We start from the raw sequence: 56,627 nt of genomic DNA on the forward strand, positions 1-56,627 counted from the left end.
ACGCTCACACGTGCACGCCCGGATTCACACCCCCGCGGGTTCGATGTCGCGCAGGCGCAGCTGGAGGGCGAGCACGAGGCGCACGTCGGCGTCATCGACGTCGACGATCTCGCCGATGCGGCGCAGACGATGGCGGAGCGTGTTGGGGTGCAGCATGAGCAGCTCGGCGGCGCGCGCGACGTCGTAGTTCGCGCCGATCCAGCGCCGCATGCTGGTGACGTAGTCGGTGCCGAACGCCGCGTCGTGCGCGAGGAGCGTCGCGAGGGGCTCGCGTCCGACGGCGTCGCCGCCGAGGAGTGCCGCATGCAGGTCCATGAGCACGAGGCCGGGGCCCAGGTGCTCGTGCCGCCCGATGTCGCCGTGGCCCGGCATCCGGGCGACCACGCGCCAGGCTTCGGCGGCCTGCCGCACGGCGGTCGGCACGTCCGCCAGTCCCTGCTGGGTGCGGCTCACGCCGGCGCGCCACCCGGGGCCCAGGCTCTCCGTGGCCCGGGCGAGTACGGTGCCGATGACCGACTGCAGCACCGCGGTGTCGGCGGACGTACCGGCGACCGCCATGGCCCTGCCTTCGAAGGCACCGGCCGCGGCGGGGATCCGGTACGCGGAGAGGCTCGTGCGCAGCAGATCGCCCACGTAGGCGGCGGCGGTGCCTGTCGACACGTCGGTGTGCGGGACGCCGTCCCGCGGACGGTCGATCATGACCACCGTCGCGGGTCCTGCCACGTCGAGGCCGAAGTGCTCCGCGATGCTGTGCGTCGCGCCGGAACCGCGCAGCAGCCAGGCCAGACGCTCGGCGCGCTGACGGCGATCCGCGTCGGCCACGAGGTTGAAGCGCGCGAGCTGCGCCGCCGCGTTGCGGGCGGCCTCCGCGAGCACGTCGGTGCTGTCCGGCGCCAGGGGAACGCTGCCCTCCAGGACCCAGATGCTGCCGAGCGCTTCGCCGCGGTCGCGCACGGCGATGGCGAGACGGGGACGGTTGTCGTCTGCGGGGAGACTGCGCACGGCCGTCGTGGCACGCAGCACCGCCGCATACTCCTCGGCGTTCGCGGGGTGGTCGGGGACGCGCCGCCCGAGGATGCCGTCGCGGCGGAGCTCGTCGACCTCCTGCCCGGGAATGGTGGAGTAGGCGAGGACGCGCATCGCCAGGTCCTCGATGGCGACCGCTCCTCCCGTGCGCAGGGCGATGTCGTTCGCGAGACCGAAGAGGTCGGCCGAGTGTCCGTCGGCGTCGGAGACCGGTCCGGACATCGCCTTGATGGCGTCGATCAGCGTGTACAGCCGTCCCCAGGCGACGTCGGGAGCGCATTCGAGCACCGCGACGCCGGTGCGCCGGGCTGCCGCGCCCCAGGTGGAGGGGTCCATCGCGCGCGGGCGCACGACCAGCGCCGAGGCGCCGACGTTCGCCGCCCAGTCGAGCAGATCGGCGGACGGGCGGCCCGGCGCGAGGATCACCGGATCTTCGCCGTGCGGGGCGTTCGCGTCGGGGTCGAGGATCAGCGGGTGCCCCACCGCCCGCTCTCGCCCGCGCGGCAGCAGCAGGGGACGCAGCACGGTGGTCCCGAGTGTGTCCAGGAGGATGCCCAGAGTGGTCGCGGTGGGGGACTGCTCCGACGTCATGATCTCAGAATGCCCGGTTCCGGCCGGTCCTCGTCGTCACGACGCATCGAGTCCTCGTGGGACGCCGACGATGGTCGTGTCGGCGGGTTGCCGCACGAACCGCAGGCGCTCGGCGCCGAACAGGCTCAGCAGCAGGTCGTCCCCCTCGGTGCGCAGCGACGCCGGTCCGGCGCGGAGGGTGCCTCCCGCGCCGGGCTCGAGGCGGCCGGTGAGCTCGAGTCCGAGCTGGAAGGCTCCGTCGTCGTGGATGGTGGCGAGGGTCCCGAGCTCGGGGCTCTCGTAGACGCCGCTCGGTATCGGCAGGTTCTCGTCGGGCGCGCTGCACCGCTGGAAGATCATGTCGCGGCCGGGCCAGGCGGCGATGCCTACGCGCAGGTCGTCTCCCTCGACCCGCAGCCGCAGGCCGCCTTCGGCGTCGTCGGCGTACCACCAGTCGTCTTCGGCCAGGGTGAACCGTCCGCTCTGGAGTCCGCTCAGCTCGAGCGTGCCGTCGTCCCTCGCCTCCGTGTGCACGGCCTCGTCGGCACCGGGCATGAGCCACCAGCCGGCGTGTGCCGATGCGTCGACCGTGCCCGCGACGGGCGACGGCGGTACATCCTCGGCGATGCCGGTGGCGAGCCGTGCGGCGTCGAGTGCCACGAGACGGGCGTCGACCGCGGAGTGGTTGGTGAGCGCGACCACCCCCAGGTCGTGCTCGGGAAGGTAGAACAGCTGGGAGCGATAGCCGAGGACCCCGCCGGCATGACCGACCATCGGCGACCCGCCCAGAGTCGCGTGGTAGATGCCGAGGGCGTAGGTGCCGCGAGAGCCGTCGGGGAAGACGGGAGTGCTGTCGACCAGCGCGTCGCGGATGTCGGCGCCGATCACGTCACCGTCGCGCAGGAACCGGAACCAGGGGCCCAGTTCGCTGACGCTCGTGGCGAGCCCGCCGTCGCCGACCGCGCACTCCTCGGTGTCGGCGCGGAGGAGCCGATCGCCGACGGTGGCGTAACCGTAGGCGAAGTCGTCGAGCACGGCGAGGCTGTCCTCGCGGAAGAGCGTGCGATGCATGCCGAGCGGTGCGAACAGACGTTCCGTCGTGAACTCGCCCAGGGTGCGGCCGGTGAGGCGCTGCACGAGCGACGCGGCCAGCACGTACCCCGTGTTCGAGTAGGAGAATGCGGTGCCGGGCGGGAAGTTCAGCTCGGTGAGCCCTGACACGAAGGCGAGCGTCTGGTTCTGGGTGATACGGGTGAGCGACCTCCCCGCGATGCCGGTGAGCTGCAGCCATTCGCGCAGTCCGCCGGTGTGCTGGAGGCATTGGGCGATCGTGACGGGTGTGCTGAGCCGCAGCTCCGGCAGGTGCGCGCGGATGTCGTCCGTGAGGGCGAGGAGTCCGTCACGGGCGAGGAGGAGGATCGCCGTCGCCGTGAACTGCTTGCTCATGGAGGCGATGTCGAAGCGGGTGCGCTCGTGGACCGGTGCACTCAGTTCGACGGACGCCATCCCGGCCGAGGCATGGTGGGTGAGCTCACCGCCGCGGTAGATGCCGATGACCACGCCCGGTCCGGCGTCTCCGGCGGCGTCGATGGCGAGCTGTGCGAGCGCGTGGGTGTCCATGTCGAGAGTCTGGCGCGCGGGCCGCGGGTTCGTCTTGTGCCGGACGGCAATCTCCGGTCCGGGGCTTTGGCGGTCTCGACACTGACAGGGGTGCGCGCCGGTGTGCGTGGTCATGGTGTTCCGAGGAGCGCACGGCGGGAGAGGAGCATGACGACCAGCGCCACGGCGGTGAGTGCGCAGGCGACCCCGACCGGCGCGAGCGCGCCGAAGCCCATGGACAGGGCCGCGCCGCCGAGCATTGGTCCCGCGACGGCCCCGAGATTCAGGGCCACGGTCGCGTACGCGCCGCCCATCGTCGGTGCCTCGGTGGCCGCGGAGAGCACCCGGGCGATCAGGGTCGTCCCGACGCCGAACGACAGGGTCCCCTGCAGGAGCACCAGGGCGAGCAGAGCGATCGGCTGGTCGGCGACGAGCGCGGTGGTGATCCAGCCGAGCAGCAGCAGCGGCCCTCCGACTGCCAGTGCGGAGCCGGGACGGCTGTCGGCCAGGCGGCCGGCGATCGTCACACCCACGAACGATCCCACGCCGAAGAGCACCAGGGCGAGGGGGACCCAGGTCTCGGACAGACCCGCGACGTCGGTCACGATCGGGGCCAGGAAGGTGAACACCGCGAACGTGCCGCCGTTCACGAGGGCCGCGAGGACCATCGGGGTCAGGAGCCTCGGCGTCGCCAGCAGGCGCAGTTCGGCGCGGAGGCCCGGTCGATCCCCGCCGCGTCGCCCAGATGCGGCCACGCTCGCGGCCCCGGCGGCTGAGGTCTCGACGGCAGGTGCGGCGGCGGGCCTAGAGGCCGGTGCGCCGGTGGGTCCGCCACATGAGCCGGCGGTGGGCCTGCGGGACGAGCCGGTGGAGGGCCCGCGGGACGAGCCAGCGGAGGGCGCGGCGGCCGGTGTGGTGGAAGACCCGGGCCCGGCGGTGGGCCTGCGGGCCGGTGCGTTCAGGGGTCCGCGTGGCACGCCCCGCAGGATCCCGAGGACTGCAGGGATGCAGAGGGCGGCGATGACCCAGAACGGGGCGCGCCACCCGAGCGCCGTGCCGAGCAGACCACCGGCGGGGACACCGGCGACGGTGGCGATGGTCGTGCCCGACAGCAGAACGGACAGCGCGCGCCCGCTCCGGTCGGGTGGCACCAGGCTCGTGGCGGTGCGCAGCGCGACGGCGAGGAAGCCGGCGTTCGCGATGGCGCTGACGACACGGGTGAGCAGCAGAACGTCGAACAGCGTGGTCAGGGCGCCGGTCACGTGGCAGGCAGCGAAGACGAACACGCAGAGGAGGAGGGTGGGGCGTGCCGACCATCGGCGGGCGACGGCCGCCATCAGGGGCGCGCCGATCACCATCCCGATCGCGAAAGCGGAGGTGAGCAGACCGGCCGTGCCGATCGGCACGTCCACGTCGGTCGCGACGGCGGGCAGCAGCCCCGCGAGCATGAATTCGGAGGTGCCCATGACGAACACCGCCAGGGCAAGGGCATACAGGGGAAGAGGCATCGAGTGCTCCGAGGTGAGAGTGCGGAAGTGGGCTTCTCGTCACCACGGTCAGCATCCGGATCACCGGAAGCGCCCGCCAGAGGAGCGGACGCGGAAATCAGCGGTTCACGGGGCTGACGGTGTGACCGACAGCCCCCGACCTGTCTGATTCGGGGCTCGACATGTCTCCACCCTATGCCTGACCCGCCCCCGCGCTCGATCGCACTCCGCCTCACGCACACCGCCCCGCACACGGGCCCACGCACCCGCCCCCCCGCACCTGGCCTCACGCATTATCCGGCCCCCGCGCTCCGCTTCACGCACCTGGCCTCACGCACCTGCCCTCACGCACTGCCCTCACGCACTGGCCTCACGCACTGGCCTCACGCACCTGGCCTCACGCACTGGCCTCACGTAATGCCACCGTCGGGTCAGAACGGCGACGGCTCTGCGACCGCGCCGAAGGTCCTCGGCGAGTGGCTGTCGTCCGGAGGGTCCGTGTCGGCGAAGGTCACGGTGTGCGGAGGTGGCGGCCGGTCGATGTAGGTCCGCCCGAGAGGGCTCGTCCACTCCAGAATGCCGCCCGGCCGCTGTGCGACGTGCCACGGGGAGTGGTGTTTGAGCGTGTGATGTCGTCGGCAGAACGTCGCGAGGTTGGTATGCGTCGTCGCGCCGCCCAAAGCCGCATCGTGATGGTGGTCGAGGTCGCACTTCCGCGCGATGAGTCCGCAGCCCGGGAACCGGCAGCGCTGGTCGCGGGCCCGCAGGTGTCTCCGCAGCTCTTCGCTGGGGCGATAGCGGTCGACGGCGAGCAGTGCGCCGGTGATCGGGTGGGTCAGCACCCGATCCCAGCCCGAGGCCGCACCGGCCAAGACCCGTGCGGTCGCAGGATCGATCGGGATCACCCCATCGAGCTCCGCCGGGGGAGTCGCCGTGCCGTCCGGCAGAATCGCGGCGTCTCCGCGCATCAGCGTTAGCACCGGGACGGTGATCTCGACGCGGGCCCGCAGCTCTCCGAGCAATCCGTCGGCGGAGTCGTGACCCGCGGGAGTGCCCGTCAACACCAGGTCTGCGAGCAGATCGGCTCGAAGCTGATCGACTCCCCGATCGTCGGACGGATGCCCGGTCTCGGCGTTCCGGTCGCCGGCGCTCGCGCTTCCGCCGGCGCTCCCGCTTCCGCCGGCGCTCTCGCTTCCGTCGGCCCCGGTTCCCGCACCCGCGTTGCTCCCCGCCGTCATGCTCCCCGCCGTCATGCTCCCCGCACCCGCGATGCCTCCTGCACCCGGCAGGCCCGAGGCCACGCGCGCTTCGCGGGTTGTCCGGGTCTGCGCGGTCTTCACGGCGTGCGCCATCTGCGACAGGCGGTCGAACATGCCGTGGACGAGCGCGGCCGGACCGCGCGCGCCGAGCTCGGCCATCCCGTCGTCGAGGTCGCGCACCCAGACGCGGCGGAGTTCTCGCGCATCGCGATGCCGCTCCACCAGGGTGCGCTCCTGGAACCGCTCCGCGAGGCGACGCACCGTGCGCCGCAGGCGGTTCGGTGACTCGGTCTCGGCGAGCTCGACGGCCTCGGCGGCGTACCGAGCCCGGTCCGCGGGCTGCGACAGATGGGCGCCCGCCTCGACGATCACCCGCGCGTGCGCCGCACTGATCCGGCCCACACCCTGCGCCTGCCACACGTCGGGGAAGCGCTCGACCAGCCACGAGGCATCCGACATGCGCCGTTCGATGGTCCGGTCGCTGACCTGCTGCGCCGCGCCGATCTCGGCGGCCACCGTGCGGATCGCCATGTCGCCGCCGTCAGTGTGACGCGAATCTCGAGCGATCTCGACGGCGAGCCGCCCCGCGAGCGCCAGCAGGCCGTCCCGTGCGGCCTGCATGCTGCTCAGAGTGCGCTCGGCCGCCTCCAGCCCCGCGGCGAGATCGGCCAGCATCGCCATCTGGGCGTCGGTGGCATCGAGCAGTGCAGGCATGACCACAGTCCACCACGCACCACCGACATTCGAACAAAGATACGAGAAAATCTGGCCAGAAGTCGGATCACAGAACGATAACGACCGTGATTGACTGACCCGGTGCTCCTGAACGTCATCGAAGCCGGGGAGGGCGATCGCGTCGCCGTGCTGCTGCACGGCATGATGGGATCGGCCGAGAGCTGGCACCGCGTGGTCCCGCTGCTCGTGGAGCGCGGCTTCCGTGTGCTCGCGCTGGATCTGCCCGGCCACGGCCTGTCTCCTCGCGATCCGGCGCTCACGATCGAGACCGCAGCGGATGCGGTGATCGAGACTCTCGCGCAGTGCCTGAGCTCGCCGAATCGCCCCGCCGGCACCCGCGTCCTCGGTCCCACCGCTGACGCCGGTCCCGTCCCCGACCCCAACCCGATTCCCGCCGCCGCTGCGGACACGCCCCGCGATCGCGCCGCGACCGGACGACACCGTCCCGCCCCGCTCCTTACCGTCGCCGTCGGCCACTCCTTCGGTGCCACCGTGCTCGCCGCCGCCGCGCCCCGGCTCAATCCCGCGCTCGCCGTCTACGTCGATGCCCCGCTCTCGCTGCAAGGAGGGCACGACCGGGCGGTGCTCGTGTCGCAGTACGAGCGCGACAGGCGGGCCCGGATGTCTCCCAGCGAGCTCCGTCGGCTCCGACCCTTCTACTCCGTGGACGACGCGACGGTCGAGGCTCGGGCTGCCGAGCGATTCGATCCGCCCACCGCGGCCTCCGTCTCCTGCGGCGCAGACGGGCACTGGGCGGCTGCGCCGGGCTCCATCGTCGTCCGCGCCGAGCCCAGCGCCTGGGTCACCGACGAGGACGCCCGCCGCTTCGAACACGACGGGGTGCGGGTCCGCAGCATCCCCGGAGCCGCTCACACCGTCTGGTACAGCCATTTCGAGGTGTTCACCGCCGCGCTGCCCGAGGTGTTCGCCGAGGCCTCGACCGCGTGATCGCGGACCGCGCACCGGGCGGGAGCGGCTGACCCGATCACGGGGCTGAAGATCGGTCCACCGGGCCGCGACTACCCTGAAGAGGACATGGCACATCTCCTCGGGGCCGAAGCCCTCCACCTGGAATACCCGACCCGCGTCGTCTTCGACGCTGTCACCCTCGGCATCGAGGAGGGCGACCGCATCGGCATCGTCGGACGCAACGGCGACGGCAAGTCGAGTCTGCTCGGCATGCTCGCCGGCACGAAGGAACCCGACTCGGGCCGGGTCACCGTGCGCGGCGGCACCCGCATCGGCGTGCTGAGCCAGGCGGATACGCTCGCCGACGATCTCACGGTCGGCGCGGCCGTCGTAGGCGATCTGCCCGAGCACGAGTGGGCGGGCGACGCGCGGGTCCGCGATGTCATCGACGGGCTGCTGAAGGATCTGCCGTGGGATGCCGAGCTCGGATCCCTCAGCGGTGGGCAGCGCCGTCGGGTGTCGCTGGCGAAGCTGCTGACGGACGACTGGGATGTGATCGCGCTCGACGAGCCGACCAACCATCTCGACGTCGAGGCGATCACGTGGCTGGCGGGGCACCTGAAGAAGCGCTGGCCCGCGAACGCCGGAGCGCTGCTGGTCGTGACCCACGACCGCTGGTTCCTCGACGAGATCTGCACCGAGACCTGGGAGGTGCACGACCGCATCGTCGAGCCCTTCGAGGGCGGCTACGCGGCCTACATCCTGCAGCGCGTGGAGCGGGACCGCATGGCCGCCGCGACCGAGGCGAAGCGCCAGAACCTCGCGCGCAAGGAGCTCGCCTGGCTCCGCCGGGGCGCGCCCGCCCGCACGAGCAAGCCCAAGTTCCGCATCGACGCCGCGAACGAGCTCATCGCCGATGTCCCCGAGATCCGCGACTCCGTGTCGCTGCAGTCGCTCGCGGTCTCCCGGCTCGGCAAGGACGTGGTGGACCTCCTCGACGTGGGTGTGAGCTACCCGACCGCGGACGGCGGGACCAGGGCCGTGCTGAAGGACGTCGAGTGGCGCATCGCCCCCGGTGAGCGCACCGGCATCCTCGGCGTCAACGGTGCCGGCAAGTCCACTCTGCTCGGCCTCATCTCCGGCACGGTCGAGCCCACCGAGGGACGTGTCAAGCGCGGCAAGACCGTGCAGGTGCGCACGCTCACGCAGCGCCTCGACGAGCTGGAGCAGCACTGGAACGACCCGGTGCGCATCGTCATCGCCGGTCTCCGGACCTCGTACACGCTCGGGTCCGGCTCGAAGGCGCAGGATCTCACGCCCGGCCAGCTGCTGGAGCGGCTGGGCTTCTCGTCCGCGCAGCTCTCCACCCCCGTGAAGGATCTCTCGGGTGGGCAGCAGCGCCGCCTCCAGCTGCTGCTGGTGCTGCTCGACCAGCCGAACGTGCTGATCCTGGACGAGCCCACGAACGACATGGACACCGACATGCTCGCCGCGATCGAGGACCTCCTCGACTCGTGGTCGGGCACGCTCCTGGTCGTCAGCCACGACCGCTACTTCCTGGAGCGCGTGACCGACCAGCAGTACGCGATCCTCCCGGGGCCGGACGGGGTGGGCCGTCTGCGGCATCTGCCCGGCGGCGTGGACGAGTACCTGCGTCTGCGGGAGCGCGTCGAGAGCGCGCCCGCGAAGACCGCGGCGTCCGCGGCGCCCGCGCCGACGGGTCTCGACGGGGCCGCGCTCCGCGCCGCGCAGAAGGAGGTCGCCGCGCTCGAACGCCGCATCCAGAAGGTCACCCAGCAGGTCGACGCCGCCAAGCACGCGCTCGCCGATCACGACCAGTCCGACTATGAGGGACTGGGGGAGCGGATGAAGGCGATCACCGCGCAGGAGGCCGAGATCGAAGAGCTCGAGCTGCGCTGGTTCGAGCTCACCGAACAGATCGGCTGACCGGAGGAATATCCTTCTCCCATCGCTGTTGGAGGTGGGGATGGAAGGTCTCGAAGTCACCGTCCTGCTCGGACTCACGATCCTCGCAGGCACCCTGCTCGCCCCGCGTCTGCGGCTCGCGCTCCCGCTGGTCCTCGTCATCCTCGGACTGCTGCTCGGCTTCGTGCCTGCGCTCCGCGAAGTGCAGCTGCCGCCGGAGACCGTGCTGCTGCTGTTCCTTCCGGTGATGCTGTTCTGGGAGAGCCTGACCACGTCGCTGCGCTCGATCCGCCGCGACTTCCGCTACATCGTGCCGATGAGCACCCTGCTCGTCGTCGCCTCGGCGTTCGCGGTCGCGGGCATCGGCGTGCTGTTCGGCATGCCGTGGGAGATCGCACTGATCCTGGGCGCCGCCGTGGCCCCGCCGGATGCCACGGCGGTCGCCGCGCTCGGCCGGCTGCTTCCGCGGCGCCTGTTCATGAAGCTCAAGGCCGAGAGCCTGACGAACGACGGCACCGCGCTCGTCCTGTATGCGATCGCGGTGTCGCTGGCGCTGGGCGACCAGGTGACACCCCTCTCGGTCACCTGGGACGTGCTGGTGTCCTACGGCGGCGGCATCCTCGCCGGCGTCGCGGTCGCCGCGCTGGCGACCCTGCTGCTGCGGCGGATGTCGTCCACGATCGTCATCAACGTCACTCTGCTCCTCGTGCCGTTCTCCGCGTTCCTGATGGCCGAGCTGGTCCATGCGTCCGGGGTGCTGGCGGTCGTGGTCGCGGGGGTGATCGCGGCGTGGGTCTCTCCCCGGGTCACGACGGCCGCCTCCCGACGCCAGGCGGACGCGGCCTGGCCGTTCGGGGTGTTCCTGCTCAACGGGGCGCTGTTCGTGCTGATCGGTCTCGAGGTGCAGTACGTGGTGCACGAGATCTCGGCCGCCGCGATCGGACGCCTCGTCCTGGTCACTCTCGCCGTCTGGGCGACCCTGCTCGTCGTCCGCTACCTCTTCCAGCTGCTCAACGGTCTGTTCCAGCCGCGCACGCCCGACCGCCCCGCGCGCGGAGCGCGTGCCCGCTCGCGACTCGTGTCGACGGTGGCCGGCATGCGCGGCGCGGTGTCGCTCGCGATCGCCCTGTCCGTGCCCGCCGGTGTGCCGGAGGGGGTGGCGGCGTCGGGTCGGGACGAGATCGTGTTCGTCACGGCGGGGGTGATCCTGCTGAGCCTGCTCGGGCAGGCGCCGTTCCTCCCGGCCTTGGTGCGCTGGGCGCGGTTCCCCGTCGATCACGCGGAGGACGAGGAGTACGAGCTGGCGGAGCGTGCGATCTCCGGCGCGGCCCTCGCGGCGCTCGACGATCTCGCAGCCGAGCACGGCATCGGTCAAGAGGTGCGCGACCGGGTCAGGACGGAGGGGTATCAAGCCCTCGAGTTCGCCAACGCAAGAGCCCTCGCCCGCGAGCAGGCGCTGGTCGACGCGGCGGCCGACGCGCTGGACCAGCTGCTGGACGAGCCCGACCCGTACGGCACCGGGGGAGTGCCCACGACGGACGACACCGAGCCGGACGGCGGCGTCGGCGCGACGGCGGACCCCGCGGTGGCGGACGGCGCGACGCTGCAGATCATCGCGACCTCCGCCGACGTGGACCTGGCCCAGCGGTCGCCGCTGATCCGGCATGAGGAGCACACCCGGCTGAAGCTCGCTCTCCTCGACCGCAAGCGCGAGGTGCTCCTCGGCCTCCGGAGTGCGGGCACCGTCGACGACCTCGTCGTGCGGCGCATCTCCGCCCGCCTCGACCTGGAGCAGGTCCGGCTGCAGGGCATCGAGGACATCGACTGACCCCCGCGCCGCACCGCTGTGACGCCGTGTGACGAACCGATTCCTCACGACGGCCGCTGCCCGCCTACCGTGGTCGAGTCCCGCCAGGAAGGAACCCCCTCATCATGTCCCGCCGCACCACCTCCGTCCTCGCCGCGCTCGCCGCGGTGCCGCTCTTCGTCGCGCTCTCGGGCTGCGCCACCTCCTCGTCCGACGCGGGCTCCGGCGACGCCGGCTCCGCGGACGAGACCGTCAAGATCGGCGTCGTCGGCAAGGGCGACGCGCAGTGGGCGCCGTTCGTCGAGGCCGCCGCCGAGGAGGGGATCACCGTCGAGCTCGTCGACTTCGGCTCGTACGAGCAGCCGAATCCGGCCCTCACCGAGGGCGAGATCGACCTCAACCAGTTCCAGCACATCGTGTACCTGGCCGAGTACAACAACGCCTCCGGCTCCGACCTCACTCCGATCGGCTCCACCGCGATCTACCCGCTCGGTCTCTACTCGCAGAAGTACGACGACGTGGACGACATCCCGAAGGGCGAGACCGTCGCCGTGCCCGACGACGCCTCGAACCAGGCGCGGGCGCTGAACGTGCTGCAGCAGGCGGGTCTGGTCGAGCTCAAGAGCGGCGGCACCCCGTACTCCGACCTCGCCGACGTGGACACCGAGAAGTCGAAGGTGAAGGTCACGGCGCTGGAGGCCGCGCTCATCCCGACCTCGCTGCCGGACGTCGCGGCCGCGATCATCAACAACGACTTCGTGAAGGATGCGGGTCTGACGTTCGACGACGCGATCGCCCAGGACGACCCGGAGGACCCGAACGCCCTGCCGTACGTCAACATCTTCGCGGCCCGCGCGGAGGACGCCGACAACGAGACGTATCTGAAGCTCGTCGAGATCTTCCAGACGGACGAGGCCGTGCAGGAGGGCCTGCTGGAGTCCTCCGGCGGCACGGCCGTCGCGCTGAAGACGCCGGTGCAGGACCTCGTGGACTCGCTCGCGAAGGTCCAGAAGGACGCCGAGTCGAAGAAGTAGCACGCCGGGGTGAGGACCACCCCGTTCGATGAGGGAGAATCGGGTGGCGCGTTCTGCGCCGCCCGATTCTCCGTTTCCCGAGAACCAGACCGGAGCACCCCATGCCGATCGTCACTCTGACGAACGTGTCGAAGACCTACCCCTCCCGCCACCCCGGGGATCCCGACGTGGTGGCCGTCGACGACGTGACCCTCTCGATCGAGAAGGGGGACGTGTTCGGCATCATCGGCTACTCCGGGGCAGGCAAGTCGACCCTGGTGCGGCTCATCAACGCGCTGGAGCCGGCGACGGGAGGCTCGATCACGGTCGACGGCGTCGACATCACCACGCTCAAGGAGAGCGAGCTGCGGCGGGTGCGCGGCGGCATCGGCATGATCTTCCAGCAGTTCAACCTGTTCTCCTCGCGGAGCGTGAAGGCCAACATCGCCTATCCGCTGAAGCTGGCCGGGTGGTCCAAGCCCGACATCGAGGAGCGGGTCGCCGAGCTGCTGTCGTTCGTCGGGCTCTCGGACAAGGCGAAGGCCTACCCCGAGCAGCTGTCGGGCGGCCAGAAGCAGCGGGTCGGCATCGCCCGCGCGCTGGCCACGAAGCCCGCGATCCTGCTCGCCGACGAGGCCACGAGTGCGCTCGACCCGCAGACCACACACGAGGTGCTCGACCTGCTGGGGCGTGTGAACCGCGAGCAGGGAGTGACGATCGTCGTCATCACGCACGAGATGGACGTGATCCAGACCATCGCGACCAGGGTCGCCGTGATGGAGAACGGCCGCGTCATCGAGCAGGGGGACGTGTTCGACGTGTTCTCGGCGCCGCAGAACCCGGCGTCTCAGCGCTTCGTCGGGACGGTCGTGAAGGGGGTGCCGTCGCCGTCCGAGCTCGCCGTCCTGCGCGAACGGCATCGCGGGCGCCTGGTCACCTTCTCCTTCCGCGACGGCGACTCCTCGCAAGCGCAGGTGTTCCTCGACCTCGCCTCCGCCGGCCTGGACTTCGAACTCGTGTACGGCGGCATCAACGACATCCGCGGGCGCGCGTTCGGGCACCTCACGCTCGCGATCCGCGGTGACGCCGCCGCGATCGACCGGGCACTCGCCGGCATCGCCGAACGCGTCGAAGTGACCGAGATCGCCGGAGAGGAGGCCCGCTGATGGATCGTCTGAACGAACTGTGGCCGGAGTTCTGGAAGGCCGCGCTGGAGACGCTCTACATGGCGTCGTTCGCTCTCGTGCTCGGTGGCATCCTGGGACTCGCGATCGGCATCATCCTCTATGTCACACGCGACGGTGGGCTGCTGCAGAACCGCGTCGTCTCCGTGATCGTGAACCTCGGGGTCAACTTCTTCCGCCCCATCCCGTTCGTCATCTTCATGGCCGTGGCGCAGCCGTTCGCGCGTCTCGTCGTCGGCTCCGGCATCGGCACCACGGCCGGGGCCTTCATCATCGGTCTCGCGGCGGCGTTCGCGATCGGCCGCATCGTCGAGCAGCACCTCGTGTCGGTGTCGCCGGGCGTGATCGAGGCGGCCAGGGCCATGGGCGCCGGCCCCTGGCGCATCCTGTTCACGGTCGCGATCCCGGAGTCGCTGGGACCGCTCATCCTCGGGTACACGTTCATCGTGGTGGCGCTGATCGACATGACCGCGATGGCCGGACTCATCGGCGGCGGCGGGCTCGGAGCCTTCGCGCAGATCTACGGCTTCCGCCAGTTCGAGCCGATCGTGATGTGGGCGGCGATCATCCTCATCGTGGTGTTCGTGCACCTCGTGCAGTTGCTGGGCACGAGGCTCGCCCGCAGGATCATGCGCCGCTGAGCGCGTGCGCGCGGGCCCGGCTCAGCGTTCCGGGGCCTCCTGCAGACTGCGGCGTGTGCGGAACACCCGCTCCTCGCCGCTCAGCGGGTCCGTGAAGCGCAGCTCGCGGGCGAGCAGCTGCAGCGGCCGGGAGAAGTCGTCCGGCTGCTCGGGGAGGAGCTCGGGGTAGAAGCCGTCGTGGAGAATGCCGAGCCCGAGCCCCGCGAGGTGCACGCGCAGCTGGTGCATCTTCCCGCTGTGCGGTCGCAGCAGCGTGTGCACGACGCGGTCGTCGGCGGCGATCACGTCGATGAGGGTCTCGGAGTTCGGCTCTCTGGTCGCGTCGACCTGCACGCGCACCTCGCCTCGTCGCTTCTCGATGTGCGTGCGGTAGACCAGCGGGTACCGCGCCGCATCCCAGTCGGCGGGTCGCGCTGACACGGCCTCGTACACCTTCTCGACCCGCCGGTTCTCGAACAGCAGCTGATAGGCGCCGCGGGTGGCCGGGCGTGTGGAGAACATCAGCAGACCGGCGGTCGCCCGGTCGAGGCGGTGGATCGGCGTGAGGTCCGGGATGCCGAGCCGGTTCCGCAGTCGCACGAGGGTCGAGTTCTGCAGGTACTTGCCGCCCGGCGTGGTGGGCAGGAAGTGCGGCTTGTCCACGACCACCAGGTGCTCGTCCTGGTGCAGGATCTCCACGGTGAAGGGGATCTCCCGCTCCACGGGCGGTTCCCGGTAGTACCAGACGAACTCGGCCGCCCCGAGCGGCGTGTCCCGACGCAGCGGGGTGCCGTCGCGGGCCACGATCTCGCCGCGGTCGAACCGCACGAGCAGGCGCTCCGGGTCCAGGTGGAAGAACCGCTCGACCATGTAGTCGGCGATGGTGGGCCAGGTCCCGGTCAGCGGCACGTGCAGCCGCGTCGCGCCGACGCCGTCGCGCACGGGGAGCGGAGAGGGCATGCCCATGGATCGGCCTTCGGGTGAGGGGCGCAGTGCGCGAGCGGGAACCCCTCCACCCTAGGTGACCGGGGTGGTGCTGCCGCTGTCAGGCGGCCCCGGACGCGATCCAGTCGTCGAACGAGATGGCGGCCAGGCGGGCCCCCGGTGCGGGCAGCAGCACCTCGCCGGCGAACTCGACTCCGAGGGCGGCGCCGGCCCACGAGGCGCGCAGGGGCAGGGTGCTGCCGCGAGCGGCGAGGGTGCGCCGCGCCATGTCCACGGCGTCCTCCGTCCGGGGTCCCGCGACGTCGAACGAGCCGCCGACGGGTGCGCCCTCCGCGGCGTCGACGAGCGCGAGGGCGACGTCGGCGGGGGCGATCGGCTGCAGGAGCAGCGGTGGCACCACGCCCTCGCCGTCGACGATGGACCACTCGGCGATCATGGCCGGGAAGTCGTGGAACTGCGTGGCGCGCACGATCGTGTACGGCACGGTGCCGCGGGCGACCTCCCGCTCCTGGGCGCGCTTGCCGAAGTAGTGGGGGTTGCCCTGGACGCGGTCGAGGGCGGCGATGGACAGGGCCACGTGATGCGCGACCCCGGTGGCGGTCTCCGCGGCCAGCAGGTTCCGCGTGGCGGTGGCGAACACCTCTTCCGCCTCCGCGACGTCCGCGACCGGCGGGTTGCTCGCGTCGATCAGGGCGTCGACGCCGTCGAGCCGTGGGATGAGACCCTCGCCGGTGCGCAGGTCGACACCCTCGCCACGGCTGAGCGACACCGCCTCATGCCCTCGTCGCCGAGCCTCCTCCACCACGAGTCGACCGATCCGTCCTGTTCCGCCTGCTACCGCGATGCGCATGTGCCACTCCTAATCATGGATATTGTGTGTCCACAATAGGAGCCCGTGGGTACGATGGGCAAGTGAAACTTCCCGAGACCTCGGAGTGGGTGCTGCACACCGTCGCCGTGATCGCGCAGCTCCCCGCGGGATCGACCGTGTCCGGCGCACAGCTCGCCGAGCACTTCGGGGTGCCGGGGCCGTATCTCTCCAAGCAGCTCGCGAAGCTGGTGCGCGCGGGGGTCCTCACCGGCAGCACCGGACCCCGTGGCGGATTCCGGCTCGCGCGCGACCCCGGGGCGATCAGCATCCTCGACCTCGTGACCGCGGTCGACGGCGCCGCAGACCCCTACGTGTGCCGCGAGCTCCGGCAGCAGGGGCGCGGCGCCGCGCGGCCGGAGGACTGCACGCGCCCGTGCGGCCTCGCCGTGGTCATGCGCCAGGCGCACGAGGCCTGGCGCGCATCGCTGGCGGGCGTGACGGTGGCCGAGGTGGTCGCGACGCTGCCCGCGAGCGTTCTCGAGAAGAACCGCCGGCTGCTCCTCGGCGAGGGAGTGACCGAGCCGCTGAGCCGCTGAACCGCAGAGCCGCTGAGCCGCAGAGCCGCTGAGCCGCTGAGCCGTCGCGCCCGTCCGGTCAGGCGTCGAAGCTCAGGCTGAGCTTCCGCAGCAGGGCGGCCAGCCGCTCCCGGTCGGCGCGGGAGAGCGCGCGCAGCAGCTCGGCCTCCGCGTCCACCAGGCGGGTGATCGCGGCGTCCACGCGCATGCGCCCGTCGTCGGTCAGGGTCACCAGTACGCTCCGCCCGTCGCCCGGATCCGCCTCCCTGCGCACGAAGCGCCGGCCCACGAGCCGATCGATCCGGTTGGTCATGGTCCCGCTCGACACGAGGGTCTGCTGCAGCAGCTGCTTCGGCGACAGCTGGAACGGCGTGCCGGCGCGGCGCAGCGCCGACAGCACGTCCCACTCCCACGGCTCGAGGTCGCTGCGGCGGAACACCTCTCGGCGGGCGCGGTCGAGGTGGCGCGAGAGGCGGTCCATGCGCGACAGCACCTCGAGGGGGGAGAAGTCGAGGTCGGGACGCTGTGTGTTCCACGCGCCGACGATCCGGTCGACCTCATCCACCTCGCTCATCCGTTCATTATCGCGTGCGACGGCTCCGGTGCGGCGGAGCTGTATGGCAGCTCCAGGGTCAGGAACGCACTGTGCGGATCGGGCAGGTAGCGGCCGAACGCCTCGCACTCCCGGAAGCCTGCGGCGGCGTAGAGTGTGCGCGCGGGCAGGAAGAACTCGTCGCGACCCGTCTCCAGCGACACCCTGGTGACGCCGCGTGCCACGGCGTCGTCGAGCAGGAAGCGGACCAGCGTGCGGCCGAGACCGCGCCCGCGCATGGACGGGTCGATGCGCATCGACTTCAGCTCCTCGTGCTGCGGCTCCACGACGACCAGGGCCCCGGTTGCCACGATGCGGCCGTCGACAGTGCCGGCGAAGAGGCGCGCACCGGCCCTGAGCAGTCCGTCGAGCGGCAGGGCGTGCTGGCTCTCCGGCGGCGCGGTGCCCACCATCTCCGCGTGATGGGCGGCGATGAAGGCCTCGAGCTCGGGCGTGGCGGCGTGGACCCTGTCGATCGCGATGGCACTCATGGCATCAGCTTCCCAGACCCGTGTTTCGTGCGGATGACACCGCGCCCGCCCGCGGGGGCGGCGGCGCGCACGCACACCGGAACACGAGCGGGGGCATGGCAGACTTGTCGGGCGGCGCCCACGCGGGTGCCGCGGTCCGCCGTGGTGTAATGGCAGCACGACAGCCTTTGGAGCTGTGAGGTCTAGGTTCGAGTCCTGGCGGCGGAGCATGACTGGGAACAATCTCGCCATCATCGTCCTCGCCGCCGGCCAGGGCACCCGCATGAAGTCGCGCCTGCCGAAGGTGCTGCACCCGATCGGCGGGCGACCGCTCGTCGGGCACGTGCTCACCACGGCCACGCGGCTGCAGGCCGCCCACATCGAGGTGGTCGTGCGCCACGAGCGCGACCAGGTGGTGTCCGCGCTGACCGCCGACTACCCCGACGCCGTGTTCGTCGATCAGGACGACGTCCCCGGCACCGGGCGGGCCGTTCAGGTCGCGGTCGACGCGCTGCCCGAGGACTTCGACGGCGACGTGCTCGTGCTCTCGGGTGACTGCCCGCTCGCCGACGTGGACACGCTCTCCGCCTTCCTCGCCGAGCACCGGGCGTCCGGGGCCGCCGCCACGCTGATGACCGCTCTGGTGGACGATCCCACGGGCTACGGCCGCGTGATCCGCGACGCCGACGGCGACGTCGACCGCATCGTCGAGCAGAAGGATGCGAACGACGACGAGGCCGCGGTGCGCGAGATCAACGCCGGCATGTACGTGTTCCGCGCCTCCACGCTGCGCAGGTACCTGCCCCAGGTGGGCGTCGACAACGCGCAGGGCGAGATGTACCTGACCGACGTGCCCGGCCTGCTCCGTCGCGACGGCGACCGGGTCGCGGCCTCTGTCGTCGCCGACGTCGAGGTCACCTTCGGCGTCAACGACCGCGCCCAGCTCGCCGAGGTGGGTCGTCGGCTGAACGCTCGCATCGTGCGCCGCTGGCAGCTGGAGGGCGTCACGATCATCGACCCGGCGACCACGTGGATCGACGACGACGCGACGCTCGCTCCCGACGTCACGATCCTGCCGAACACCCAGATCCTGCGCGCGACCACGATCGCCGCCGGTGCCACCGTGGGCCCGGACACCACGCTCGTGGACTGCGAGGTGGGTGAGGACGCCGTGGTGCGGCGCACCGATGCGACCCTCGCGGTGATCGGCGCCAGGGCGACCGTGGGCCCGTTCTCCTTCCTGCGCGCGGGCACGGTCCTGGGCGCGGGCGGCAAGATCGGCGCGTACGTCGAGACGAAGAACGCCGAGATCGGCGAGGGCAGCAAGGTGCCGCACCTGTCGTACGTCGGCGATGCCACGATCGGCCGCGGCGTGAACCTCGGCGCCAGCACCATCACGGCCAACTACGACGACGTCCACAAGCACCGCACCGAGATCGGGGATGAGGTGCACACCGGCTCGCACACGGTCCTCGTCGCGCCCGTTAGGCTTGGTGCTGGTGCGAAGACCGGTGCCGGCGCCGTCGTCCGCAAGGACGTCCCCGCCGGTGCTCTGGCCATGAGCGTGGCCCCCCAGCGCAACGTCGAGGGGTGGGTCGAGAAGAACAGAGCAGGGACGGGAGCGGCGGATGCCGCTGCCCGGGAGAATTCGGCGGAATAGGCGGAGCATGGCGCGGAAGAAGAAGACGGTCGACCTGGATCGCGACAACGGGGTGGCCCCCGGGATCATCGCGAAGACCAAGAAGCGCCTCGTCGTCGCGGGCGGCCGTTCGCATCCCGAACTCACCGCCGCCGTCGCCGCCTCCCTCGGCACCGAGATCGCCCCCGTCGAGCACCGAACCTTCGCGTCCGGCGAGATCTACGCGCGTTTCGAGGTCTCCATCCGCGGCGTCGATCTCTTCCTCGTGCAGACCTTCGGCGAGCCGGTCAACGAGTGGCTCATGGAGACGCTCATCATGATCGACGCGGCCAAGCGCGCCTCGGCCAAGCGCATCACCGTGGTCGCACCGTACTATCCGTATTCGCGTCAGGACAAGAAGGGCCGCGGCCGTGAGCCGATCAGCGCCCGGCTCGTCGCCGATCTGCTGAAGACCGCCGGCGCCGACCGTGTGATGAGCGTCGACCTGCACGCGGCCCAGATCCAGGGCTTCTTCGACGGCCCCGTCGACCACCTGTTCGCGAAGCCCGTGCTGCTGGAGCACTTCCAGAGCACGCTGAGCGCTGAGGACCGCGAGATCCTCACCGTGGTCTCGCCCGACATGGGCCGCGTGCGCGTGGCCGACACCTGGTCGGACAGCCTCGGCGCGCCGCTCGCGATCATCCACAAGCGCCGCGACCCCAAGGTCGCCAACCAGGTCTCGGTGCACGAGATCGTCGGCACGGTCGAGGGGCGCACGTGCCTCCTGGTGGACGACATGATCGACACCGGCGGCACGATCGTGAAGGCGGCGCAGGCGCTCAAGGCCAACGGTGCGCACCGCGTGATCGTGGCGGCCACGCATGCGATCTTCAGCGACCCGGCGTCGGAGCGCCTGCAGGACGCGGCCATCGACGAGGTCGTGGTCACGGACACCATCCCGCTCAGCGAGTCGCGCCGGTGGGACAAGCTCACGATCCTCCCGATCGCGCCGCTGCTGGCCCGCGCGATCCACGAGGTGTTCGAGGACGGCTCCGTCACCAGCATGTTCGGCGGCGACGCCTGACGCATCGCCGCGGCACAGCCGGCGCATAGCCGGGATGCCTAGCGTCGGAGCAACGACCGACGCCGACCACGGAGGCCCCCCATGATCCGCACGACCGTCCCGACCCCCGTCCGCACCGGCTCCGCTCTGCTCGGGGTCGCGAGCCTCGTGCTCCTCGCCGGCTGCGCGTCCTCCGGCGGCACCGGCGGCGCCGAGGGAGGCGAGACCACCGGCTCCGGGTCGGCCACGTCGCAGTCGAGCGGCGGCGACGCGGCAGGCTCCTACGAGGACGGCACCTACACGGCCGAGGGCTCGTACCAGACGCCCGAGACGGTGGAGCAGATCTCGGTCACGCTCACTCTCGCCGACGGCGTGGTGACCGAGGTGGAGGTCACCGGTGACCCGCAGGCCCCGGAGACCGAGCGCTACCAGGGGCAGTTCATCGACGGCATCGACGACGAGGTCGTGGGCAAGCCGATCGATGAGCTGAACGTGAGCCGCGTGGCGGGCTCGTCGCTCACCAGCGGCGGCTTCAACGACGCGGTCGAGTCCATCAAGGAGCAGGCCGCGTCCTAGGGGCGGAGCCTCGTCATGGCGGGATGGCGGTTCGAGGCGATCGGGACGCACTGGGAGATCCAGACCAGTGCGCCGCTCACCGACGCGCTGCGGGCCGCGGTCGCCGCGGAGATCGAGCGGTTCGACCGCGAGTGGTCGCGATTCCGCACGGATTCGGACGTGACGCGCCTGGCGCGCACGGGCGGCGCGCTGGAGTCGCCCGACGCGGGCGCGATGCTCGACGCGTATCGGGAACTCGGCGCCGCGACGGGCGGCGCGGTCAACCCGCTCGTGGGGGAGAGCCTCGTCGCTCTCGGCTATGACGCGGACTACACGCTGAGACCCGCCGCGCCCGCACCCGCTCCCTCCGCCTGGACCGACCAGGTCGCGTGGACCGCCTCCGAGGTCGTGCTGAGCGCGCCGGCACTGCTGGACATCGGCGCCCTCGGCAAGGGTCGACTGGTCGACCGCGTGCTCCACGTGCTCGCGGAACTCCCCGGTGATGTCGTGGTCGATGCGGGCGGCGACATCCGCGTCCGCGGATCGAGCGTGCGCATCGGCCTGGAGCACCCGTACGACGCGACCAGGGCCATCGGGGTCGTCGAGCTGCGTGACGGCGCACTGTGTGCCTCGGCGGTGAATCGCAGAGCCTGGGGCGAGGGGCTGCACCACGTGCTCGACGCCCGGACGGGACTGCCGGTGCGCAGCTGGGCCGCGACCTGGGCGCTGGCTCCGGAGGCGATGACGGCCGATGCCGTCGCGACCGCCCTGTTCTTCGACGGCGGTCCGGTGCTCGCGGAGACCTGGGGCGTCGAGTGGGTGCGCATGAGCTCCGACGGCCGGGTGCAGCGCTCGCCGGGGTGCCCGGCCGAGCTGTTCGTCGCGAGTCCGTCGGCCCCGCGGCCACGGAGCAGGGGAGAGTGGACACCGTGATCACCGCATTCGCCGCCGCCCGACAGAGGGTCCTCGCCGTGCTGGGCTCGCTGTCGATGTACCGTCTCGTGCTGTTCGCGCTCGCCGCGCTGGCGCTCATCGCCCTCGTGCTCTCGCTGCTCGGGCTGCTCGTGTCGCCGACGCCGGTCGAGCTCGTCGTCTCGTTCGTCGTGCTGGCGGTCGTCATCTCGGCCGTCGACGCCGTCGCGCAGCGGATCCTCCGGCTGCCGTGGCGTATCGAGTCGTCTCTGGTGACGGCGCTGATCCTGCTGTTCGTGCTGCGGCCAGGGGTGGAGCCATCCGCGCTCCTGGGTCTCGCGATCGCCGGCGCGGTGGCCAGCGTGTCGAAGTACGTCATCGCCTGGCGCGGACGCCACATCCTGAACCCGGCTGCGTTCGGGGCGGCGGTCGTGTCGATCCTGGGGGCGTTCGGCGCCTTCGCCTGGCTCGGCACGTCGTCGTCGTGGTGGGTGGGGACGCCGGTCCTCGCCCTCCCGGTGGCGGTGCTGGGGCTGGCGGTGCTGTGGCGCACCGAGAAGGTCCGCGTGGTGCTCGTGTTCCTCGTGATCGCGGTGGCCGCCTCGGTCGTGCGGCAGGCGGTGCAGGCCGCGCAGTTCGACATCGGGTTCGACGTGCTGACCGCCCTGCAGCTCGCGGTGCTGCAGTCGCCGTTCCTCTTCCTCGGCGCCTTCATGCTGTCCGAGCCGCTCACGCTGCCGCCGCGCCGTCGTCAGCAGTACGCGGTCGCCGCGCTCGTCGGCCTGCTCGCGGGCTGGCCGCTCTCGGTGGCGGGCCTGTTCACGCTCGGGCAGGAGCGGGCACTGCTGATCGGCAACCTGCTCGCCTTCGCGTTCGCCCTGCGCGGCTCCGTGCGGCTCGTGCTGGAGCGGCGTGCGTTCGTCACCCCGACCGCGCAGGAGCTGACGTTCCGCGCGAAGGGGCGCGTGCGCTTCCTGGCGGGGCAGTACCTGGAGCTCGACGTGCCGCACCGTCACCCGGATGCTCGCGGCACGCGGCGCGAGTTCAGCATCGTGTCGGCGCCGGCCGATCTGCCCACGCTGCGCATCGCCTACAAGAACGGCGATCAGAAACAACCGTCCAGCTACAAGCGGGCTCTTGCGGCGGCCGAGCCGGGCGCGATGTTCGCGGTGACGGGCACGTGGGGCGATTTCGTGCTGCCGCGCGGGGATCAGCCCGTGCTGATGGTCGCGGCGGGAATCGGGGTGACGCCGTTCGTGTCGCAGCTGCGGCAGCTGCAGGCCACGGGGGTGCACCGAGACGTGGTGCTCGTCTACGTCGCGTCCGAGGCCGCCGAGCTCGCCTTCCGCGACGAGCTGGCGGCGACCGGGGTGCGCACCGTGGTGTTCACGCGCGACGAGCCGGCGCACCTTCCTGCGCACTGGACGTGGGCACAGGGCGCGCGACTGGACGCGGCGACGCTGGAGCGCGCGGTGCCCGACCTCGCGGCGCGCCACGCCTTCATCTCCGGACCACCGCGCCTGATCGCCGACCTCGCGCCTGCGCTGCAACAGGCGCGCAGCCTGACGACGGACGCGTTCGCGGGCTACTGACCCGCGGGATTCGGCGCGAGCGGGATCCGCACCGTGAAGGTCGTGTCGCCCGGCTCGCTGGCCACGTCGATGGTGCCGCGATGGCCCTCGACGATGGCCTTCACGATCGCGAGCCCGAGCCCGGTCCCTCCGGTCTGGCGCGCGCGCGAACTGTCCCCGCGGGCGAAGCGAGCGAACAGCTCCTCGCGGATGGCGGGGTCGATGCCCGGTCCGTCGTCGTGCACGCTGAGCACCGCGTGGTCGCCGTCCTGACGCACGCGCAGGGTCACGGTCGTGCCGGCGGGAGTGTGCGACCTGGCGTTGGCGAGCAGGTTCGCGACGACCTGATGCATGCGGCCGGCGTCGCCGAGGATCAGCACCGGCTCGTCCGGCACCTCGATGCTCCAGTGATGATCGGGGGCGGTGGGGCGGGCGTCGGACAGGCCCTCGAGGGCGAGCTGGGTGAGGTCGACCGTGCCGTACACCAGCTCCCGCCCTTCGTCGAGGCGTGCGAGCAGCAGCAGGTCCTCCACGAGCCTCGTCATGCGCAGAGACTGCGCCTGGATGCGCTCGAGCGAGGACGTGGTGCCGGCGATGGCCTCCGGGGCCTTGGCGGGATCGGCGGCGGAGTCGGCCTGACGCAGAGCTCGCAGGGAGAGTTCGGAGTAGCCGCGGATCGAGGCCAGGGGCGTGCGCAGTTCGTGGCTCGCGTCCGCCACGAACTGCCGCATCCGCTCCTCGTTGCGCTGTCGGGCGGCGAGGGAGGCGTCGACGTGGTCCAGCAGCTTGTTGAGGGCGGCGCCGACGAGCCCCGTCTCGGTCCGCGGGTCGGCTTCCGCGGCCGGCACCCGCTCCGTGATGCTCACCTCGCCGCGGTCGAGCTGCTGGTTCGCGACCCTGGTGGCCGTGGTGGCTACGGCCCGCAGCGGGCGCAGACTCACCCGGATCGTGATGGCGGTGGTCAGAGCGAGCAGGATCAGGCCGCCGCTCGTCGCGAGCACGATCACGGTCAGCAGCTGTGTCAGCTGGTTCTGGATCTCCGCGCGCGGCAGCCCGGTGACCACGACGACGTCGCGATCGACCGGCACGGCGACGACGCGGTACGAGCCGACGTCGGTGAGGGAGACCGTCGCGCGGGAGCCGTCGTTGAGCGCGATCAGGATCTCGGCGAGCTGCTGCCCGGTGAGCTTCTGCAGCGTGCCGGTCAGCTCCTCGCCGGAGGCGTTCGTCACGATGACCCCGCTCGTGCCGGTGATCGGACTGAGCACCGCGAAGAGGAGACCCGCAGAGGGGACGGAGGCGCCGCTCAGCACGTTCTGCGCCGTCGCGGTGGAGGGGTTGTATCCCTCTGCGCGCTGTGCGAGCTGATGCGCGTAGTTGCTCAGCTTCTGGTCGAGCTGGTCCTCCATCGTCTTGCCCAGCGTGGCGCTGGTGATGACGGCGACGATGACGAGGATCAGCGACACGAACCCGATCACGGCGGTCATCAGCCGTGTCTGCAGGCTCATGGGCCGCGCCGTCATCGTCGCTGGGCTCACTGCGGCGCCTTGATCATGTAGCCGACGCCGCGCACGGTGTGCAGCAGCGGCGTGCGTCCGGCGTCGATCTTCTTGCGCAGGTAGGAGATGTACAGCTCGACGACGGAGGACTTGCCGCCGAAGTCGTAGCTCCAGACACGGTCGAGGATCTGCGCCTTCGAGAGCACGCGGCGCTCGTTGCGCATGAGGTAGCGCAGCAGCTCGAACTCGGTCGCGGTGAGTTCGATCTCGACGCCGTCGCGCACGACCTCGTGGCTGTCCTCGTTGAGGGTGAGGTCGGCGACGCGCAGGATGGACTGTCCGTCGTCGGCGGTGGCGTGGCCGGTGCGACGGATGATCGCCCGCAGCCGGGCGATCACCTCCTCCAGGCTGAACGGCTTGGTGACGTAGTCGTCGCCGCCGGCGGTGAGCCCGGCGACCCGGTCGCCCACGGCGTCCTTCGCGGTGAGGAACAGCACAGGGACGAGGTTGCCCGCGTCGCGCAGCCGCTTGAGCACGGCCATGCCGTCCAGGTCGGGCATCATGATGTCGAGCACGAGGGCGTCCGGCTCGAACTCCTTGGCCACTTGGATGGCCTCCAGGCCGGAGGACGCGGTGCGCACCTCCCAGCCCTCCATCCGCAGGGCCATCGCGAGCAGGTCGGTGAGCATCTGCTCGTCGTCGACGGCGAGGATGCGCAGCGGGGAGCCGTCAGGACGGCGCAGGTCGGGAAGGTCGCTGGTCATAGCTCCCATTCTGCGGAATCTCCTATGTGATCTCTATGGAAACGGTTATGCATTTTCTGAGAGCTCCGGCCCCGGATGTCCGTGGCCGGGTCTACGGTGTGCTCATGGTCGACAGTGTCGAGATCCCTCCCACCCGTATCCACCGCCCCACCTCCGCTTCCGAGGTGGCCCGAATCATCCGCCAGGCCGCCGAGGAAGGCGTGCCGCTCACCGTCGTGTCCGGCGGGCACGGCCCCTGGTCGCATGCTCCGGCAGACGGCATCCGCCTCGAACTCGGCGAGCTCGCCGGGATCGAGGTCGACGGCACCCGCGTGCGCGTCGGCGGCGGCGCCGTCTGGGGCGAGGTGGCGGCGGCTCTCGCCCCGCACGGGCTGGCGCTCAGCTCCGGCGACACCGCGACCGTCGGCGTCGGCGGACTCACCCTCGGCGGCGGCATCGGCTGGATGGTCCGTGCCTGGGGCCTCGCGGTCGACCAACTGGTCGGCGCGCAGGTCGTGACCGCGAGTGGTGACGTCGTCGAGACCACGGCCGCGCAGCACCCCGAGCTGTTCTGGGCGCTGCGCGGGGGCGGGGGCAACTTCGGCGTCGTGACGCGGTTCGACTTCGAGGCTCACCGCCTGCCCGGCATCGCCTTCGCCGAGCTCGCCGTGGGGGAGGATGCCGCCGCGATGCTGCGCGCCGCGCGCGAACTGATGCGCGACGCCCCGCGCGAGCTCACCGTCACCTACATGGACGTGCCGCCCATGGACCCCAACGCGCCAGCTGGCGCGCGGCTGAGCGCCGTCTGGGCCGGCCCCGAGCCCGACAGGCTCGGCGCCGCGCTCGCACCGCTCGCCGCGCTCGAGGGTGTGCAGACCGAAATCAGCGAGCCCGCCTATCGAGACATCCTGATGGAGATGCCCGTTCCGGAGGGGGACGAGGCTCCCGCGCCTCCGGGGTTCATCGCCGCGAACGGACTCCTCCGCGACCTGGACGACGAGCTCGTCGGCCGCGTGGTCGCCTTCCGCCGCGAGTTCCCGGCCTCGGTCGTCTTCCTGCGCTCCCTCGGCGGTGCCTTCGCCGACGTGCCGGAGGAGGAGACGGCGTTCCCGGCGCGCGACGCCGCGTGGTTCGTCATGGTCGCGGCGATCGACATCCCGGGAATGCTCGACGACGATTCCCGGGCGAAGGCCGCGGCCGACGCCCAGCGGATCGTCGGCGGGCGCCTGGCGGAGTACAGCAACTTCGTCGACGCGGAGCGGCCGGAGACGGTCGCCGGGATGTACGCCGAGGCAAGCTACGCACGCCTGCGCGACGTGAAGCGGCAGTGGGACCCGCAGAACCTGTTCCGCCGCAACCACAACATCGCCGTCTGAGCCTCTGAGCTCTGAGCCTCTGAGCCTCTGAGCCTCTGAGTCGCGGCGCCCTGAGCCCTGAGCCTCTGAGCGCTATGCCTCCGTACTGCTGAGCGTTCGAGCCTCGCACACGAGGGCCCCGGAACCATGCGGTTCCGGGGCCCTCGGCGTCGACGCGGGTCAGTGCGTGTCTTCGGCCTCGATCTCGGTGCGGTCGCCGGACCACAGCGTGTGGAAGGTGCCTTCCTTGTCGATGCGCTTGTAGGTGTGCGCGCCGAAGAAGTCCCGCTGCCCCTGCACGAGCGCGGCCGGGAGGCGGTCGGCGCGGATGCCGTCGTAGTACGACAGCGACGAGGAGAATGCGGGGGCGGGGATCCCCGACTGTGCGGCGGTCACGACCACGCGCCGCCAGGCCGACTGGCCGCGGGTGAGCGCCTCGGCGAAGTACGGGGCCGTCATCAGCACCGGCAGGTCCGGGGTCGCGGCGTACGCGTCGGCGATGCGGTTGAGGAACTGCGCACGGATGATGCAGCCGCCGCGCCAGATCTTGGAGATCGCACCGAGGTCGATGTTCCAGCCGTACTCGGCAGCGCCGGCCCTGATCTCGTCGAAGCCCTGCGAGTACGCCACGATCTTCGAGGCGTACAGCGCGAGGCGCACGTCCTCGATGAAGGCGTCGACCTGATCGGCCGGGACGGTGAACTCCTCGTCGGGTCCGGGCAGGGACGCGGCCACGGCGCGCTGCTCGGGGTGCGACGACAGCGACCGCGCGAACGTGGCCTCGGCGATGCCGGAGACCGGCACGCCCAGCGAGAGCGCCGTCTGCACGGTCCACGCGCCGGTGCCCTTGGCTCCGGCCTGGTCCAGGATCACGTCGACCAACGGCTTCCCCGTCTCCGCATCCACCTGGCGGAGCACCTCTGCGGTGATCTCGATCAGGTACGACTCCAGTTCACCCCGGTTCCACTCCGCGAAGATCTCCGCGATCTCCGCCGGCGTCTTTCCGGTGCCGCGGCGGATCAGGTCGTAGGCCTCGGCGATGAGCTGCATGTCGGCGTACTCGATGCCGTTGTGCACCATCTTCACGAAGTGGCCCGCGCCGTCGTGACCGACATGGGTGACACAGGGCTCGCCCTCTGCCACGGCCGCGATCGACTTCAGGATCGGGCCGAGTGTGACCCACGACTCGTCCGAGCCGCCCGGCATGATCGAGGGGCCGGTGAGCGCGCCCTCCTCGCCGCCGGAGATGCCGGCGCCGACGAAGTTGATGCCGGTCTCACGGACCGCCTTCTCGCGCCGGATCGTGTCGGGGAAGTAGGCGTTCCCGCCGTCGACGATGATGTCGCCCGGCTCGAAGACCTCGACGAGGGAATCGATCACGGCGTCGGTCGGCGCCCCGGCCTTGACCATGATGATCGCCGTGCGCGGCTTCTGCAGCGAGTCAGCGAACTCCTGGTAGGTCCGCGCCGGGATGAAGCCGGCTTCGGGGTGCTCGTCGAGGAGGGTCTGCGTCTTCTCGTAGCTGCGGTTGAAGATCGCCACGGTGTTCCCCTCGCGGCTGGCGAGGTTGCGGGCGAGGTTCGACCCCATGACGGCGAGTCCGACGACTCCGATGTTCGCTGATGCTTCGGGCACAGAAGGCTCCTCGATCGGGAAGAAGGGTTGTCTTCAGCGTATCGCTGTGGGGTCCCCCGGCGCGCGCTCGTGTCGGGTCCCCGTCACACGCACCGCGTGAAGGCGGGGTCAGGGGACGCCGCCCCCTACGCTGGTCGGAGCAGTCGTGCGGAGGGAGTCGATGTGGGCGAGTCGGAGAAGAGGATTCGTGCGGTCGTGGCGGTGCCGCTCGCGGAGGAGCTGTGCCGACTGATCGAGGAGCGCGAGCCGCGCCTGGAGGTCGTGCGCGATCACACCCTGGTGCCGCCCATGCGGGGCCCGGCGGACTGGTCGGGCGACCCCGACTTCCGTCGCTCACCGGAGCAGCAGGCGGCCTATGACGCCATGGTGGATTCCGCCGACGTGCTGTTCGGAATCCCCGATGTCGATGCGGCGGCCCTCGCCCGCACGGTGGCGGCGAACCCGCGTCTGCGTTGGGTCATGACGACGGCGGCCGGCGGCGGCAGCACGGTGCAGGCCGCGGGACTGGATCGCGCGGCGCTGGACCGCATCGTCTTCACGACGAGTGCGGGCGTGCACGGCGGAACGCTGGCGGAGTTCGCCGTCTTCGCGGTGCTGGCCGGCGCGAAGGGGCTGCCGCGACTGCTCGCGGATCAGGGCGAGCGACGGTGGCCCGACCGCTGGGAGATGCGTCAGCTGGATGAGATGACGGTGCTGGTCGTCGGCCTGGGCGGTATCGGCGCCGAGTGCGCTCGGCGGTTCGACGCCCTGGGAGCGCGGGTCTGGGGCACGAGCCGCTCCGGCCGCGCGGTCGAGGGTGTGGAGCGGCTGATCGCGCCGGACGAACTGGTCGAGGTCGCGCCGCACGTGGATGCCCTCGTGGTGACGCTGCCCGGCACCGCGCAGACCAGGCACCTGATCGGCGAGGATGTCCTTGCGGCTGTGCGCCCCGGTGCCGTCGTGACCAACGTGGGCAGGGGAAGCGTGATCGACGAGCAGGCGCTGCTGCGAGCGCTCGACGACGGCCGGATCGCCTTCGCGGGGCTGGACGTCTTCGAGCAGGAACCGCTGCCCGCCGCGTCGCCGCTGTGGGCGCATCCCCGCGTGCTGGTCAGTCCGCACACCGCAGCGCTCAGCGCGAAGGAGGAGGAGCGCATCGCGCGTCGCTTCGCCGAGAACGCGACCCGGTTCCTCGACGGGCGGGAGCTGCGCGCGGTGGTCGACACGGTCGAGTTCTACTGAGCGGGTCCCGGACGATGAACAGCGTGCGGGTCGTCGTGATGGGCCCGAGCGGTGCGGGCAAGTCCACGATCGGCAGCGCGCTCGCCGAGGTGGTCGGCGCATGTTTCGTGGACGGCGACGACCTGCACCCCCTGACGAACGTCGACAAGATGAGGGCCGGGATCCCGCTCGATGACGAGGACCGGATGCCGTGGCTCGCCGAGGTGGGACGTGCGCTGCGGAGCGAGGAGCGGATCGTCGTCGCCTGCTCGGCGCTGCGACGCCGCTACCGGGAGGCGATCAGGGTCGAGGCGCCCGATGCGTTCTTCGTGGAGCTGAGCCTCGACCGCGAGGAGATCGCGAAGCGGCTGAGCGCGCGTGCCGAGCACTTCATGCCGCCGTCGCTGCTGGACTCGCAGCTCGCGGCTCTCGAGCCCCTCGCTGCAGACGAGAGAGGCGTGCGGGTCTCGGCGTCTGCCGCTCCCGCGCGCATCGTGGCCGAGATCAACGCCGCGCTGGCCGCGGACTGATCCCGTCGCACGGTGTCGTACCGTGCGACCCGGGGGGCGGTCAGTCCTTGCGGTAGCCCGAGCGACCGAGGGCGAAGAGCGCGGCGCCGGTGGCGACAGCGGCGCACAGGGTCATGGCGCCGATCAGCCAGAGGAGGACGTGCGAGAGGAAGGCTCCGTCGAGCATGGGGGTACTCCGAGTTTCTGCAGAAGGGACCGTGTCCTCAGCCTATCGGGTCATCCGGTACCATTGAGGCGTACCTCGGCGAGGGATGCTTCTGCGCGTGCGCAGACATCCGTGATCGACGCGGCGAAGCAAGCCCGGTGGCTTTCCTCACGCGTCCGCGTCCGAGTTCACAATTCCAAGACCACCGCGCGGCGCCTTCGCTGCGTGCCCCGAAGGAGAACCTCATGTCTGAAGACACCACGGTCCACGCCGAGCTGCGCAGCAGCTTCGGCAAGGGCTTCGCCCGCCGTCTGCGCGCCGCCGGCAAGATCCCCGCGGTCATCTACGGTCACGGCACCGAGCCCGTGCACGTGGCGCTTCCCGGCCACCAGGTCTCGCTCATCGTCCGTCGTGCCAACGCGCTTCTCGACCTCGACATCGAGGGCACGTCGCAGCTCGCCCTGGTGAAGGACGTCCAGAAGGACCCGGTGCACCAGATCATCGAGCACATCGACCTCCTGGTCGTGAGGAAGGGCGAGAAGGTCGCCATCGACGTGCCCGTGGTCGTCACCGGCGAGTCTGCTCCCGGCACCATCGTGAACCTCGACGCGACCACCATCCAGGTCGAGGCCGAGGCCACGCACATCCCCGAGCACATCGAGGTCTCCGTGGAGGGCCTCGAAGAGGGCGCTCACATCACCGCGGCCGACGTCACCCTGCCCAAGGGCTCGACGCTGCTGACCGACGGCGAGGTCCTCGTGGTCGCGATCGCCGTGCCGGCTGCGCCGGTCGAGGAGGAGACCGAGGCTGAGGCCGAGGGCGAGGCTCCCGCCGAGGCCGAGGAGGCCGCCGCGGAGTGATCTCCGCCTGCATCATCACGGAGGGGACGCGATCGGATCGCGTCCCCTCCGTCGTATCCTGACCCAGGGCGCGCCCAGGGCGAGAGAGGACGAGGAATGGCAGCCACGTGGCTCGTGGTCGGTCTCGGCAACCCGGGACCACGGTACGAGGCGACCCGTCACAACATCGGGCAGATGGTGGTCGATGAGCTCGCCGCACGTCGGGGGGAGGCATTCCGCGAGCACAAGGGCGGTGCCCGCGTCGTGGAGACGTGGCTGCGCCCCGGAGCGGACAAGCTGGTGCTGGCGAAGCCGAACACCTTCATGAACGTCTCCGGTACGCCGGTCGCCGCGCTGGCGCGGTTCTACTCCGTCCCGGCGGAGCGTGTCATCGTCGTGCACGACGAGCTGGACATCCCGTTCGACACGGTCAAGCTCAAGACCGGGGGAGGGCACGGCGGGCACAACGGCGTCCGCGATGTGGCGCGAGCGCTCACGACGGCGGACTTCCCGCGTGTGCGCGTGGGCATCGGGCGCCCCGCCGGGCGGCAGGATCCCGCGGACTGGGTCCTCGCCCCGTTCGGCAAGGAGGAGCGGCCGAACCTCCCGATCCTCGTCGGTGATGCCGCCGACGCGGTCGAGCTCCTCGTCGGAGAGGGGCTCCTGGCTGCACAGCAGAAGCACCACGCGCCGCGCTGACGACCACGGCGTCACCCGCGCGAGTCGTGTACGCGTCAGGTGCTGAACGTCGTGGCGACGCCCGTCGCTCCGCCCACGCCGAACGCGATCAGGACGGCGACGAAGAAGATGGCGACCGCGACGACGGCGATGACGAGCGCCGCGATGCCGGCGCCACGTCCCTGCTTGCGTCGGATGGCGAGGATGCCCAGCACGATCGCCGCGATGCCGAGCACCGTGCCCGTCCAGAACGAGATCTCCGTCCACAGCACCTGTTCCCGAGCGGGGGAGAGGAAACTGAGATCGCGCCCGGTCGACACGCCCTGCGGGAGACGACGACCGATCTCGAAGGCGTTGAGGCCTCCGATGACGGGGATGACGACGGCCGCCACGAGCGACAGTCCGAGCGCGAGCACGCCGAGCAGGCTGGACCGCTGCGGCGAGGCGTCCGGGACGACGTATCCGCCCGAGGGTGCCGCGTACCCGCCGACCGGTACCTGATACGCCCCGGGGGGAGCAGCCGGCGGCGCCGGCGGTGCGACCGCGTAGGCGGGGTATGCGGGCGGTGGCATCGCGCCGGGTGACGACGGCTGGGGCTGCGCGCTCACCGGTGGAACAGGGGGGACGGCACCGGGGGGAGGGGGCAGCTGCGGATCGGTCACGCCCCCATCCTACGGGCGTCCCACCCTCACACCCGGCGGAGCAGGCCCACCCGGTCGTACACGTCCGAGAGCGTCGCGTCGGCGACCGCGTCGGCGCGTGCGGCGTTGTCGGCGAGGATGCGGTCGAGCTCCGCGGGGTCGTCCAGCAGCTCGAGCGCTCGAGCCCGCACCGGGCCGAACTCCTCGACGACGACCTCGGCCAGACCCTTCTTGAAGTCGCCGTAGCCGCGGCCCGCGTACTCGTCCTCGATGGCAGGGATCTGACGCCCCGTGAGGGCCGCATAGATCGTCAGCAGGTTCGAGACGCCGGGCTTCGCCTCGCGGTCGAAGCGCACGGAGCCCTCGTTGTCGGTGACGGCACGCATGATCTTCTTCGCGGACTTCGCGGGGTCATCCAGCATCCACAGCACACCCGCGTCGCTCTCCGCCGACTTCGACATCTTCGCGGTCGGGTTCTGCAGGTCGTAGATGCGCGCGGTCTCCTTCTGGATCACCGGCACGGGCACGGTGAACGCCGTGCCGAAGCGCGAGTTGAAGCGCTCCGCGAGGTCGCGGGTGAGCTCGACGTGCTGCTTCTGATCGTCGCCCACCGGCACGACATCCGTCTGGTACAACAGGATGTCCGCGGCCATCAGCACCGGGTACGTGAAGAGTCCGACGCTCGTGGCGTCGGCCCCGTAGCGCGCGGACTTGTCCTTGAACTGGGTCATGCGGCCGGCTTCGCCGAAGCCCGTGATCGTGCCGAGGACCCAGGCCAGCTCGGCATGGGCGCGCACGTGCGACTGAACGTACAGCGTCGACTGCGAGGGTTCGATCCCCGCCGCGATGTACTGGGCGGCCGTGCGGCGGGTCTTCTCGCGCAGCTCCTCGGGGTTCTGCGCGACCGTGAGCGCGTGCAGGTCGACGACCGAGAAGTACGCGTCGTAGGAGTTCTGCAGGTCCCGCCACTGCAGGAGTGCGCCGATGTAGTTGCCGATCTGGAGGGAGTCGGCGGAGGGCTGCATTCCGGAGTAGAGACGAGGCTTGTTCACCCGTCAATCCTATGCGGAGTGCGGCGGCGGCTTCGCGCGGGGTCGTGGCCTACGCTGGCGGGATGGGCGAGACCACCACGGAACCGGCGCGCGGCGCAGTGTTCCTGGAGGCGCTGGGCGCCGAGGCCGCGCGCCTGCATCCCGAGATCCTCGCGCAGCTCCGTCAAGCGGGGCGCACGGGTCGCGCCGAGGGGGTCTTCCGCATTGCGGGCAGTCGGTTCGGTCGCACCGCGGCCCTCGCGAGGCCGGTGGTGGGACCGCGGCTGCTGGTGACGGCGCGCGGAAGCGATGTCCCCTTCACACTCACGACGGTGTCCGGTCGGACTGGCAGCGGCCGGGCGACCCTCGACACGACGCGCGAATTCCGGTTCCGGGGTGGGAGCCAGGTCATCGTGGATCGGCTGAGCGCCAGCGTGCGCCCTGGACTCGTCCGCAACCTCCTCGGGTCGCGGGGGCGCGTCGAGCTGATCGAGGCGTGCAGCGTGACGCCGGAGGGGTTCCTGCGCATGATGACCGTGCGCGTGGCACTGCGGGTGCGTGGCCGCCGGATCGCGCTGCCGAGAGCGCTCGGCGTGCGGGTCGACCTCGTCGACGGCTGGGACGAGACGCACCGCCGCCGCACGATCGACATGCGCGCCGTGAATCCGCTGTTCGGCACGGTGCTGGAGTATCGCGGCTGGTACCGCGAGGCCGCCGAATCGCCCACAGACGCTCGCGCGTCGGCGGGCGCTCAGTACGAGTAGTCCACGACCACCGGAGCGTGGTCGCTCCAGCGCTGGTCGTACGCCGCGGCCCGTGCCACGTGGTACGCCTCGACGCGCGCGGCGAGGGCCGGGGTGGCGAGGTGGTAGTCGATGCGCCAGCCGGAGTCGTTGTCGAACGCCTTCCCGCGCATGGACCACCACGTGTACGGCCCCTCGACCTCGCCGTGGAAGCGTCGCCCCACGTCGACCCAGCCGAGACCCCTGCCGACCGAGCCGTCCGCACCGGTGATCTCCGCGCCGGCCTCACCGAGGAAGCGGTCGAAGTAGGCGCGCTCGCGCGGGAGGAAGCCCGCCTTGGTCCTGTTCCCGCGCCAGTTCTTGATGTCGAGCTCGCGGTGCCCCACGTTGAGGTCTCCGGTCACCAGGGCGAGTGCGTCCGGACCGTTCAGGGACGCGAGCCGGGCCTCGAACGCGTCCAGGAACTTCCACTTCTCGTCCTGCTTGGGGGTGTCCGCCTCGCCGGAGTGCACGTAGGCGCTCACGACGGTCAGCGGACGATCGCCGATGACGAAGTCGGCTTCGATCCAGCGGCCCTTCGCATCGAAGTCCTCTGGCCCGAAGTCGACACGGGAGGCGAGCGCGGGGATACGGCTGGCGATCGCCACACCGGCGCGGCCCTTCGCGGTGGCCTCGTCGTGCACGAAGGTCCAGCCGGGGAGTGCGGCTTCGATGTGCTCGTCCTGCCCGCGGACCTCCTGCAGGGTGAGGATGTCGACGTCGGCGGCATCGAGCCAGGTGCTCATCCCGTTGCGGGCCGCCGCCCTGATCCCGTTGACGTTGACCGTGGCGATACGCAGATGAGGCATTCCTCCAGCCTAACGAGGACCGCCGACATCGCGGTCCGAGCGGCGCACGTCGGCGAGCAGGCGCTGCGCGAGGGGCGAGCTCGCGGGCAGGGGCGGGGGAGCGGAGGCCTCCAACCGGGCCAGCTCGTCCTCCGCCTCGCGCACTGCTCGTCCCGCGAGCCACGAGCGGTACCAGGGCGCGGCGTCTCGGGCGGCGCGGGCGTCCCGCACACGGATGCGCGCGGCGGTGACCAGCGCCTGGTGCTCCGCGATCCGCCGCTCGGCCTCGGACTGCTGCAGCAGAGGAAGATCGCGGTCCTGCGCGGCGACGGCGATCCAGGATGCGGCGACGAGCATCACGACGCCGTTCACCCGGAACCAGAGCAGGAGTCCGATGAAGATCGCGAACGTCGCGAGCAGCGGGTTGGAGGGGGTGTAGCTCAGGAGGAAACCGGCGCTGTACTGCAGGATCGTCATCGCGCCGCCGCCGAGGAGGGCGCCGGGCCAGATCGTGCCCCAGTGCAGCGAGGTGCCCGTGAGGAAGCGCACCATCGACGCGAGGGCCGCCGACATCAGCGCGAACGAGACGATCACGGTGCCGATGCGGATGCTGGCGTTCAGCCCGTCCGACCCCGAGTCCCAGCCCAGCTGCGCGAGCAGCCAGCTCAGCACTGTCGCGCTGGCCGAGGTGAGGATGGACCCCACCACCAGCGAGACGCCGAAGATGAGGGCGGCCAGCAGGTCCCGTGCTTTGAGCAGCACGTAGCTGCGCCGGTCGGGCGGCAGCCCGAAGATGTCCCGCACGGCGCGCCGGGAGAAGGTCACCCAGCCGATGGCCGTCCAGATGACGGTGCCCAGTGCGATCGCACCCGTGATGCTGAGCACGCCCGTGGTGCTGGAGGCGATCTCCTGCACCTGCTCCGGGGTGACGACCCCGCCCTCCGGGAGGATGAGGTTCGGGATGTAGCTGTTGATCATCGCGATCAGGCCGTTGACGGCCTCCTCGCTGCCGCCGAGCCAGAGGCCGGTGATCGCGAAGGCGAGGTAGATGGCCGCGAAGATCGCGAAGAGCGCCTGGTAGCTCACGCCCGCCGCGAGGAGGAAGCCGTTGTGCTGCAGGAAGTGACGCCAGACGCGCACGGGGAAGAGTCCCAGCGTGCGCTGGGTGAGCGCGGTCGCACGGACGACGGCGGCATCGAGGCGACCGGATTCGTGCGGGGCGCCAGCGGGGTCGGACACGTCCCCACCCTACCCAAGCGGCTGCGACCGGCATCACGGGTCTCAACAGGAACAGGCGACCCCTGCACGGGGTCGCCTGTTCGGACGGGGGAGTCTCGGAAGCCGTCAGGGACGACCGCGGAGCACTGCCTGCTTCACCTCGGCGATCGCCTTGGTGACCTCGATGCCACGGGGGCATGCCTCGGAGCAGTTGAAGGTCGTGCGGCAGCGCCACACGCCTTCCTTGTCGTTGAGGATGTCGAGGCGCACGGCGGCGTTGTCGTCGCGCGAGTCGAAGATGAAGCGGTGCGCGTTGACGATAGCGGCGGGGCCGAAGTACTGCCCGTCCGTCCAGAACACGGGGCACGACGAGGTGCACGCGGCGCACAGGATGCACTTGGTGGTGTCGTCGAAGATCTCGCGATCCGCGATCGACTGCGTGCGCTCCTTGCCCTTCTCCGGGACCGAGTTCGCCACGAGGAACGGCTGCACCTCGCGGTACGACGCGAAGAAGGGCTCCATGTCGACGACGAGGTCCTTCTCCAGCGGCAGACCCTTGATGGCCTCCACGTAGATGGGCTTCGAGATGTCGAGGTCCTTGATCAGCGTCTTGCAGGCGAGCCGGTTACGACCGTTGATGCGCATGGCGTCGGAGCCGCAGATGCCGTGCGCACAGGAGCGGCGGAAGGTGAGCGAGCCGTCGACCTCCCACTTGATCTTGTGCAGGGCGTCGAGCACGCGGTCGGTGGAGTAGAGCTCCACGTCGTAGTCGACCCAGTGCGGCTCGCTGTCGAGCTCGGGGTCGAAGCGCCGGATGTTGAACGTGACGATGAAGGACTGGATACCGGTGTCTTCTGTCGTCTCGGCGGGGGCTTCGGCGATGGCGTTCGACATGCTCAGTACTTCCTCTCCATCGGCGGGTAGTTCAACTCGCCCTTGTCGTTCTTCGTGAACACGACGGGCTTCCAGTCGAGCTTGATGTGGTCGCTCGGGTCCGACGAGTGCGGGTCGCCCGTCAGGTACGCCATGGTGTGCTTCATGTAGTTCTCGTCGTCGCGCTTCGGGAAGTCGTCGCGCATGTGGCCGCCACGGCTCTCCTCGCGGTTCTGCGCCGCGTAGACGACGACCTCCGCGATGTCGAGAAGGAAGCCAAGTTCGACGGCCTCGAGCAGGTCCGTGTTGAACCGGTGGCCCTTGTCGTCGACGTGCACGTTCTTGTAGCGCTCGCGCAGCTCGGCGATGACGCCCAGCACGTGCTGCAGCGACTCGTGGGTGCGGAACACCTGCGCGCCCTTGTCCATCTCGTCCTGCAGCGTCTTCCGAAGCACGGCGATGCGCTCGGTGCCCTGGTTGTTGCGCAGGCCCTCCAGCATGTCGGACACGAACGCGGCGGGGTTCTCCGGCAGCGGCACGAACTCGGCCGTCTTGACGTACTCGACCGCGTTGCGACCGCTGCGCTTGCCGAACACGTTGATGTCGAGGAGCGAGTTCGTGCCGAGGCGGTTGGCGCCGTGCACCGAGACGCACGCGCACTCGCCGGCGGCGTAGAGGCCGGGGACGACGGTGTCGTTGTCGGCGAGCACCTCGCCGTTGTTGTTCGTGGGGATGCCGCCCATGGCGTAGTGCGCGGTGGGCATCACGGGGACGGGCTCGACCACGGGGTCCACGCCGAGATACGTGCGGGCGAACTCGGTGATGTCCGGGAGCTTGGTCTCCAGAACTTCCGCGCCGAGGTGCGTGCAGTCCAGCAGCACGTAGTCCTTGTGGGGACCGGCGCCGCGGCCCTCCGCGACCTCCTGGACCATGCAGCGCGCGACGATGTCGCGGGGTGCCAGGTCCTTGATGGTGGGGGCGTAGCGCTCCATGAAGCGCTCACCCGAGGCGTTGCGGAGGATGGCACCCTCACCGCGGGCGCCCTCGGTGAGCAGGATGCCCAGTCCGGCGAGGCCGGTCGGGTGGAACTGGAAGAACTCCAGGTCCTCCAGCGGGAGGCCCTTGCGCCAGACGATGCCGACGCCGTCGCCCGTCAGGGTGTGTGCGTTGGACGTCGTCTTGAAGATCTTGCCGAAGCCGCCGGTCGCGAAGATCACGGCCTTGGACTGGAAGACGTGCAGCTCGCCCGTGGCCAGGTCGTAGGCGACGACACCGGCGATCTGGGTCTTGCCCGCCGCGTCCTTCACCGTGATGAGATCCAGCACGTAGAACTCGTTGAAGAAGTTGATGCCGAGCTTGACGCAGTTCTGGAACAGCGTCTGCAGGATCATGTGGCCCGTGCGGTCCGCGGCGTAGCAGGCGCGGCGGACCGGGGTCTTGCCGTGCTCGGCGGTGTGGCCGCCGAAGCGGCGCTGGTCGATCTTGCCCTCGGGCGTGCGGTTGAAGGGGAGACCCATGTTCTCGAGGTCGATGACTGCGTCGATGGCCTCCTTCGCGAGGATCTCCGCCGCGTCCTGGTCGACGAGGTAGTCGCCGCCCTTGACGGTGTCGAAGGTGTGCCACTCCCAGGAGTCCTCCTCGACGTTCGCGAGGGCCGCCGCCATGCCGCCCTGTGCCGCGCCCGTGTGGGAGCGGGTGGGGTAGAGCTTGGAGATCACGGCCGTCTTCGCGCCGGGCCCCGCCTCGATGGCGGCCCGCATTCCGGCGCCGCCGGCGCCCACGATGACGATGTCGAACTGGTGGTAGTGCACGCCGTCACGGACGACGGAATCCTGCGTCTGGGTAGTCACTTCTCGTTTGCCTCTTCTTCTAGCCCTGCGCCTGGCAGGTCTCCCACAGCGTGCTCGACTCGGTCACACCCAGGCACGGGTCGAACGTGAAGACGACCAGGGTGCCGAGGATGATGAGGAGCCCTGCGGCGAGGCCGAGAGCCCAGACGAGCGCCTTGCGCGCCGTGGGGTTGGTCACGTAGTCGTTCACGATCGTGCGCATGCCGTTGGCGCCGTGGATGAGCGCGAGCCACAGCATCAGCACGTCCCACCACTGCCAGAACGGCGTGGCGAACTTGCCGGCGATGAAGGCGAAGTCGAGGGCGTGGATGCCCTCGCCGACCATGAGGTTCACGAAGAGGTGGCCGAAGATCAGCACGACGAGCACGACGCCCGAGACGCGCATGAAGACCCAGCCCCACTTCTCCAGGTTGACGCCGCGCTGACGGCGGGCGGGGGCGGCGACGGTCTGAGCGGTCATCAGTGTCCTCCTCCGAAGCCGGCGAACGCGAGCATCAGGTGGCGCGGCACGAAGCCGGCCATGATGATGCCCCACACCAGCAGCACGCCCCAGAAGAGCTGACGCTGGTAGCGCGCGCCCTTCGACCAGAAGTCGACGGCGATGATGCGCAGTCCGTTCATGGCGTGGAAGACGATGCCGGCGACCAGCACCACCTCGCCGAGAGCCATGACGGGGTTCTTGTACGTGCCGATGACCGCGTCGTACGCCTCCGGCGACACCCTGATCAGCGCCGTGTCGAGCACGTGCACCAACAGGAAGAAGAAGATGGCGACTCCGGTGATGCGGTGAAGCACCCACGACCACATGCCTTCGCGACCCCGATAGAGGGTGCCGCGGGGGGTCTTGGACGTGGTTTCCGAAATCGACGGTGTCAAGCGAGCGCTTGTGGACACGGTCGTCCTCCCTGGATCGATGTGACTCGGTCGCGTGCGCTGCTTCGTCCACGTCAAAGGCCTGGAGAGTGTCAGGCACGCCCGATCGCTCTCCATCCTATTCCTGTGAGAAGGCCGTGGGCGACGAAGGGGACCCTAACCCCTCGCGGCGACACCGCCGCCGCTCGATACGCTGGCACGGTGAGCGAACCCATCGAGGACTTCTACGCGGTGATCCCGGCCGGCGGCATCGGCAGCAGGCTGTGGCCTCTCTCGCGTGCCGACGCGCCGAAGTTCCTGCACGACCTGACCGGCTCCGGCCACTCGCTGCTGCGCGACACGTGGGATCGGCTGGTGCCGCTCGCCGGCCCCGACCGGATCGCGGTCGTCACCGGCCGCGCACACCGTGCGGCCGTGGAGGCGGAGCTGCCGGGCATCGCTGATCTCAACGTGTTCCTCGAGTCGGAGCCGCGGGAGTCCGCCGCCGCCATCGGGCTCGCCGCCGCCGTGCTGCATCGGCGCGACCCGGACGTGATCATCGGCTCGTTCAGCGCCGACCATGTGATCCGCGGGACGCGCGTGTTCGAGTTCGCGGTGCGCGACGCGGTGGAGGTCGCGCGCGAGGGGTACATCTGCACGATCGGCATCGCGCCCACCGAGCCGGCCGTCGGCTTCGGCTACATCCGCAAGGGGCCCGAGCTCGTGGTGGAGCGCGCTCGGGAGGCCGCGCTGGTGGAGAGCTTCGTCGAGAAGCCGGACCTGGAGACGGCGAAGGCGTACCTCGCCGACCGCGGCTACCTCTGGAACGCGGGGATGTTCATCGCGAAGGCGAGCGTGCTGCTCGACGAGCTGGCGACGAACGAACCCGAGCTGCATGCCGGGCTCCAGGAACTGGCCGCGGCGTGGGACGACCGCGAGCGGCGCGGTCCCGCCGTCGACCGCATCTGGCCCCGGCTCAAGAAGACCGCCATCGACTATGCGGTCGCCGAGCCCGCCGCTCGCCGCGGGCGCCTCGCCGTGGTGCCAGGGCACTTCGACTGGGACGACGTGGGGGACTTCGCCTCGCTGACGAAGCTGATCACCAACGGCCGCAAGAACGATCTGGCGGTCCTCGGCCCGCGCGCCCGGGTCCTCACGGACGCCGCCAGCGGCATCCTCGTCAGTCAGACGTCCCGGGTGATCAGCCTGGTCGGCGTGCAGGACATCGTGGTGGTCGACACACCAGACGCGCTTCTCGTCACCACGGTCGAGAACGCGCAGCGCGTGAAGGGCGTCGTGGAATCCCTGAAGCTCAACGGACAAGGCGACGTGCTCTGATGAGCAGCGCCCGATGCTCATCTGGGTGCTTGATTTCAGCTTTGTAACCTTTCGCCAGCGCGAATGAGACCGATGTGCACGAAAGCTGAAACAGTAGGTAACTTTGATCGATCCGCGATGGTCGCGGTTCCGTTGAGGGAGGCATGAGTTGACCATCTCCACCACAAAGAAGCTTCTCGGCGCGACCGTCGCCGCGGGCGTCATCTTCGCGCTCGCCGGCTGCGGCCAGGCGCCGACCGACGAGGCCGGAGGGTCGGAGAAGCCGGCTGACTCCGACTTCAAGCCCTGCCTGATCTCGGACGCGGGCGGATGGAACGACAAGTCGTTCAACCAGTCGGCCAAGGAGGGCATGGACAGCGCCGCCGAGGAGCTCGACATCAAGCCGCTCGAGTTCGAGTCGGCGAACGACAACGACTACGCGCCGAACCTCGAGACCGCCGTGTCCGAGGGCTGCACGCTCATCGTCTCGGTCGGCTTCAAGCTCTCCGCCGCGACCGTCGAGTCGGCGCTCGCGAACCCCGAGATCGACTACGCGATCATCGACGACTGGGCGGACAACGACTTCGACGGCGAGGTCGACGCGCCCAACATCAAGCCCCTCGTCTTCGACACGGCTCAGGCGGCCTACCTCGGCGGCTACGCGGCGGCGGCCTGGTCCGCGCAGAGCGGCGTGAACAAGGTCGGCACCTTCGGCGGCATGCAGATCCCGTCCGTGGCCGTGTTCATGGACGGCTTCCAGCTCGGCGTCGAGAAGTACAACGAGGACAAGTCCGGCTCCGTCCAGGTCTTCGGCTGGGACGCCGCGACCCAGGAGGGCTCCTTCACCGGCGGCTTCGACGCGAACGACACCGCGAAGCAGACCGCGCAGGGCGTGCTCGACCAGGGCGTCGACGTCATCCTCCCAGTCGGCGGCCCCGTCTACCAGAGCGCTGCGGCGGCGATCACCGACAGCGGCAAGGACACCCTCATGCTGGGTGTCGACAGTGACCTCGCCGTGGCCGACCCGAGCGTCGCCGGCATGACGCTGGTCTCGATCATGAAGGCGATCGACGTGGCCGTGCACGACGCGACCATCGCGGCCGCCAAGGGCGACTTCGACCCGGCTCCCTACGTCGGCACGCTCGAGAACGAGGGCGTGAAGCTCTCCGGCTTCGGCGACTTCGAGTCCCAGCTGCCCGAGGGCCTGACGGACGAGATCACCGCTCTGCAGGAGCAGATCATCGCCGGTGACATCACGGTGGAGTCGAAGAACTCGCCGTGATCTGACGCGGTCCGAGCGCGGGGCGAGTGGTGAGCATCACGCCACTCGCCCCGTGCCGTGGTCGGACGGCGATTCTCCTCGATGACTCTTCTGGATAAGGTGCAGATATGAAGCTCGAACTTCGCGGCATCACCAAGCGATTCGGCAGCCTCGTGGCGAACGACCACATCGATCTGGTGGTCGAACCAGGGCAGATCCACGCGCTCCTCGGCGAGAACGGCGCGGGCAAGTCCACCCTCATGAACGTCCTTTACGGCCTCTACCAGGCCGACGAGGGAGAGATCCTCCTCGACGACGAGGTGCAGCATTTCCGCGGTCCTGGCGACGCGATGGCTGCGGGGATCGGAATGGTGCACCAGCACTTCATGCTCGTCCCGGTCTTCACAGTGGCGGAGAACGTGATGCTCGGGCACGAGCAGACCAGAGGTCTCGGCCGGCTGGACATCGCGAAGGCGCGACAGCACGTGCGCGAGGTCGCCGCGCGGTTCGGCTTCGACATCGACCCCGATGCCATCGTGGGCGACCTCCCGGTCGGCGTGCAGCAGCGGGTCGAGATCATCAAGGCCCTCTCGCGCGACGCCAAGGTGCTCGTGTTCGACGAGCCCACCGCGGTGCTGACGCCGCAGGAGACCGACGAGCTGATGGGCATCATGCGCCAGCTCCGCGACGAGGGCACCGCGATCGTCTTCATCACCCACAAGCTGCGCGAAGTGCGCGAGGTCGCCGACACCATCACGATCGTGCGCCTCGGACGGATCGTGGGGGAGGCGTCTCCGACCGCGACCAACGCCGAGCTCGCCTCGCTCATGGTGGGTCGCGCGGTCGAGCTCACGGTGCACAAGGAGCCGCCGCGCCTCGGCGACGGAGGGCTCTCGGTCCGGGGCCTGCGCGTGCTCACCCCGACGGGGGCCATCGTCGTGGACGACGTCGACTTCGACGTGCGCCCCGGCGAGGTCCTGGCGATCGCCGGTGTGCAGGGCAACGGGCAGACCGAGCTCGTGGAAGCCATCGTCGGGCTCGCCGCGCGCGTCGAGGGGAGCATCGCCCTCGACGGCAAGGAACTCGTGGGAAAGAGCGTGCGGGCCATCTTGGACGCCGGCGTCGGCTTCGTGCCGGAGGACCGCACCGAGGACGGCCTGGTCGGGGGGTTCTCCGTGGCGGAGAATCTGATCCTCGACCGATCGGACGACCCGGCCTTCAGCCGCGCGGGCACCCTCAAGCGCGGGGCGCTGGAGGAGTTCGCCCGCGCGCGCATCGCGGAGTACGACATCCGCACACAGGGGCCGTACACCCCGGCGGGCACGCTCTCCGGAGGCAACCAGCAGAAGGTCGTGATCGCGCGGGAGATGAGCCGCGAGCTGCGCCTCCTCGTGGCCGCGCAGCCGACGCGCGGCGTCGACGTGGGCTCGATCGAGTTCATCCACAAGCGCATCATCGAGACGCGCGACGCCGGGATCCCCGTGATCGTCGTCTCCACGGAGCTGGACGAGGTCGCAGCTCTCGCGGATCGTATCGCGGTCATGTACCGCGGAACGATCGTCGGCATCGTCCCCGGTGACACGCCCCGGGAGACGCTCGGACTCATGATGGCCGGTGCGGCCGAAGGAGAGGTGGCCGCGTGAGCGGAGCGACGCCCGGCGCAGGAGATGCGACCAAGGGGCTTCCACCCGAAGAGCTCGCTCCGAGCACCGGCATCCCGCCGCAGGACCCCTCCGAGGTCCCCGCGCCGCCGCGGAGCAACGTCTTCATCAAGGAGCTGCTGCGCGGCAGCGCGGTGACCACGATCCTCGCGATCGTGCTGGCGCTGATCGTCGGCGGCATCCTCATCGCGTTCACGAACGAGGACGTGCAGGAGGCCTCCGGGTACTTCTTCGCGCGCCCGACCGACACGCTCGCCGCGGCCTGGAACGCCGTGTACAACGGCTACGAGGCCCTGTTCCGCGGTGCCGTCTTCAACGCACGCGGAGCCGACTTCGCCGCGCAGATCCGACCGCTCACCAACACGCTGGGCTTCGCGGCCCCGCTGATCGCGGCCGGTCTCGGTGTCGCGCTCGCCTTCCGCGTCGGTCTGTTCAACATCGGTGCGCGCGGCCAGATGCTCGTCGGCGTCGCCGTGGCCGCGCTGCTGACGTTCTCGCTCGACCTGCCCCTCTGGCTGCACCTGCCGGTGACGCTGCTCGCCGGCATCGCGGGCGGCGCGCTGTGGGGCGCGATCGCCGGACTCATCAAGGCGCGGACGGGTGCACACGAGGTGATCCTCACGATCATGCTCAACTACATCGCGTACTACCTGCTGCTGTGGATGATCCGCACCCCCGGCCTGCTGCAGAAGCCCGGCACGAACCAGGCCCTCGGCTCGCCGACGCCGGAGAGCGCGCAGTTCCCGACGCTGCTCGGGCCGCAGTTCCCGCTGCTCGACCTCGGCTTCGTGATCGTCATCGTCGCGACCCTGTTCGTGTGGTGGCTGCTCGAGCGCTCCTCGCTCGGCATGCGCATGCGCGCGGTGGGGGAGAACCCGCACGCAGCCCGCGCCGCCGGCATCGGCGTGCAGCGCATCTACGTCTACGCGATGCTCTTCGCGGGCGGACTGGCAGGACTCGCGGGCATGAACCAGCTCCAGGGCGCCGTGACCACCGGTGTCACCGAGACCATCGACGCCGGCATCGGCTTCGACGCGATCACCGTCGCGCTGCTCGGCCGCAGCCGCGCCTGGGGCACGTTCGCGGCAGGCATCCTGTTCGGTGCGCTCAAGGCGGGCTCGTTCTCCATGCAGGCGCAGGACATCCCGGTCGACATCGTGCTGGTGGTGCAGTCTCTCGTGGTGCTGTTCATCGCCGCGCCGCCACTGCTGCGCACGGTGTTCTTCCTCCCGAAGTCCGACGCTGAGAAGGCCGCGAAGGCGAGAGCCAAGGCGGCGAAGAAGGCGGTGACGGCATGATGACGCTCGCGCAGACCGAGGCCGCAGACGGCACGGTGCAGCTGGCCACCGTCAAGGAGCGCCACTTCAAGGCGCCGATCGTGCTCGCCGTGCTGACGGTGCTGCTCGCGGTGCTGTTCCTCGCCGTCCCGCGGACCGGGACCAGCACCTTCCGCCTGTCCGACCAGTCCTCGGCGTTCGCGCTGCCGGATGTGGCGCTGCCGACGGCGTCGACGTTCTGGGTCGTGTTCGCCCTGCTCGTGGTGCTGACGGTCGCCTCGTTCCTCCGGGCCTGGGTCTACCGGCCGACGTCGCTGTGGCTCGTGGCCGCCTACGGCATCCTCGCGGTCTTCGGATTCCTCGTCTGGGCATCGGCGGGCGGCCTGGTGCCGGTCACCAGCCTGCTGTTCGGCGCCGTGTCGCTGTCCGTCCCGCTCGTGTTCGGCGCACTCGGCGGTGTGATCGGCGAGCGTGCCGGCGTCGTGAACGTCGCCATCGAGGGGCAGCTGCTGCTCGGCGCATTCTCCGCGGCGCTGCTGTCGAGCATCACCGGCAACCCGTTCGTCGGCCTGATCGGCGCGATGATCGGCGGCGTGCTCGTGGCGAGCGTGCTCGCGGCCTTCGCCATCAAGTACCTCGTCGAGCAGGTCATCGTCGGTGTCGTGCTGAACGTGCTCGTGACGGGCCTCACCGGCTTCCTCTACGGCGCGCTCCTCGCCCCGAACGAGGAGAGCCTGAACACCCCGGTGCGCTTCACGCGCCTCGAGATCCCGGTGCTCAGCGACATCCCGATCATCGGACCGGTGCTGTTCAACCAGACCTTCATCGGCTACCTCATGTTCATCACGGTCGCCGTGGTCGCCTGGGGTCTGTACCGCACGAAGTGGGGTCTGCGGCTGCGCGCCGTCGGCGAGCACCCGCAGGCGGCGGACACCGTGGGCATCAAGGTCAACCCGACCCGGTTCTGGAACGTGCTGCTCGCCGGCGCGATCGCCGGCATCGGCGGCGCCTACTTCACGCTGGTCTCGGTGCCGCAGTTCGGCAAGGAGATGACCGCCGGTCTCGGCTTCATCGCCCTGGCCGCGGTGATCTTCGGTCGCTGGGACCCGATCAGGGCCACGCTCGCCGCGCTGCTGTTCGGCTTCGCGACGAACCTGCAGAACCTGCTGTCGATCCTCAAGACGCCGATCCCCGGCGAGTTCATGCTCATGCTGCCGTACGTCGTGACGCTGCTCGCGGTCGCCGGCTTCGCCGGACAGATCAAGGCACCGGCGGCCGACGGCAAGCCGTACATCAAGTCGTAGGACAGCAGGAAAGAGGGAACAACCGTCATGACGGACATCGACTGGGACGAGCTGCGTCAGGTCGCGGCCGACGCGATGACGAAGGCCTACGCGCCGTACTCGCGCTACCGGGTGGGGGCGGCCGCTCTCGTCAGCGACGGCCGGATCGTCGCGGGCTGCAACGTGGAGAACGCCTCCTACGGCGTGACGCTGTGCGCGGAGTGCGCGCTCGTCGGCGATCTGCACATGTCCGGCGGCGGACAGCTGGTCGCGTTCGTGTGCGTCAACAACGACGGGGACACCATCATGCCGTGCGGCCGCTGCCGCCAGCTGCTGTACGAGCACGCCGTGCCGGGGATGCTGCTGGAGACCGTCTCCGGCATCCGCACGATCGACGAGGTGCTGCCCGACGCGTTCGGGCCGCGCGACCTGGAGGACGCACGATGACCGTTGAGCCGTACGACGCGGTGGATGTGATCCGCGCCAAGCGCGATGGCGGGGTCGTCCCCGAGCCCGCGCTGCGCTGGATGGTCGACGCGTACACGCGCGGCTATGTCTCCGATGCGCAGATGGCGTCGTTCGCGATGGCCGTGTTCCAGCGCGGCATGGAGCGCGACGAGATCCGTGTGCTGACCGACGCCATGATCGCCTCCGGCGAGCGGATGAGCTTCGCCGCACTCGGCAAGCGCACGGTCGACAAGCACTCGACGGGAGGCGTCGGCGACAAGATCACCCTGCCGCTCGCGCCGCTCGTGGCCTCGTTCGGCGTCGCAGTACCCCAGCTCAGCGGGCGCGGGCTCGGTCACACCGGCGGCACGCTCGACAAGCTCGAGGCGATCCCCGGATGGAGGGCGGCGCTCAGCAACGAGGAGATGTTCGCGCAGATGCAGGGCGACGTGGGCGCGGTGATCTGCGCCGCCGGTTCCGGGCTGGCTCCCGCGGACAAGAAGCTGTACGCGCTGCGCGACGTCACGGGGACGGTGGAGGCGATCCCGCTGATCGCGTCCAGCATCATGTCGAAGAAGATCGCCGAGGGAACGGATGCCCTCGTGCTCGACGTGAAGTTCGGCTCCGGCGCCTTCATGCAGGACATCGACCGCGCCAGGGAGCTCGCGCGCACGATGGTGGCGCTCGGCACGGACTCGGGGGTCGCGACCACCGCGCTGCTGACCGACATGAACGTGCCGCTCGGCCTCGCCATCGGCAATGCGAACGAGGTCCGCGAGTCGGTGGAGATCCTCGCCGGCGGCGGTCCCGCGGACGTGCGCGCACTCACGGTCGCCCTCGCGAAGGAGATGCTCGCCCTCGCCGGACAGCCGGACGCCGACGTGGAGGCCGCACTCGACGACGGTCGTGCGATGGACAGCTGGAAGGCGATGATCCGCGCGCAGGACGGCGACCCGGACGCTCCGCTGCCCGTCGCCCGCGAGACGCACGTCGTCACCGCCCCGGCGGACGGTGTCATGACCCGCATGGACGCCCTGCCGTTCGGGATCGCCGCGTGGCGTCTCGGCGCCGGCCGAGCCAGGGCCGAGGACCCCGTCGTGCACGAGGCCGGCATCGACCTGCACGCCAAGCCGGGCGACCGCGTCACGAAGGGACAGCCGCTGTTCACGCTCTCCGCCGCCGACGAGGCGCGCTTCCCCCGGGCGATCGACGCGCTCGAAGACGCCTGGGAGCTGGGCGACACGGCCCCGGAAGCCGGTCCCATCGTCCGTGAGCGCATCACCGCGTGAACCGCGGGCGATAGCCTGAAGCGAACACCCGCGACCGAGAGGATCCCCATGTCGATCGATGCGAACGGCGACATCGCCATCCAGGGCATCTCCCTGCGGAGTCTGCCGAAGGTGTCGCTGCATGACCACCTCGACGGCGCGCTGCGGCCGGCCACGATCCTCGAGCTCGCCGACGCGATCGGCCTGGAGGTGCCGGAGAGCACGCCGGACGCGCTCGGCGCCTGGTTCGCGACGCAGAGCGACTCCGGCTCCCTGGTCGAATACCTGAAGACGTTCGACCTGACGACCGCCGTCATGCAGACGCGCGAGGGCCTCACGCGCGTCGCGCGGGAGTTCGTGCAGGACCTCGCCGCGGACGGCGTGATCTACGGCGAGGTGCGCTGGGCGCCCGAGCAGCACCAGGCGCGCGGTCTGTCGCTCGAAGAGGCGGTGGAAGCCGTGCAGCAGGGCATCGAGGAGGGCGAGGACGCCGCCGACCGCGACGGTCGCAGCATCCGCGTCGGCCAGCTCATCACGGCGATGCGGCACACCGACCGTGCCAGGGAGATCGCGGAGCTCGCGGTGGACTTCCGCGGCCGCGGCGCCGTGGGCTTCGACATCGCCGGGCCGGAGGACGGCTTCCCGCCGTCGAACCATCGTGAGGCGTTCGACTACCTCGCGGAGAACTTCTTCCCCGTGACCGTGCACGCCGGGGAGGCGGCCGGGATCGCCTCGATCCGCTCCGCGCTGCTGGACGGACGCGCCCTGCGGCTCGGCCACGGCGTGCGCATCGCGGAGGACCTGCAGGTCGTCACGCAGGAGGGCGACGAGGTGCAGGTGCGGTTCGGCGACCTCGCGCGCTGGGTGCGCGACCGGGAGATCCCGCTCGAGCTCTCTCCGTCGTCCAACCTGCAGACCGGCGCCATCGCCGCCTGGGGTGAGAATCTGGTCGACCACCCCTTCGACCTGCTCTATCAGCTCGGCTTCGCCGTCACCGTGAACGTCGACAACCGCACCATGAGCGCGACCTCGCTCACGCGCGAGCTGGCACTGCTGGTGGAGGCGTTCGAATACGACCTCGACGATCTGGAGACATTCCAGTTCAATGCCGCGGCGGCCGCGTTCCTCCCGGTGGAGGAACGCGAAGAGCTCGTGGAGATGATCTCCGAGGGATTCGACGCCTGATCGTGGCCTCCGGGGGGAGAAGAGGATCGTGGATCGCGGTCATCGCGACGGTCGTCGGGGTTCTGCTGGTCGGAGGAGGCGTGGCCGTGTACGCGCTGCTGACTCGCGCGCCGGCCGAGGCGCAGCCCGCACCGACGGCGTCGCCGAGCGCCGAGCCCACGCCGCCGCCGCCGCTCACGCCGGCCGAGCAGCTGATCGCGGACGCGGACAACCCGCTCGCGTGCGCCGTCTCGTTCACCGGGGAGGGCGCGCCGCTCGAGCCCCAGTTGCAGTGGCAGAACGCGCTCTACGCCGGCCTGCCGATCCCGTCCGTCGAGGGCAAGGTGTTCGCTGGCTGGTACCCGACCGCGGCCGACGCGGCGTCGTTCACCGCCGCCGCGCGGGTGAACGGCGCGGATCCCGTGGTGTGCACCGATCAGCAGATCGAGCTGTTCGCCGCGTGGAAGACGCCGGAGGAGAACGTCGCGGAGGGGACGAAGGTCCCGATCCTCATGTATCACCAGTTCACCGCCGACCCGAACGGCGAGAAGGGCTGGCTGCGCGGGAACTACGCCTTCATCGGGGACTTCGACGCGCAGATGAACCACATCGCGACGACCGGCTTCTATCTGCCGACGTGGGATGAGCTGAGCGCCTTCATCGACGGGCGGCTGTTCCTTCCGGCGCGATCGGTCATCATCACCGACGACGACGCGGACCAGACCTGGTTCGATCTGGCGGTTCCCGTCGTGGAGAAGTACGGGCTGCTGTCGACCTCGTTCATGATCACCGCCTACCGCACGGATCCGCCGCCGTCGATCTACGTGCTGCGGCGTTCGCACACGCATGACATGCATCAGGCGGGGGAGAACGGCAAGGGGCGCATGGTCAACTGGTCGGCCGAGCAGATCGCCGCGGATCTGAACACCTCGGGGGACCTGCTGGGCGTGCGCGAGGTCGTCGCGTATCCCTTCGGGCACTACAACGACACCGCCAAGCAGGGCGTCGCGATGGCGGGCTACGAGATGGCCCGCACGATCGAGCCGGGCTACGTCGGCATCGGGACGGACAAGCTCGCCCTTCCGGTCGTCCGCATCGACTACGGCATGGGGCTGGACGCCCTCGTGTCGCGCATCGGCTGACGCATGGCCTCCGTGTTCATCGCCGGCCCCGCGGCCTGGAACCGGATCGTGGTGCTGGATCGGCTGCCTGAGCCCGTGCCGCACATGCAGTTCGCGGAGGAGAGCTGGGAGACCGTCGGCGGCACGAGTGCGGGCAAGGCGCTGAGTCTGGCGGGCCTCGGCCGCTCCGTGCAGCTGCACGCCGAAGCAGGGCGGGACGAGGACGGACGACGCGTGCGGGACGCGCTGCACGCCGCCGGAGTCCCCGTCCGCTGGACGGACGGCGTGACCGAACGGCACCTGAACCTCATGACGCGCGAGGGCGAGCGCGTGTCGCTGTACCTCTCCACGCCCGTGGCCCGGTGGTACGACGACGACACGACCGTGCGTGCGGACATAGCCTCGGCGGATGCCGTGGTGCTCGACCTCGCGGCGGAGCCGCTGCGGATGCTGCCCCTCGCGCGCGAGAGCGGGACGCCGCTGTGGGTGGACGTGCACGACTACGACGGCGCCGCGGCCTACCACCAGCCTTTCCTGGCAGCGGCCGACGTGGTGTTCTGCAATGCGGACCGGCTGCGCGACCCCGTCGAGTTCCTGCGCAGTCGCCTCGCCGCCGGGGCGAGCCTGGCTGTGTGCACGCTCGGCGCCGAGGGCGCGGTGGCCGTGGCTGCGGACGGCACCGAGCTGCGCGTGCCCGCGGTGCCCACACAGGTCGTGGACACCAACGGAGCGGGCGATGCGTTCCTCGCGGGAGTGCTCGACGCGCAGTTGCGCGGGGCCGACCTCAGGGCGGCGCTCGAGGCGGGCGCCCGTGCGGCCTCGACGGTGCTCGGCACCCGGCACCTCCACCCGCTGCTGGACGCCGCCGGCGTGTGACCGGCGGCGCTCAGGGGACGAGGGTCTGCAGGAAGCCGTCCACCTCGTCCGTGACCTCCGCACGCATGTCCTCGTCGGAGATGCTCGGGGTGCCGTCTCCCGCCTGCGGACCGTAGTCGCCGAAAGAGGCATGTGAGGCGCCATCGATCTGCACGATCTTGGCATCGGCCGGAAGCTGTGGCCGCGCCTCCTCGATCTTCTCCGGGGTGGACAGGCCGTCCTCGCTGCCGGAGAGGCTGAGCACGGGGAGGTCGCTGTCCGAGAGGTCGTTCGCGCAGTACGACGCGAAGAGCACGAGGGCATCGGCGTCCGGCGCGAGCTGACACGCCCGCACCCCGCCCAGCGAATGGCCGCCGACCGCCCACGCGTCCACATCCGGCGCGGCCGAGGTGAACGAATCCAGTCCGCGCGGATCGAAGAACGCCAGGTTCAGCCAGGGGCGGGTGATCACCACGGTCACGCCGTCTTCGGCGAGCCCCTGCAGGAGCGCGGCGTAGCCCCACGGGTCGACTTTCGCACCGGGGATGAACACCAGACCGACGTCCGAGGCGCCGTCTGCCGGTTCCAGCACGATGCCCTCCGGCGCGTCCGTGACCGTGATGTCCGGATTGTCCCTGACCTCGGCGAGCGGCTCGGGCTCCGCGACCATCACGCCGATCTGACTCCACGCCACCACTCCGACCACGGCGAGGACGAGGACGAGTGCGACGCCCCAGAGGATGCGGGTCAGGATGCGACGGCGGGGCTTCTTCTGCACACCACCAACGCTACTCGCCGGACGTGCGACGGGAGTCCGCGCCGAGCGGAGCCGCGCTGCGGACCACCCCGGGGTGGGTGGCGACGTACTCCTCGAACGCCTGGCGTGACGTGCGCGCGGGTGTGAAGCCGAAGGCCTCGCGCAGCCGCGTGTTCGCGAGCACGGGACGGTAGCGCAGGAAGGGCACCTTCTCCGCCCCGTGCGGGGTGAGGCGCAGCAGGCGTCCGATGCGGAGTGCGGCGCTCAGCGCCCAGGCCGGCACGACGAGCTGGGGCTTGCCCAGACGGGCGGCGATCTGCTGCGCCGTCAGGCACCCGTCTCCGGCGACGTTGTACACGCCGGCCGGACCGGTCGTGGCGGCGCGTACCATCGCCGCAGCGACATCGTCCACCCATACGAACACGAAGGGGGAGTCGGACCCGGCGATGCGCAGGATCCGCCGACCGTCCCACAGCGCGGTGATCTGATTGCGCACGGTGGGACCGAGGATCGTGCCGATCCGGAAGACGACCTGCTCCAGCTCGGGGTGGACCCGCCGGTGATCGGCGAGCATCTCCTCCACGAGTCTCTTGTGGCGGGCGTAGGGGAAGGCATCGTTGCCGCGCAGCGGAGTGTCCTCATCGATCCACGCCGGGTTGTCCGCGTGATAGCCGTACGCGGCACCGGAGCTCGAGACGACGAGGCGCCGCACGCCGGCCTGCATACACGCCGCCAGGACGTTCGCGGTGCCTGTCACATCCACCCGGTACTCGGTGTCGACGTCACGGCCGGGATTCACGATCGCGGCGAGATGCACCACCGTGTCGATGCGGTGTGCGCGCAGCAGCGGGGCGATCGCCGGGGCGTCCGTCACGTCGAGCACCGCAGTGGTGACACCGTCCGCAGCCGCGGACGGCCGCACATCCGCGGCGACCACGAGCTCGACGTCCTCGCGCTGCGCGAGCGCCGCGGCCACATGCGAGCCGAGGAAACCGGCGCCGCCCGTGATCAGCACCCGCGCCATCAGGCGGCCTCGACGGGGGTGCGCCCGCTCGCGTCGCCCGTCGCCGCACCGGTCCGACGCCGCGTATGCCGCGCCCACAGGCCGGCGAGCACGAGTCCGGCGATGATGTCCCAGATGCCCCACCATCCCGCGACCACGGCCATACCTCCCAGGCCGTCGAAGAACAGGAACACGAGCCCGAGCCCGAGCCCGGCGTTCCGGATGCCGACCTCGAACGTCATGGCTTTCCGCTCTCGCGTGCCGAGGCCGCCGACCACCGCCGTGCCGTAGCCGAGCGCCAGCGCGACCGCGTCGTGAACGGCCACCACGAGCAGGATCACGCCGAGTACCTGCACGAACACGGCCCAGTTGCCCACGAGCGCCGCCACGATGAAGCCGAGCAGCGCGAGCAGGCTGAACCACTTCACGACAGGCTGCACACGAGCGCTGAGGCGCGGGGCCCTGGCGCGCAGCAGGAGTCCGAGCGCGAACGGCAGGCCGACGATCAGCAGGATCTCCAGGAGCATGCGCCACGGGTCGAGGGAGACATCGCGCAGCAGCGTGCGCGCGGTGGGGTGCAGTGACCCCCAGAACGTGATGCTCAGCGGCATCGCCACGATGTAGAGCAGATTGCCGACCGCCGTCAGCGACACGGACAACGCCACGTTGCCGCCCGCGCGGTGCGTGAGCACCTGGGAGATGTTGCCGGGCGGACAGCAGGCCACCAGGAGCATGCCGAGCGCCATGGACGGCGGCACCGGCAGGACGAGGGTGAGCAGGAAGGTCGCGACGGGCAGGAGCAGCAGCTGCGCCAGGAGGGCGATCGCGAACGGCTTCGGGTGCTTCGCGACGACGCGGAAGTCGCGTGGGGACGTGTCCAGCGCGATGCCGAACATGATGAGACCGAGCACCACGTTGAGGATCGTGAGCGTGCCGGGGGTGAAGGAGAGGACGACGTCATCGATGTTCACGGGTGCCGCCTTGTTCACGGTGCCGCCTCCAGCCCGGCCCTCTCGTGCCGCACGGCTCGGCGGTACGCGTCCTTGTTGACGTAGTACGACATGCGGTCGAGTCCGAGGTAGCGGTAGCCGCCCGTCACGTCGGGCCACGGATCCGCCGTCACCCTCGTGCGGAAGCGGGCGGCCCTCGCGGGGTCGTGCTCCCGGGCGTGCAGGTAGGAGGCGAGGAGCTCGGCCTGTTCGAAGCGGCCCTGCCAGCCGATGCCGGACGCCTCGATCATGCCCATCACGTACAGGCCGTTGAAGGACGCGGGGAACACGTTCAGGAAGAGCCGAGGGGAGGCCCCGCGCCAGTGCAGATGCTCCGCGTCGACGAAGGGGTAGTCGAGCCGGTAGCCGGTGGCGAGCAGCACGAGGTCGTAGTCGTCGGCGCTGCCGTCGCGGAAGCGCACGGCCGAGCCGTCGAAGCGGTCGACGTCGGCGCGGATGCGGAGGTCGCCCTGGCCGAGGTGGTTGAGGATCATCGTGTTCACGATCGGGTGCGACTCGTAGATCCGGTAGTCCGGTCGGGGGAACCCGAAGCGGACAGGATCGCCCGTGAAGGCCCGCAGCACCCGCGTGTCCACGGCCTGCTTGAGCCGCGCGGGGAGCGGACGGCCCTGGTTGAGCGTGTCGCTCGGCCGCCCGAACAGATACCGGGGCACGAAGTAGTAGCCACGCCGCACGCTCATGTCCACGGACGCGGCATGGTGCACGGCGTCCACGGCGATGTCGCACCCGGAGTTGCCCGCACCGATGATCAGCACACGCTTGCCGGCGAGCTGCCGCGGGGACTTGTACGCGCTCGTGTGCAGGACCTCCCCGTCGAAGATCCCGGCGAACGCGGGCACGTGCGGCTCGGCGAGCGTGCCGTTGGCGAGCACGACCCCCTGGTACCACCGCGTGCTCTCCCCATCCGGTCCGGACGAGGTGAGGTTCCAGCCGCCGTCGTGGGGTTCGAGCCGGGTGACGGTCGTGTCGAACCGGAACAGCGAAGTGAGGTCGAAGTGGTCGGCGTAGTCGCGGAAGTACTGGCGCAGCACGCGATGCCCGGGGTAGTCCACCGGGGTGCGCATCGGGAATTCCGCGAACTCGGTGGTCGTGCGCGAGGAGATCAGGTGCGCGGACTCGTACATGGTGCTGCGCGGGTTGCCGATGTCCCACAGCCCGCCGACCCCGTGCGACGCCTCGTATCCGTCCACCGTGATGCCGCGCTGCTGCAGCGCCCGGGCGGTGGCGAGCCCCGACGGGCCCGCGCCGATCACCGCATATCTGCTCATCCTGCTCCCCGCACGTCGCTGTGCTCGAAAAACGCCCCCGCGCACCGATGCTATCCGGTGGGCGGGGGCGCTTCGCGCAGGGCGCGGCGGAGCGTCAGCCGGACGCCAGACTCCGCTGCCGGGCGGCGACGGTGTCGCGGATCGACGGGAACAGGGGATGGTCGTCGGCGAGCCCCGTGGCCCGGGTGGTGAACGAAGCAGCGTCCTCCGTGCGCAGCAGCTCCTGCAGCTCCACCGACTGCTCGTCGGACGGCTCGTCGAAGTCCAGCGCCGCCGCGACCGCCGACACCAGGGCGGTGGTGGAGAGTCCGCGTTCGGCGGCGGTCGCCGCGGGGCCGATGAAGCGCTCGTGCCGGGAGATCTTGCGCAGCGGCTGCCGTCCGACCCGCTGCACCGTGTCGACCAGCGCGGGGTTGCGGAAGCGCTCCAGGATCGTGGCACGGTAGTCGGCGAGCTCCGCGGGGTCGAGGCCGTGCACGGCGACCAGCACGGCGGACGTCTCCTCCAGCGCCGCGGACACGCGTGCCGCGATGCCCTCGTCGGCCAGCGCGTCCGAGATGCGCTCGAACCCCGCCTGCGCGCCGAAGTACGCCGTCGCCGCGTGCCCCGTGTTGACCGTGAACAGCTTGCGCTCGATGTACGGCGCCAGGTCGTCCACGAAGTGCGCGCCGGGGAGGTGCGGCAGCGCGTCGCCGAACGGCCCGGCCTCGATGGCCCACTCGTAGTACGGCTCGACCGTGACGTCGACCCCCGCACCGGGCGGCTGCGCGGGGACGATGCGGTCCACCGCGGTGTTGGCGAACACCGCACGGGGCAGCAGGGCGTCCGCGTCGGCACCGGCGGCGGCCGCGACCTCCGCACGCAGCAGGTCGGTGGCGCCGATCGCGTTCTCGCACGCCATCACCTGCAGCGGCGGCGCATCCGGATCCCTCCGGGCCAGTCCGGCCACGATCGACGGTGCGACGAAGCGCAGCACCGTGGGGCCGACGGCTGTGGTGACGACGTCGGCCGTGGCGACCTCGGCGGCGA

General features: G+C 70.6%; 53 protein-coding genes and 1 tRNA gene (1 of these 54 running past the window's edge). 29 read left to right on the forward strand and 25 right to left on the reverse strand.

What is annotated here, in order from left to right:
* Positions 1-24: 24 nt before the first annotated feature.
* The 4 genes from M3C17_RS07655 to M3C17_RS07670 form a co-directional block, all read right to left on the reverse strand.
* Positions 25-1,617, reverse strand: a complete 1,593-nt coding sequence (locus M3C17_RS07655) for a CdaR family transcriptional regulator (RefSeq protein WP_259977044.1) — start codon at positions 1,615-1,617, stop codon at positions 25-27.
* A gap of 36 nt (positions 1,618-1,653) precedes the next feature.
* The gene (locus M3C17_RS07660; protein ID WP_259977045.1) at positions 1,654-3,216 is read right to left on the reverse strand and encodes a serine hydrolase; all 1,563 of its coding nucleotides are present in this window, start codon (positions 3,214-3,216) and stop codon (positions 1,654-1,656) included.
* Positions 3,217-3,326: 110 nt separating this feature from the next.
* Entirely contained in the window at positions 3,327-4,703 is a 1,377-nt protein-coding gene (locus M3C17_RS07665; protein ID WP_259977047.1) for an MFS transporter, read from the reverse strand.
* 410 nt (positions 4,704-5,113) lie between these two features.
* Positions 5,114-6,655: an HNH endonuclease signature motif containing protein gene (locus M3C17_RS07670; protein WP_259977048.1), complete on the reverse strand. Its 1,542-nt coding sequence runs from the start codon at positions 6,653-6,655 to the stop codon at positions 5,114-5,116.
* A 102-nt stretch (positions 6,656-6,757) separates the two neighbouring features.
* Here M3C17_RS07670 and M3C17_RS07675 point away from each other — a divergent pair, with 102 nt between their 5' ends.
* The 6 genes from M3C17_RS07675 (at position 6,758) to M3C17_RS07700 (ending at position 14,156) form a co-directional block, all read left to right on the forward strand.
* Complete coding sequence (locus tag M3C17_RS07675) at positions 6,758-7,624, forward strand: alpha/beta fold hydrolase (RefSeq protein ID WP_259977050.1); 867 nt, start codon at positions 6,758-6,760, stop codon at positions 7,622-7,624.
* 87 nt (positions 7,625-7,711) lie between these two features.
* Positions 7,712-9,532, forward strand: coding sequence for an ABC-F family ATP-binding cassette domain-containing protein (locus M3C17_RS07680; RefSeq protein ID WP_259977051.1), 1,821 nt, complete (start codon positions 7,712-7,714; stop codon positions 9,530-9,532).
* A 40-nt stretch (positions 9,533-9,572) separates the two neighbouring features.
* Positions 9,573-11,339, forward strand: a complete 1,767-nt coding sequence (locus M3C17_RS07685) for a Na+/H+ antiporter (RefSeq protein WP_259977053.1) — start codon at positions 9,573-9,575, stop codon at positions 11,337-11,339.
* 104 nt (positions 11,340-11,443) lie between these two features.
* Positions 11,444-12,352 carry a MetQ/NlpA family ABC transporter substrate-binding protein gene (locus tag M3C17_RS07690; protein ID WP_259977054.1) on the forward strand — a complete coding sequence of 303 codons (909 nt, stop codon included), beginning with the start codon at positions 11,444-11,446 and terminating at the stop codon, positions 12,350-12,352.
* Positions 12,353-12,453: 101 nt separating this feature from the next.
* Positions 12,454-13,497 (forward strand): methionine ABC transporter ATP-binding protein, encoded by a 1,044-nt coding sequence (locus M3C17_RS07695; protein ID WP_259977055.1) that lies wholly within the window; start codon positions 12,454-12,456, stop codon positions 13,495-13,497.
* Positions 13,497-14,156, forward strand: a complete 660-nt coding sequence (locus tag M3C17_RS07700) for a methionine ABC transporter permease (protein WP_259977056.1) — start codon at positions 13,497-13,499, stop codon at positions 14,154-14,156. The genes M3C17_RS07695 and M3C17_RS07700 overlap by 1 nt, the downstream gene beginning before the upstream one ends.
* Before the next feature lie 21 nt (positions 14,157-14,177).
* On the opposite strand, the gene M3C17_RS07705 is transcribed toward M3C17_RS07700, so the two are convergent.
* Together M3C17_RS07705 and M3C17_RS07710 are read right to left on the reverse strand one after the other, a co-directional pair.
* The gene (locus M3C17_RS07705; protein WP_259977057.1) at positions 14,178-15,101 is read right to left on the reverse strand and encodes a pseudouridine synthase; all 924 of its coding nucleotides are present in this window, start codon (positions 15,099-15,101) and stop codon (positions 14,178-14,180) included.
* Between the two features lie 79 nt (positions 15,102-15,180).
* Positions 15,181-15,930, reverse strand: a complete 750-nt coding sequence (locus tag M3C17_RS07710; RefSeq protein ID WP_259977058.1) for an SDR family oxidoreductase — start codon at positions 15,928-15,930, stop codon at positions 15,181-15,183.
* A gap of 62 nt (positions 15,931-15,992) precedes the next feature.
* On the opposite strand from M3C17_RS07710, the gene M3C17_RS07715 reads away from it, so the two are divergent.
* Positions 15,993-16,487, forward strand: a complete 495-nt coding sequence (locus tag M3C17_RS07715; protein WP_259977060.1) for an Rrf2 family transcriptional regulator — start codon at positions 15,993-15,995, stop codon at positions 16,485-16,487.
* A 58-nt stretch (positions 16,488-16,545) separates the two neighbouring features.
* Here M3C17_RS07715 and M3C17_RS07720 read toward each other — a convergent pair whose 3' ends face one another.
* Together M3C17_RS07720 and M3C17_RS07725 are read right to left on the reverse strand one after the other, a co-directional pair.
* Positions 16,546-17,040 carry a MarR family winged helix-turn-helix transcriptional regulator gene (locus tag M3C17_RS07720; RefSeq protein ID WP_259977061.1) on the reverse strand — a complete coding sequence of 165 codons (495 nt, stop codon included), beginning with the start codon at positions 17,038-17,040 and terminating at the stop codon, positions 16,546-16,548.
* Complete coding sequence (locus M3C17_RS07725) at positions 17,037-17,549, reverse strand: GNAT family N-acetyltransferase (RefSeq protein WP_259977063.1); 513 nt, start codon at positions 17,547-17,549, stop codon at positions 17,037-17,039. Before M3C17_RS07725 ends, M3C17_RS07720 begins: the two co-directional genes overlap by 4 nt.
* A gap of 135 nt (positions 17,550-17,684) precedes the next feature.
* Between M3C17_RS07725 and M3C17_RS07730 the strand changes: the two genes are divergently transcribed.
* The 6 genes from M3C17_RS07730 to M3C17_RS07755 all read left to right on the forward strand — a co-directional run bounded on the left by M3C17_RS07730 (position 17,685) and on the right by M3C17_RS07755 (position 23,268).
* Positions 17,685-17,756, forward strand: a tRNA-Gln gene (locus M3C17_RS07730).
* A gap of 1 nt (position 17,757) precedes the next feature.
* Positions 17,758-19,188 (forward strand): bifunctional UDP-N-acetylglucosamine diphosphorylase/glucosamine-1-phosphate N-acetyltransferase GlmU, encoded by a 1,431-nt coding sequence (glmU, locus tag M3C17_RS07735; protein ID WP_259977064.1) that lies wholly within the window; start codon positions 17,758-17,760, stop codon positions 19,186-19,188.
* Positions 19,189-19,195: 7 nt separating this feature from the next.
* Positions 19,196-20,230, forward strand: coding sequence for a ribose-phosphate diphosphokinase (locus M3C17_RS07740; protein WP_259977065.1), 1,035 nt, complete (start codon positions 19,196-19,198; stop codon positions 20,228-20,230).
* A gap of 81 nt (positions 20,231-20,311) precedes the next feature.
* A complete protein-coding gene (locus tag M3C17_RS07745) occupies positions 20,312-20,785 on the forward strand; it encodes an FMN-binding protein (RefSeq protein WP_259977066.1) in 474 nt (157 codons plus the stop codon).
* 15 nt (positions 20,786-20,800) lie between these two features.
* Positions 20,801-21,697 (forward strand): FAD:protein FMN transferase, encoded by an 897-nt coding sequence (locus M3C17_RS07750; RefSeq protein WP_259977067.1) that lies wholly within the window; start codon positions 20,801-20,803, stop codon positions 21,695-21,697.
* Positions 21,694-23,268 (forward strand): FAD-dependent oxidoreductase, encoded by a 1,575-nt coding sequence (locus M3C17_RS07755; RefSeq protein WP_259977068.1) that lies wholly within the window; start codon positions 21,694-21,696, stop codon positions 23,266-23,268. Before M3C17_RS07750 ends, M3C17_RS07755 begins: the two co-directional genes overlap by 4 nt.
* Here the strand turns inward: M3C17_RS07755 and M3C17_RS07760 are convergent.
* Both M3C17_RS07760 and M3C17_RS07765 read right to left on the reverse strand, forming a co-directional pair.
* Positions 23,262-24,755, reverse strand: coding sequence for a cell wall metabolism sensor histidine kinase WalK (locus tag M3C17_RS07760; protein WP_259977069.1), 1,494 nt, complete (start codon positions 24,753-24,755; stop codon positions 23,262-23,264). The two genes, M3C17_RS07755 and M3C17_RS07760, sit on opposite strands and share 7 nt — an antisense overlap.
* 26 nt (positions 24,756-24,781) lie before the next feature.
* Positions 24,782-25,510, reverse strand: coding sequence for a response regulator transcription factor (locus M3C17_RS07765; RefSeq protein WP_259977070.1), 729 nt, complete (start codon positions 25,508-25,510; stop codon positions 24,782-24,784).
* 104 nt (positions 25,511-25,614) lie between these two features.
* Here M3C17_RS07765 and M3C17_RS07770 point away from each other — a divergent pair, with 104 nt between their 5' ends.
* Positions 25,615-26,865 carry an FAD-binding oxidoreductase gene (locus M3C17_RS07770; RefSeq protein ID WP_259977071.1) on the forward strand — a complete coding sequence of 417 codons (1,251 nt, stop codon included), beginning with the start codon at positions 25,615-25,617 and terminating at the stop codon, positions 26,863-26,865.
* A 159-nt stretch (positions 26,866-27,024) separates the two neighbouring features.
* Here the strand turns inward: M3C17_RS07770 and gndA are convergent, their stop codons facing one another.
* Entirely contained in the window at positions 27,025-28,479 is a 1,455-nt protein-coding gene (gene gndA, locus M3C17_RS07775; RefSeq protein ID WP_259977073.1) for an NADP-dependent phosphogluconate dehydrogenase, read from the reverse strand.
* Positions 28,480-28,674: 195 nt separating this feature from the next.
* Between gndA and M3C17_RS07780 the strand changes: the two genes are divergently transcribed.
* Positions 28,675-29,700 carry a D-2-hydroxyacid dehydrogenase gene (locus M3C17_RS07780; protein ID WP_396819851.1) on the forward strand — a complete coding sequence of 342 codons (1,026 nt, stop codon included), beginning with the start codon at positions 28,675-28,677 and terminating at the stop codon, positions 29,698-29,700.
* A 14-nt stretch (positions 29,701-29,714) separates the two neighbouring features.
* Positions 29,715-30,209 (forward strand): gluconokinase, encoded by a 495-nt coding sequence (locus M3C17_RS07785; RefSeq protein ID WP_259977076.1) that lies wholly within the window; start codon positions 29,715-29,717, stop codon positions 30,207-30,209.
* Between the two features lie 40 nt (positions 30,210-30,249).
* Here M3C17_RS07785 and M3C17_RS07790 read toward each other — a convergent pair whose 3' ends face one another.
* Positions 30,250-30,375, reverse strand: coding sequence for a hypothetical protein (locus M3C17_RS07790; RefSeq protein ID WP_259977077.1), 126 nt, complete (start codon positions 30,373-30,375; stop codon positions 30,250-30,252).
* Between the two features lie 224 nt (positions 30,376-30,599).
* Between M3C17_RS07790 and M3C17_RS07795 the strand changes: the two genes are divergently transcribed.
* Positions 30,600-31,214, forward strand: coding sequence for a 50S ribosomal protein L25/general stress protein Ctc (locus M3C17_RS07795; RefSeq protein WP_259977078.1), 615 nt, complete (start codon positions 30,600-30,602; stop codon positions 31,212-31,214).
* 96 nt (positions 31,215-31,310) lie between these two features.
* Positions 31,311-31,892: an aminoacyl-tRNA hydrolase gene (gene pth, locus M3C17_RS07800; protein WP_259977079.1), complete on the forward strand. Its 582-nt coding sequence runs from the start codon at positions 31,311-31,313 to the stop codon at positions 31,890-31,892.
* A gap of 35 nt (positions 31,893-31,927) precedes the next feature.
* Here the strand turns inward: pth and M3C17_RS07805 are convergent, their stop codons facing one another.
* On the reverse strand, positions 31,928-32,533 hold the full coding sequence (locus tag M3C17_RS07805) for a hypothetical protein (RefSeq protein WP_259977106.1): 606 nt from the start codon (positions 32,531-32,533) through the stop codon (positions 31,928-31,930).
* A 26-nt stretch (positions 32,534-32,559) separates the two neighbouring features.
* Positions 32,560-33,564: a tryptophan--tRNA ligase gene (gene trpS / locus M3C17_RS07810; protein WP_259977081.1), complete on the reverse strand. Its 1,005-nt coding sequence runs from the start codon at positions 33,562-33,564 to the stop codon at positions 32,560-32,562.
* A gap of 62 nt (positions 33,565-33,626) precedes the next feature.
* On the opposite strand from trpS, the gene M3C17_RS07815 reads away from it, so the two are divergent.
* Positions 33,627-34,307 carry a DUF4166 domain-containing protein gene (locus M3C17_RS07815; RefSeq protein ID WP_259977082.1) on the forward strand — a complete coding sequence of 227 codons (681 nt, stop codon included), beginning with the start codon at positions 33,627-33,629 and terminating at the stop codon, positions 34,305-34,307.
* Here the strand turns inward: M3C17_RS07815 and M3C17_RS07820 are convergent.
* From M3C17_RS07820 to sdhC, 6 genes are all read right to left on the reverse strand, one after another.
* Positions 34,295-35,134: an exodeoxyribonuclease III gene (locus M3C17_RS07820; protein ID WP_259977085.1), complete on the reverse strand. Its 840-nt coding sequence runs from the start codon at positions 35,132-35,134 to the stop codon at positions 34,295-34,297. The two genes, M3C17_RS07815 and M3C17_RS07820, sit on opposite strands and share 13 nt — an antisense overlap.
* A gap of 9 nt (positions 35,135-35,143) precedes the next feature.
* Complete coding sequence (locus M3C17_RS07825) at positions 35,144-36,352, reverse strand: YihY/virulence factor BrkB family protein (protein WP_259977086.1); 1,209 nt, start codon at positions 36,350-36,352, stop codon at positions 35,144-35,146.
* 105 nt (positions 36,353-36,457) lie between these two features.
* Entirely contained in the window at positions 36,458-37,225 is a 768-nt protein-coding gene (locus tag M3C17_RS07830; protein ID WP_259977087.1) for a succinate dehydrogenase iron-sulfur subunit, read from the reverse strand.
* 2 nt (positions 37,226-37,227) lie between these two features.
* A complete protein-coding gene (gene sdhA / locus M3C17_RS07835) occupies positions 37,228-39,054 on the reverse strand; it encodes a succinate dehydrogenase flavoprotein subunit (protein WP_259977088.1) in 1,827 nt (608 codons plus the stop codon).
* 19 nt (positions 39,055-39,073) lie between these two features.
* Positions 39,074-39,514 carry a succinate dehydrogenase hydrophobic membrane anchor subunit gene (locus M3C17_RS07840; RefSeq protein WP_259977089.1) on the reverse strand — a complete coding sequence of 147 codons (441 nt, stop codon included), beginning with the start codon at positions 39,512-39,514 and terminating at the stop codon, positions 39,074-39,076.
* A complete protein-coding gene (gene sdhC, locus M3C17_RS07845; RefSeq protein ID WP_096713723.1) occupies positions 39,514-39,948 on the reverse strand; it encodes a succinate dehydrogenase, cytochrome b556 subunit in 435 nt (144 codons plus the stop codon). The genes M3C17_RS07840 and sdhC overlap by 1 nt, the downstream gene beginning before the upstream one ends.
* Positions 39,949-40,128: 180 nt before the next feature.
* Here sdhC and M3C17_RS07850 point away from each other — a divergent pair, with 180 nt between their 5' ends.
* The 10 genes from M3C17_RS07850 (at position 40,129) to M3C17_RS07895 (ending at position 51,581) form a co-directional block, all read left to right on the forward strand.
* Positions 40,129-41,244 (forward strand): mannose-1-phosphate guanylyltransferase, encoded by a 1,116-nt coding sequence (locus tag M3C17_RS07850; RefSeq protein ID WP_259977090.1) that lies wholly within the window; start codon positions 40,129-40,131, stop codon positions 41,242-41,244.
* 148 nt (positions 41,245-41,392) lie between these two features.
* Positions 41,393-42,505: a BMP family protein gene (locus tag M3C17_RS07855; protein ID WP_259977091.1), complete on the forward strand. Its 1,113-nt coding sequence runs from the start codon at positions 41,393-41,395 to the stop codon at positions 42,503-42,505.
* A gap of 107 nt (positions 42,506-42,612) precedes the next feature.
* Positions 42,613-44,127, forward strand: a complete 1,515-nt coding sequence (locus tag M3C17_RS07860; protein WP_259977092.1) for an ABC transporter ATP-binding protein — start codon at positions 42,613-42,615, stop codon at positions 44,125-44,127.
* Entirely contained in the window at positions 44,124-45,443 is a 1,320-nt protein-coding gene (locus M3C17_RS07865; protein ID WP_259977093.1) for an ABC transporter permease, read from the forward strand. Before M3C17_RS07860 ends, M3C17_RS07865 begins: the two co-directional genes overlap by 4 nt.
* Positions 45,440-46,726, forward strand: a complete 1,287-nt coding sequence (locus M3C17_RS07870; protein ID WP_259977094.1) for an ABC transporter permease — start codon at positions 45,440-45,442, stop codon at positions 46,724-46,726. Before M3C17_RS07865 ends, M3C17_RS07870 begins: the two co-directional genes overlap by 4 nt.
* Before the next feature lie 27 nt (positions 46,727-46,753).
* Positions 46,754-47,152 carry a cytidine deaminase gene (locus M3C17_RS07875; protein WP_136030366.1) on the forward strand — a complete coding sequence of 133 codons (399 nt, stop codon included), beginning with the start codon at positions 46,754-46,756 and terminating at the stop codon, positions 47,150-47,152.
* Positions 47,149-48,441, forward strand: a complete 1,293-nt coding sequence (locus M3C17_RS07880) for a thymidine phosphorylase (RefSeq protein WP_259977095.1) — start codon at positions 47,149-47,151, stop codon at positions 48,439-48,441. The genes M3C17_RS07875 and M3C17_RS07880 overlap by 4 nt, the downstream gene beginning before the upstream one ends.
* A 48-nt stretch (positions 48,442-48,489) precedes the next feature.
* The gene (locus M3C17_RS07885) at positions 48,490-49,605 is read left to right on the forward strand and encodes an adenosine deaminase (RefSeq protein ID WP_259977096.1); all 1,116 of its coding nucleotides are present in this window, start codon (positions 48,490-48,492) and stop codon (positions 49,603-49,605) included.
* An 80-nt stretch (positions 49,606-49,685) separates the two neighbouring features.
* Positions 49,686-50,726 carry a polysaccharide deacetylase family protein gene (locus M3C17_RS07890; protein ID WP_259977097.1) on the forward strand — a complete coding sequence of 347 codons (1,041 nt, stop codon included), beginning with the start codon at positions 49,686-49,688 and terminating at the stop codon, positions 50,724-50,726.
* A gap of 3 nt (positions 50,727-50,729) precedes the next feature.
* Positions 50,730-51,581 carry a carbohydrate kinase family protein gene (locus tag M3C17_RS07895; RefSeq protein ID WP_259977098.1) on the forward strand — a complete coding sequence of 284 codons (852 nt, stop codon included), beginning with the start codon at positions 50,730-50,732 and terminating at the stop codon, positions 51,579-51,581.
* Positions 51,582-51,591: 10 nt separating this feature from the next.
* Here M3C17_RS07895 and M3C17_RS07900 read toward each other — a convergent pair whose 3' ends face one another.
* From M3C17_RS07900 to M3C17_RS07920, 5 genes are all read right to left on the reverse strand, one after another.
* Positions 51,592-52,338 (reverse strand): alpha/beta hydrolase, encoded by a 747-nt coding sequence (locus tag M3C17_RS07900; protein ID WP_259977099.1) that lies wholly within the window; start codon positions 52,336-52,338, stop codon positions 51,592-51,594.
* A gap of 10 nt (positions 52,339-52,348) precedes the next feature.
* A complete protein-coding gene (locus M3C17_RS07905) occupies positions 52,349-53,341 on the reverse strand; it encodes an SDR family oxidoreductase (RefSeq protein ID WP_259977100.1) in 993 nt (330 codons plus the stop codon).
* Complete coding sequence (locus M3C17_RS07910; RefSeq protein WP_259977101.1) at positions 53,341-54,291, reverse strand: bile acid:sodium symporter family protein; 951 nt, start codon at positions 54,289-54,291, stop codon at positions 53,341-53,343. The genes M3C17_RS07905 and M3C17_RS07910 overlap by 1 nt, the downstream gene beginning before the upstream one ends.
* A gap of 14 nt (positions 54,292-54,305) precedes the next feature.
* On the reverse strand, positions 54,306-55,598 hold the full coding sequence (locus M3C17_RS07915) for an NAD(P)/FAD-dependent oxidoreductase (protein ID WP_259977102.1): 1,293 nt from the start codon (positions 55,596-55,598) through the stop codon (positions 54,306-54,308).
* Between the two features lie 94 nt (positions 55,599-55,692).
* Positions 55,693-56,627 carry the 3' portion of a mannitol-1-phosphate 5-dehydrogenase gene (locus M3C17_RS07920; protein ID WP_259977103.1) on the reverse strand. It continues 223 nt past the right edge of the window, so the window shows 935 of its 1,158 coding nt (coding positions 224-1,158); the start codon falls outside the window, past its right edge — the gene reads right to left on this strand; the stop codon is at positions 55,693-55,695.

This window comes from Microbacterium sp. p3-SID336 (assembly GCF_025143365.1).
In the GTDB taxonomy this organism is placed as follows: domain Bacteria; phylum Actinomycetota; class Actinomycetes; order Actinomycetales; family Microbacteriaceae; genus Microbacterium.

Coding starts and splice junctions, on each gene's coding strand:
- pth (WP_259977079.1), top strand. CDS start 31,311: ATGGCAGCCACGTGGCTCGTGGTCGGTCTCGGCAACCCGGGACCACGG.
- M3C17_RS07860 (WP_259977092.1), top strand. CDS start 42,613: ATGAAGCTCGAACTTCGCGGCATCACCAAGCGATTCGGCAGCCTCGTG.
- M3C17_RS07905 (WP_259977100.1), bottom strand. CDS start 53,341: ATGGCGCGGGTGCTGATCACGGGCGGCGCCGGTTTCCTCGGCTCGCAT.
- M3C17_RS07660 (WP_259977045.1), bottom strand. CDS start 3,216: ATGGACACCCACGCGCTCGCACAGCTCGCCATCGACGCCGCCGGAGAC.
- M3C17_RS07700 (WP_259977056.1), top strand. CDS start 13,497: ATGGATCGTCTGAACGAACTGTGGCCGGAGTTCTGGAAGGCCGCGCTG.
- M3C17_RS07655 (WP_259977044.1), bottom strand. CDS start 1,617: ATGACGTCGGAGCAGTCCCCCACCGCGACCACTCTGGGCATCCTCCTG.
- M3C17_RS07760 (WP_259977069.1), bottom strand. CDS start 24,755: ATGAGCCTGCAGACACGGCTGATGACCGCCGTGATCGGGTTCGTGTCG.
- glmU (WP_259977064.1), top strand. CDS start 17,758: ATGACTGGGAACAATCTCGCCATCATCGTCCTCGCCGCCGGCCAGGGC.
- M3C17_RS07875 (WP_136030366.1), top strand. CDS start 46,754: ATGACGGACATCGACTGGGACGAGCTGCGTCAGGTCGCGGCCGACGCG.
- M3C17_RS07665 (WP_259977047.1), bottom strand. CDS start 4,703: ATGCCTCTTCCCCTGTATGCCCTTGCCCTGGCGGTGTTCGTCATGGGC.
- M3C17_RS07725 (WP_259977063.1), bottom strand. CDS start 17,549: ATGAGTGCCATCGCGATCGACAGGGTCCACGCCGCCACGCCCGAGCTC.
- M3C17_RS07820 (WP_259977085.1), bottom strand. CDS start 35,134: ATGCCTCATCTGCGTATCGCCACGGTCAACGTCAACGGGATCAGGGCG.
- M3C17_RS07705 (WP_259977057.1), bottom strand. CDS start 15,101: ATGGGCATGCCCTCTCCGCTCCCCGTGCGCGACGGCGTCGGCGCGACG.
- M3C17_RS07885 (WP_259977096.1), top strand. CDS start 48,490: ATGTCGATCGATGCGAACGGCGACATCGCCATCCAGGGCATCTCCCTG.
- M3C17_RS07740 (WP_259977065.1), top strand. CDS start 19,196: ATGGCGCGGAAGAAGAAGACGGTCGACCTGGATCGCGACAACGGGGTG.
- M3C17_RS07915 (WP_259977102.1), bottom strand. CDS start 55,598: ATGAGCAGATATGCGGTGATCGGCGCGGGCCCGTCGGGGCTCGCCACC.
- M3C17_RS07840 (WP_259977089.1), bottom strand. CDS start 39,514: ATGACCGCTCAGACCGTCGCCGCCCCCGCCCGCCGTCAGCGCGGCGTC.
- M3C17_RS07870 (WP_259977094.1), top strand. CDS start 45,440: ATGATGACGCTCGCGCAGACCGAGGCCGCAGACGGCACGGTGCAGCTG.
- M3C17_RS07680 (WP_259977051.1), top strand. CDS start 7,712: ATGGCACATCTCCTCGGGGCCGAAGCCCTCCACCTGGAATACCCGACC.
- M3C17_RS07670 (WP_259977048.1), bottom strand. CDS start 6,655: ATGCCTGCACTGCTCGATGCCACCGACGCCCAGATGGCGATGCTGGCC.
- M3C17_RS07690 (WP_259977054.1), top strand. CDS start 11,444: ATGTCCCGCCGCACCACCTCCGTCCTCGCCGCGCTCGCCGCGGTGCCG.
- M3C17_RS07895 (WP_259977098.1), top strand. CDS start 50,730: ATGGCCTCCGTGTTCATCGCCGGCCCCGCGGCCTGGAACCGGATCGTG.
- M3C17_RS07685 (WP_259977053.1), top strand. CDS start 9,573: ATGGAAGGTCTCGAAGTCACCGTCCTGCTCGGACTCACGATCCTCGCA.
- M3C17_RS07745 (WP_259977066.1), top strand. CDS start 20,312: ATGATCCGCACGACCGTCCCGACCCCCGTCCGCACCGGCTCCGCTCTG.
- M3C17_RS07880 (WP_259977095.1), top strand. CDS start 47,149: ATGACCGTTGAGCCGTACGACGCGGTGGATGTGATCCGCGCCAAGCGC.
- M3C17_RS07710 (WP_259977058.1), bottom strand. CDS start 15,930: ATGCGCATCGCGGTAGCAGGCGGAACAGGACGGATCGGTCGACTCGTG.
- M3C17_RS07830 (WP_259977087.1), bottom strand. CDS start 37,225: ATGTCGAACGCCATCGCCGAAGCCCCCGCCGAGACGACAGAAGACACC.
- M3C17_RS07720 (WP_259977061.1), bottom strand. CDS start 17,040: ATGAGCGAGGTGGATGAGGTCGACCGGATCGTCGGCGCGTGGAACACA.
- M3C17_RS07795 (WP_259977078.1), top strand. CDS start 30,600: ATGTCTGAAGACACCACGGTCCACGCCGAGCTGCGCAGCAGCTTCGGC.
- M3C17_RS07750 (WP_259977067.1), top strand. CDS start 20,801: ATGGCGGGATGGCGGTTCGAGGCGATCGGGACGCACTGGGAGATCCAG.
- M3C17_RS07765 (WP_259977070.1), bottom strand. CDS start 25,510: ATGACCAGCGACCTTCCCGACCTGCGCCGTCCTGACGGCTCCCCGCTG.
- M3C17_RS07815 (WP_259977082.1), top strand. CDS start 33,627: ATGGGCGAGACCACCACGGAACCGGCGCGCGGCGCAGTGTTCCTGGAG.
- M3C17_RS07770 (WP_259977071.1), top strand. CDS start 25,615: ATGGTCGACAGTGTCGAGATCCCTCCCACCCGTATCCACCGCCCCACC.
- M3C17_RS07695 (WP_259977055.1), top strand. CDS start 12,454: ATGCCGATCGTCACTCTGACGAACGTGTCGAAGACCTACCCCTCCCGC.
- M3C17_RS07785 (WP_259977076.1), top strand. CDS start 29,715: ATGAACAGCGTGCGGGTCGTCGTGATGGGCCCGAGCGGTGCGGGCAAG.
- M3C17_RS07790 (WP_259977077.1), bottom strand. CDS start 30,375: ATGCTCGACGGAGCCTTCCTCTCGCACGTCCTCCTCTGGCTGATCGGC.